We start from the raw sequence: 57350 nt of genomic DNA on the forward strand, positions 1-57350 counted from the left end.
CGGCCAAATAAAATACGTCGGAGCATAGCCGTTTTTTACAAGCTCTAAGTTCACGTTTGAACCTGATTCGGTTAAGACTTGTCCGAGCAATCTGCCATAACTGTCCTTGGCTTCACTCCCGACCTTGACAGTAATTTTATCACCCGGGGACAGAACCGTTTTTAGATAGTCAGATGCTTTTTTGCCAAATCTTAATTGATTTTCATCTGCGTCATTTTTTGGTGTGTGATATGTTTCGGGTGTATCTACATTTACAAACCGGATTTTTGTCGTTCCAAGCACCGGAGATTTAAGATGAATGGTATCGCCGTCAACTACTCGGTCAACAATCCCTTCATATTCTCCCTCCGCAGACGGAGGTGCGGGCTGCTCTTCAAGCAGCTTCAGGTCAGCCGATTTTCGCGGAAGCAGCTGAAAGGTTTGGTATCTGCTTAACACACCGGTAAAGTCATACCATTTGCCCTCATCAAGCTCGTCTATCACCCCTGTTTCATTCATAACCCGGAGCGTCATTGCATGATGGTCGTCATCAATCATTGTTACATTGTAACCGCCGCCGGCAGGAGAACTTGGAATTGAGGAAACAAAAGCGGTTAGTTTCACAAGGCGTCCTTCATACTGATCACCTAGGCTGCCGTTAATAAGTTCATTGATTGTTAAGTGTTTGGGGGCGGGGAGGGATTGGTTTGACTGGTTGATTTTGATGCCTGATGAGCTTGGAACGATTTCTTTCAGCCCCTGGTAAGACGTGATTTTCCCTGTCACCGTGACATCCATACCCTCTTTTAATTCGGGAAATTGTTCAGGGGATGGCGAATAAATGTTAATGCCTCCGGTTTCATCTTGCAAAAAGGTCGACAGCTTCCCGCCTCCGATTGCGTTTTGATCAGCTGTAATGATCCCTTTTATCGTTACTTCTTCATTCAGCCTTCCCCGTGCTTCATTTATGGTCACTTGCTGTTCAGCCGGCGGAGTTTTCGTGTCATCGGTTACGTTCATCGACTGAACGTTTTTAAGTCCTGTCGTGTTAAAGTAATTATCAAGTTTTCCTTGAACCGTTATCTTTTTCCCAAGAAGAAGCGGATTGGTTTGCAGCCCAAATTGGCTTCTGAAGGCGGAGGGGATTTGCACAGGAAGGATGTGATCAGGCGATGTCTCGTTTTTACGGTCTGCCAGCGCGACATTATAATCATTTGAAAAAGGGCTTGTCAGCTTATAATGCTGCGGGGAAACAGCCTGGCCGACTGCATATCCTTCGACAAGCGCCTGTCCTTCTTTTTGCTGTATTGCCTTCTCAATCGATATAGGCTGTTGCGGTTCAGCTGCCTTTACAGCTTCGAACGTGTACATTACATTTAAGAACATTAATGCTGTGATCAACACAATATGCAGAATACGCCTCATCATATTTCCTCCCTTATACACATAATGACAACGATTTTGTCTGCTTATCATTTCGACAGACAGCATATAATTCCTTTCAGGCTTCTGCAAAATACACGGCAGACTGACACAAAATACAGCTGATCTGAAAAAAAACGAGGAATTCGGTTTGGATCAGTTCAATCAGCAGCAGCAATCCCAAATGAACAAAGGTATTCCTGGCAAACCGCATAAAAACCACGGCGGACATGAAATGTTTGATATGCATGAGGTGCTTTCCGGAACACTTACTGTGCTTGATCAGTTTATGATGCTGAGACAATTCTGTAAGGATCAAGAATTACTAAACATCCTTGATCGTGCAGAATGCTTCAAAACAGGAAGCGAACCTTCACAAAAAACAGCAACTTATATGATGAAGGAAGACAACCAGACTGTTTACGGCATGCAGCCGTCACAGCCTAAAAAACCTGTTCAATCCATGAATGATATTGATGACAGCATCATCAGCCGACAAATGCTTTGCGCGATTAAAGCACAAGCTTCTATGCTGACGATGGCTTCTCTGGAAATGACAAATCCGGCCGTAAGACGCGTACTGTCTGCGCAAATTCAGGAGTATGTTGAAATGGCATTTGAAATTTTCCTATACCAAAACAAACACGGCTATTACCAGGTTCCTCAGCTTGATGCGCAGGATATGGAACAGCTGCGAAATTCATTCGCCCCTGCCCAAGGACAAATGCCTCCGACACAAGTCGGAATGGCGGAATGGGTCAGCAAGGACTTCACTAATAACAAAGGCATTGGATAGATACTATCCAATGCCGCACTGTTTTTTTCAAATTTTTTCTTAAAATCTTTTTCAAATTGATCAAGACATTCCTTTGTTGCTGATTTAAACCCTTTTTCAAAGTCCCCTTTTTTTGCCGTTTCCTTAATCATTTCTGAAATAATATCTTTCCCGTATTTGTCCGTCAGCTCATCGATCATATAAAAGCTTTGCAAATAGACATCAGTGTCATATTCGGCTCTAGCTTCCTGCCAGTCTCGATCAGTCTGCAAACGGTCAAAGGGCACGACAGAAAACGTGATCGGATCTATGAGCAATTCATAGTTCGCAATCCACTCGCTTAACCCTTCATGAAACCATAACGGAAACTCATCGGGATCCGTCTCAAGCTCCTTCAATTTCTGGTGAAACGCATGGTGCGAGTATTCATGAATCAACAATCTCTGGTACAAATAAACCGCTACCTCGTCCCCTTCTAACAGTTTCTTTTTCTCTTCAGGCAACAATCCGATCAGCTGCTCCCGTTCAGAATAAAAACCAACTACATCCAATAAACCGGAGTAAGCCTCCATCTGTTTTTCATTAGGAAAAAAAATAATGTCAATAGGCTTTTGATTCGAATATCCAATCATAATCTGATTAATACTGACTGCATATTCAAGCGTTTCTTTCGTCAATGGCAGTAAGGACTTTTCCTTAGAAGTGTAATAAATATCGGCCTGTTTGAATGACTCTTTCTTCATGTGCTTCGTCACTTGTTCTTTTGTTATTCCAGATGCCTGACCTGGAAAAGACAGGATATACATCGCGCTTGATACGATGGCTGAGCTTACAGCCAGCATCACAAGGACTCCGCACAGGAATAGAGCGGATGCCGCACGCTTTCCTATGCCATCCCGCAAACGTCTCCCTCCCTGAGCCGGTCCGTCTTGTACCTTTTTATTTTTACTCTATGCAGCCTGAGTTCGCAGTGTGTCATTAACGCAAAGAAAAAGCCGCACAAATTGTGCGGCTTTTTTCATTTATTCAGGGTTAGGGAATACGCGCTGTACAGTTTGTATAAATTCATCAAATAATCCGGCGATTGGGTCACCCTTTTGAATACGCTTTCCATATTCTTGCATACGCTCTACAAAATCAGGGTTAGCTGAAACGTAAACATTATCAATGTTTTTGTCAGTAGATCTTACCTTTTTGGCTATTTTTTTCTTCAAATTGTCTTCTACTGCACCTTTATTTCCATTAGTTAAAACGACTGCAACGTAAGCTTGATTTCCAGCAACAATGACATCGGCATGTTTTACTTCTTTTAGGTCTGTTACTTTATCAGCTGCTTCATCAGCAACCTCGAGTTTCCGGTCGTTGTTATTATCGTCATTTACACGATTGTTATTGTTATTGACATTATCAGTAACATTGTTGTCAACATTATCCCGGTTGTTTACATTGCGCATATCGTCATTGGCCGGATTTCGATAGTTTACATTTCTTACATCATTATTATCACGTCTGCCCTCACCTTGGTCGGCCACACCGCAGCCAGTCATAAGCAAAGGGATAAGAAGCACAGACGCAAGAACTTGTTTTTTTCCAAGCATGTGAATTCCTCCTTTATCACTTTACGTATAGGTTTTTCTAACTGGCTTTAATTATGCATGCAAATCTGGAGGAAATGCTTTCCCGGGAAATATAACGGTTAATTTGTCTAATGAGGGGGAAAATATGAATACATTGCAAAGGAGGGATCATGTTGTTCAACCAGCGAAGAGGAATCAGCCCCACAGCATTGATCATAGGATCAACTATGCTTATTGCTGCATTATCACCTCAGATCCGCCACAGAATCAGCGGGTTTATCACAGGACAAATGAACAGACGAAATTCAGAAAATAACACGTTTGATGCTTCTAATGTAGGAAACATAGTCAAACAAGCATTTAGCGGCGGCAGCGGTGATAACCAGGACCGTTCGCAGAATCAAAGCCAGCGGCAAAATGGCCGTCAGCACCAGCACGCAGGACAGCAGCAACCACAGCATCAGCATACACAGTCTCAAACTAGGCAAACTGAGACTGCCGCGAAAAAAAGACAGCCGCATTATGCTGAACCCATTCATTTTGAACAAAGCGCAATGAATGTCATGGACGACAACACGATGATGGAAATGCTGGAGGACTTAGAACCCGGCCGTTAAAAAAACGTGTAATCCTGTTGGATCTGCGTAATGATCCAAATAGTTAATTATGTTGGTTTTTCAGGCGTTTTTTGCTTTTAATTTTCTTGTTTTTTATATTTTTTCGTCTGTTTTGGAGTACAATTGGTGAGCATAAAAAAAGCCTTCTTTCGTTCAATGTTGAACGATTGAAGGGCTTTTTCATTTATGCTGCCACTCTATCCGAAGCAATCTTTATTAATTCATTATTAGTTCCCACATCAAAAGTTGAAAAGGACAGAACACTAGTTAACACCGCTACTGCCAATATGACCCGACTGAGTTTCATTAATAATCTCTCCTTTTTTAATTTTGTTTCTTGCTTCAACACTCATCATATAATATTCACTTGAGCGTTGAAAATCCTGTTTCCGATGAAAAAATTGGGCCACTTCAACAGCATAGTTCTCTAAATCTGCATACATTTTCATTGAATCAAAATATGCAAAAGCCTCACTAATCAATTCATATTCACCATTTGAAAAATAAAGTCCTTCTAATATTTTAAATTTAGCATTATATTCAGCATCATTTGTTTTATTTACAAACTCATGTCCTTTTTGAAAATAGTCACCAGCTGATTCTTTGTCACCTTGCTTGATCTTTACATGTGTTAAAATAAAAAGAGTTTTCGCAACAAAACTGTGATCGCTAACCTCTAACAAATCTAACGCCTTTTTTAGATGACTTGATGCACTTTTGTAGTCTTTTAACTCATCAAAGCAAATACCTATGTTGATGTGTGCCATCCCAATTAAATAATCAATTTTAATTTCTTCAGCTATTTTTAACGCTTCCATAAATGTATCCAATGCCTTTTCATATTCTAGGGAGTCAATAAAGTTTCCACCTAATACAAATTGACATCTTAATCTCTGTATAAAGTAATCATCATACCTTTGATATATTTCAAGAGCTCTATAGGCATAGTTAAGCGAAAAGTATGTTTGCTTCATATAGTAATAAACATATGATACTTTAAAAAAGAATTCTGCTTTTTCAATCTCATCATCTACTTCACTTAATTTAGCTTCTGCTTTTCTATATGAAGTTATTGCCGCAGTTAGTTTTTTTCTTCTGAATTCATACATCCCCATAAAGAAATGAAAATAATATTCCAACATTCCAGTAACATTGCCCTGGTCCTCCAACTTTTTCATAGCCAGATATGAACTTTTCAATTCTTCTGTCTTTTCTGAATTCATGTAATTGACCAATAACTCGTGGCGGAATTCAAGTAATTGATAATATAGTAAAGCATCTTTACTTTCTTCCATTTTTTTTAGATCTTCTTCAACTTCTTTTTTTATTTGTTTAGCTTTCTCAAGAGCATCATTTTTTATATGGGTGTACCATTCGTTTAATTTTTTTGTAACTACATCATATGGAATTTTATCTTTATCTAAAACACCTCGCAAGAAAATTCCCCCATCCTTACAATTGTGCGAATATTTACATTAATTGTATTATGTCAGAACACCCTTTATTTTACAAAGATGAATTGTAAAAAGGTACAATATATCTACACCTTTGCGGTTTTTTTGCGGTATGAGCAAATCTTTAGTGGCTTGACAAGCATGCTTTTAATATATAAAAAAAAGCAGACTTTTACGTCTACTTCTTAAACAGTTCATTTTATTCTTTAGTTGAGTAAGCGTGAATAAGCCTAAAAGATTTGAATAATACCTAAACCAGAAATAAAATTAGGGTTAACCTTTTAAATCTTCATCTTCTTTCAACTTCAATAACTCATGATGCTCTAATTCATAAGTGTTTTCTAGAATGCTCTCTACAATAATGATTATTTTTTTTGAAACTAATTTATCAGGTTCAACAACTTCATGAATCGCTTCATTTCCGATGCCCCTTATTTTTTGTAAAATAAGCGCTTGATTAAACAATATATAACCATTGTCATAAAGACCAAAAAACTTCCCCTCTAAACTCTCTCTTTTTTTGGGATTGGTCTCTCCATTTTTTTTAATAATTTGTTTATCCTTATCATAAACATACCCTTTTTTTATACCTAGATCGTTGCATATACCTTCTAATAAAATCCTTAAACCTGAAGCACACAATATATTAAGATTTTCATTATAAGCTTGAATAATTTGCTTATACAAATTATAAAGAGCTGACGGTACATAACTAAACGCTTTTACTTTTAGCCAATATCGGTTCTTGAATGCTTGTTCTATCCTATACTCTTCTGTATCCTCAAATCGTTTTTCTGGATAAACTTTAAAGACATCGTGCCACTCCCTTTCTCCTCTCACATATTCCCAAGTATCCTCATCCCCATATTGATTAACAAAAGAAATATTTTGACAACCTGCACACTCTACAATATGAAATGATTCCTGCCACTGAAATTCTGGTTCAATTTCTTGAAATGAACCTCTTCTATGACTCTTTATTATTAAATGTTTAGTATTATTTTTACATTTGGAACAGTAAACATTTTCCTCTAGTGTTGTTTGCTCAAATTCTTTTTTCATTTTATCCCCCCTTCCTATAAATTATAACTGTTTTGCATTCGCTAGCTAACAATAACCAACTTTCATAAACAGAAAAAAAGAGGAGCAAACACATGGTTTACTCCTCTAACTTAGTTTCTTCACCTTTTGCTTCTTCATAATCCGGTATCTTCTTTGACAACCCCAGCCTATCATTTTCTCCATTACCCGGCATATGGTCAAGTTCCTTATAAGAATCGCCGATCTTTTCATAATATGAGTAAGGGGCTATCTCTCTATTTGGATTATCTGTATAAAAGCCAAGCTGGATATATTTCCCACCATCAAAAACTCGAACTATTGCATTTTCTCTTTCCATTCCATCTGTATCAAAACCATATTCTTTATCTTTCTTTTTCTCCAAACCTATAACTTTATCAATCGCATCATCATATTTGTTTCCGCCACATGCAGTTAAAATTATCATCATTATTAAACTAAGGAAAATAAAAAGGTTTTTCAAAATAAACATTACCTCCTTTTTCAATATTTAGTATAAACAAACAATTCGATCTTTTCCACCTTTTATCCATTTCCCTTGACCTGCACATTATCAACTAACCAACCATCTTTCTCTTTTTTCATAGTTGTTTGTACAATTAACACTTGATTCGTAGTGACTGAATTTGCAGTTGTGGCGACTTCAACAATGTTTAAGAATAATTCATGAGATTCATCTAACGGCTTTGAATAACTCTCTAGTGAAAGTAACTCACTTTGCACACTGACTGTGTGCTTTTGATCAGAACGAGAAGGGAATGCATAATCAAACCCTTTTCCAGTTGTGTGCTTCTTAACTGTCTCATATCGCTTATCTATATCCGAGTAATTAAAAAACGCTTCAAAAAATGCCTTGTTTTCTGAAGCGCTGCTTGTTGATTCTATATGGTTCAATTCCTTAATTTTTTCTGTTAAAACTTCATTTTTATCCTTTAACTTTTCAATCTTATACGTTTGCTGTCCATTCGTAAAAAATCCGGTCAGCAATATCAATAATAAACAAGCTGAAGCCCATGCAATATGTGTTTTCATGTTTTCACTCCTAGTTATTTAATGCGTCCAAAAGATACAAGGTGCTCTCTCCAGTAACCTGATTTCAGATCAGAATATTCAATTCCACTGTCATTTGAATTAAACATTCTGCCATCGCCTACATAGATACCGACGTGAGTAATGGCTTTTCCTTCGTATGTGCCGCCAAAGAACACTAAGTCACCCGCAGTCGCTTCTTTTTCACTTATTTTCTTTGTTGCTCCATGTTGTTCTTGTGCTGTTCTTGGAAGAGTGATTCCAGCTTTCGCAAAAGACCATTGAACAAGGCCCGAACAATCGAATCCAGTTTTCGGATTTGAACCGCCCCAGGCATACGGTTGCCCTTCATACTTTAAAGCTTCTTTCATGACCGTTTCATAGAAATCCATAGAACCGTTCACAGGCTTTACATTTTTATCAGAGCCTTTCACATACCTCATGACATGGTCAACATAACTTGGGTCACCGTAGCTTTTCCAGCCCATTTTAAAGGCTTGCAGCCGGCTAAAATCGAGTGCTAATTTCTTAGTGTATTTCCCGCCATTCTTTTTCACATAGTCTATAAATCCAGAACCGAAGTTGTATGCCTGTAAGGTTAAACGAACATCACCGCCAGCCTGTTTAAAAACCTTCTTAAAATGTTTAATGCCAACTTCAATCGAACGTTCTGGGTCAGTTATGGAGTTTGGAGGTAAACCGATACTCTCGGAACTTTGCATAATATCTAAAGAACGCCCACCACTTTCCTGCATGGTGAGCGCCATTATAATATTCACTTGGTCAAAAACGCCTTCCTGACGGGCGTATTTCTCAAATACAGCCCTAAATCGTTCGACCTCCGGTGCAATGCCAACTGTTTCATATTCGCCATCCCCGCCGCCTATGAAATCGTCTCCCACGTGATTTTCTCTTGAAATGGTCATAATCACTGCGATACATAAAACAAAAAAGAAGATAAAAGGAGCCGAGAACACCACAGGAAGAACTACCTTTTTACTTATCATTTTGTCCTTTCATCCCTTCTCAGTCGATCTTCTACTTTTGATGAAGAGCGTCTTGCAATTTCATTTAACGAGACTTGCTCAAATGTATTAACGCTTTGTTCAGTCCGTTTAACACTAGGTGCTGAAGGCTGTTTTTCTCTTGATACAGTCTTACTTTCAGCAGGGGCAACAGTCTGTTTTTCCTCAACACGAATACCATCTGAATGAACTTTTGCGGGTTCAGATGGTCTGATTTTACGTGCGTTATTGGCAATAGGTTGATTTTCTACTTTTGTAGATTGAGAGCTTTCAAAACCGAGCTCCGGGTCAGGGTGATTCGTCATAACTTTTTGGTCTGATCTTTTGATCTCTGCTGATCTCTCTTGTGCTACAGGCTCACTCTTTGAAACAGAATCATCTTTCTGCACTTCAAAATCTTGTTGCTGATCTGTTTCAGGATTTTGCTTTTGTTCTTCATAAACATACTCTTTCTGATCAGTGCGTTCTGTATCTTTATCATTCTCTTGTAAGACAGGCGCTCGATTAGAAGCAATTTCTTCTTCATGTTGTAATGATGCAACGTCAGTTTGTTGCTGGTTATTGGGCTGTTTAAGAAGCTGTTCCACATATTCTTTTTGATCTGTTCGTGCTGATTCATCTTTTTTATCCTGCAAGATAGGTGCTCGTTTGGATAAATCCTCATTTCCTTCATTCAAAGCATCTTTCAGCATAGGAGAGTTTATCCCGTCTTTTCTCAATCTGTCTAAATGGGATTGCTGTTTATTTTCTTTTGCATTTGCAAAGACTTCTTTTTGTTTTTGCTTTTCTTGTTCTTTCGATAGAGTTTGAGGATTTCGTTTTAAGCTTCGACTGTTATGACTAGCTATTCCGTTTGCTGTTTCTTTTTGCGGGGTTCTTGAAATGGCATGAGTATTATCATAGCTCATAGCAGCCCCACTCGGAGAATTACCGCCGGCACTTGGAGCACCAGTTACGCCATCAGCATTCGAACCGTCTTTTCTTCCCCCAAAATGCTTTGTAAAGTCAGTAAATACGCCGCCTCCGTTACCCCATACTCCACCTATTTTCTTTGCTTGTTCCCAAGCAGGCTGAACAATGTTTTGTCTCATGTTTTCCATCATATTATTATCAACTGAAACTACTTTTCCAGCAGTCACAAACTTGATAATAGCATCCCTCTTGTGAAAACCAATCCACAAAATTGAGGCAAGGACAGCAACATTCAAAAGATACATTCCGAAACCGTTTGGAGGTATTAACTTGTCAACGATAAAACATGTCACGTACACAAACAGAACAATAATACCTAACATTGCTTTCAGTAGATAAACACTCCCCAAACGTCCAAGAGTGACAAATCCAGAGTAAGCTAATTGGGGAACATACGCTAATATGAAAGCGAATGGTACGAAAAAGACAATGACTAAAGCAACAACTTGAAGCAAGAAATTAAAAAACGCTAGTGCCAAAAATGGGATTCCAATAACAATAGAAGCGACCACAGCAATAAAAGATTCTCCAAGCTGATTAAACACATTTCCAGAAGTCATAGATTCATTTTTATATTCATCAATTTCAGTTTCTTTTATATAATCTTTTTTATCTTTTTCTCCATCCTCTGAAAGCTTATAAGAAAGCAGTTTATCTATACGATTAAGTCCGCCTTTATCTGTATCTTTCTCATTGATTTTCTTTTCGCTTGTTTCATCAAAATTCACAATTAAAAAAGGCTTCATCAAAGCAATGTCAAAGTAAAGATTACGCATAACCGCAACTGTGCCTTCCATTTCTTTTCCTTTTTCAATCCCAGAACTGTCTGCAAAATTGCCTTCATCACGCACAATACCAACCAATCCATTTCCCGCAGTTAAAAGCTTTCCTTGCGCTTCTACAGACAAGGCATTCAACGCTTTCATGTAATAACCAGCGTTTGACATCCAAAGCCCGCCGATCACCATGACACAAATAAATAGAATACTCCGTCGCATTGCTTCTTTTATGCTACCTCTTACACAGAACAGGTAGACAACATAGGCACATGTGAAAATAAATAAAGCTTCACCGAAATTCTTTTTCAGTGTTTTATAAACTGTTTTAGAGACATTTGTAATAGAATTTGCAAACTCGTCAATTGGTTGCAAGTTATACAAAATATCCATTCCCGCATCAACCACACGGACAATGTTTCCTGCAAAAGAAAAAGTGACGTTTGTCAGTCCAACAAACGCCCCCTTGATTAAATCGTCAGATGCTTCATTATTCGCTTGATAACGTGAGATAGGAAACCTTTTCACCTTCAATTCCACGCCGCCAGCTTTTTCGACTTTTGGCTGTGTCGTTGTATCTCCATCAGCCGAAATAACAGTGACAGCTGAAGCAACAGTTAGAAACAACAACACGATAGCCGACACAATTAGAATTCTTTTTTTCTTCATCACAACCACCTCCTAATCTAACCGAGTTAATAAATAAAATTGGTATTTGGCTTTCTCTAAGTCTCTTTGCGTTAGCAGCACGTTTTCGGGATATCGTTCATACAGAGAGAAACAGATTGCTTTTTGATATTTCATATGCCTAAAAGTCTTTCGGTTTTGTTCAATCTTGATGCCTAATAATTTTTGCAGAAACAGTGCCGTTGATTTATGCCCGATAAAACTTTTGTATCGCCCGTCATAATGATTCAGCCATTGTTTCACTTCGTCCAATGTGATTTTTTCAGCTTTATAAAAGCCTGGACTCGTGACAACAAGAGAGTTTAAGAAAGCTATTTCCATGTACGATTCAACCCCTTTTACAAATATTTTTCTTCCGCATATGCAACAGCTTTTTTCTCGACTGTTTTTAAAGCGCCTTGCCATTCTTCGAATAGGCATTCAATTGAAATTTTGGAGGTACGGCCATAGTAATCTTTAAATAAGCATTGACCTTGAAACATGGATTCCATCATTTTTTTGTTTTCTTTTGTGACCTCCATGTTCATCCATTTCAACACTTCTTCACGCTCATTCGGCTCATCAAAGGCAAAGGCAACACCGAAGTTTCCAGAATCCTCTTCTTTTAAAGCGTCTTTTGTGGATTGGGAAATGAAGTATTCCGCATTGTTGTATGAGCGACCAATCCGGCGCATTTGTCTTTCTACTTTTTTTCCTTGTTGTGACGTGGTAAATATCCAAGCTTCATCTATAAATTCAACAGTCTGTTCATCTTGATTCATGCCGAATAGTTCGCAAAACTTACCGAGTGCAAACATGACGGCACTAGATTTTAATTGTGATATCGTGTAGTTTTCGAGTCGCTCAGCATGATCCGGCAAATCCATATTTTCAACTTCTAAAATGGTAATTCGCTTTTCTAGTGACAATGCAGGATTTGAACCATCATGAATACAAAGTTTCAAAATGGAATCTGACACGACCTCATTTAAATAGTCACCAGCTTTTTGTACAGCTTCTTCGGGATGGCTCTGCATCTTCCGAATAATATCAAGTGAGCCGACCTGTTCACCTTTTTGTTTCGCATCAATCACTTCTGACGTAGCACGAAGGAAAGCTGTGTTTATGTCGTCCTTCCCTTTAAAGTCATATACTTGTTCAAAAATGACTTGAACTAGCTCTTTTGCTTTCATAGGAGGGAGGAAGGAGATAGGGTCAAGCGCTCCCCAGTTGTGCGTGTTTTCATGATCTAGCGTGATATAGTTGTATTTCTCTAAATGTGCAATATATAAGGGAAAGTTCTCTCTAATGTACTCATCATTCAAGACTCTTTGAATCCACTTTCTCATTTCCTTTTTAGGGTCTATATACAGAGATTTGATGTTTAACATGCTGATATAGTTAAAGATCAATTTCGCTAGATATGACTTGCCGTTTCCTGTGTCTCCTGTGATTAAGCAGTGAGGAGAACGTGTCTTTGAACCTTTTAACTGCTAATTCGCTAAGAAAGGGTGGAATAAGACAAAATCACGGCTGGACATAATGGCACTTTCTAAGTCGGTGTGCTCTTGGAAACGATCAACCCAACCGAGAAAGAACCCGATTTTCGAACCAATATCAGAGTTAACAGCAAACAGACTTTCTGCCACACCGTCTTGCGTTGTTTTTTGAATCCAGTTCTTATCAGTTATGTCTAACTTTTCACCAGGAAGCATTTTATAAAAAAGGTTCAGTTGATCAGCCACCGGAAGCCGACAAGTAATGCCAGCGCCTTTTAAATGCCTTTTGACAATCGTTGCTTTTCCCACACACTCTTTTTTTGTCTTTCCATGAACGACTATCACCGACAGCCAGTTCATCACATGCACATCTTCTTTCTTTATTTCATCTTGTAAATGCCTTATCATTGTGGCACTTGTGACAGTGGAAACATCACTTCGATCGCCTGTGCTTTGTTGTTCTTTTTGTTCTTCTTTCAATTGCTGTCTTTTGAGGTTGAGGGCAGGCTTGGTAATGGACTTTGATTCCGTTTGAATTTTCATCTGAACTTCAACAGGGAAGGGAAGAGACTGCGCTTCATAAAACAAATCACTTTCCGACATATTGTGAAGAAATTCGTCAATCACGACAAAAGCTGAATAGCCTTCATCTTGGTCACTATGCAGATGTAAAACTGATGGGTCAGTGGGGTCTATGATCGTGTTTGTAATAGAGCGAACATCCTTTATCTCACTTTCTTCATTCGTTTGGTGCTTTAACCCACGTACAAAGTGATAACGGTTAATGTATGTCATTTCTGTTTCTGAAAGCCGTTCTCCGCGAACAGAAGCCATGATATTCGCTAGTGTTTCTTCGACTTCCTCATATTTTTCAAAAAAAGAGGTGGAAACATTTTGTTCCCACCCGAGCATTTTCACGACTGTATCAGTCGCTGTATTGAAAAAAGATAGTATATTGTCTTTAAGTTCGACACTAATATTTACAAGACTGCTTTTCAGTTTTACACCTAATATGAAGTCATACTTTGTCAGCCTTCCTAATCGCTGTTCTAACAGCCTTACCGTTTCTTCATTGTAGTAACGTGCCACATCCGTTGCATCTGCCGCAATATCTGTTTCTAAATCCTTAAATCGTTTTTCTAATTCATACTCACTTGGATACATCATCAAGTGAAAATCCTCATAAGATGTAATTTCTTCAAAAAGATGCTGCCACTTCTTTTTATACGATTCAACTTTTTCTTTATTTTGCATAGGAATCGAATTGCTTTTTATTCGGTAGTACGCCCACACGTCGCCCGTTCTTGTTAACAGCAAATTCTTGTATATTGCCTTCATAGGCGTTTTTAGTCTCATCCGAATAATCCACCACCTTCACAAGTTTTCGAAACTCAATTTGTTTTTCATTACTTAAATCAACCCTTCGGTCATTGCAAAACTTCTTTTGTGGAAGCTTGATGAAGAAGTAATACTTTGCAAAATCAATGAAGTATAAATAGATGTTTTTGCCTTCCGGCTTTATTTTCGTAACAAGCATTGTGAAAAAAATCGGTATTCCAAAAATCACGATGACGAAACTGTTATCAAAAGCGTGAGGAAAAATCATCCTCACGCCGTACCAAAATCCAAAGCAGAGACCAACAAAAATGAAATAGTTAATAGCCGGTATTAACTCAACTGCAAAGGGTAACGAATAATTTTCGGTTAATTGCTGAATCTTTTTCGGCTCTCTCATTGCCTTCCGGTAGTTGAACACCAGACGCCCCATTCAAATGCCCCCTTACAGTTTTTCCATTAGCGCATTGATCCAGCCGGAGAATTCTGGCCAGTGCTTAATAATCCATGTAACCGCACTACCAATACAGCAAACAAAGATAATACCGCCCATTTTTAATCTCATCAGATTCTTTGCAGCTATGAACATGACCACAATCGTAATGAATTGGATAACAACATCTGATGCCCAACCTTTTACCCCTCCAAGTGTTGGAAGGTCTGCGCCAAGAATAAAGAAATTCATGAAATCCATATTTAAACCTCCTATTGATGTTTAAGTTTGTTTACATAAAACTGACCGCTGTTTTCCGTAATCTCTAGACTGAATTTTTCATTTACCGGAATGTCATTTTCTTTTTCCTTAAATCGGACAGCACAAAAAACCTCGAAACCTTTTTTCGTCTCGAAGATTTTCACTGACTGCACTTCCCCAAATAACAAGTTTCCTTCCAATGCTTCCGGCTTTTTCATCATATAAACCATTTCTTCTTTCTTTTCAGAAGCGTATTTCTCAAAGAAATTTTGAAGAAATGATTCGATAGATTCTTTTTTCTCGCCTGCATATTCGTCTCTAGTTTCTTCTTTTCCCTTAAAAGCAATATCGCCTTTCAGATCATAAATCTGTGTAAAGTAAGGGACAGCAGATACCGCAAAGGAATCATCTTTATTTGTGACTGGAATATTCAGCAACATTTGTTTCTCAGATTTTTCGTTTGTTTTAACCTTTTCTTTCACCTTCTTTTTCTTCTTTCCGTCTTTAACTTCTTTTTCAACTTCCTTTTCTACAGGATATAGATTTTCATATGTGACCTTATATTGAAAAAGGCTGTTTTTATCACCTTCTTTCACGTTATATAAGCTGTAATCTTTTAACTCTCGATCACCTTTTAAGCCATCCACATTAAAACGATCTTCATCCTCAAAATGGTTATCTTCCTGTTTCACCATGTAGCTTTCAAGGCTCTGCATGCGTTTTTCAATAGATTCTTGATCGTTCTTCACATTCACATATTCATTGATGAACCCTGACAGAAAGTTTTCAGCAGCAGTCACCGAAATTTTTTGTTTATCTTCATTTGTTGGCTTATTCGCTTCGTCTTTCATGTCATTAAGTTGGGATCGAGTATTAATTGACAGAAGCACGGCAAGCAGACATATAAACAGCAAGCCCCCTACACAAGACCATAATGTGACGGCTATCAGCTTTGACCTGTCACGAGGAACTTTCTGTTTATCTTTTTCCGGTCTTTCAATTCGTTTCAGTTTTTGAAAAGCAGACCGAAAAAAGGACTCTTCTTTTTTATCCGAGCCAATTTCTTTATGGAGCAATTCGATTCACTCTCCTTTCATATATTTCTAAGCACTTTCCTCCTGGTTAACTTTCATGTTTCTTGTCATTTTCAAAATGGCTCTCGCCATTTTTTCATAGTTCGGTTCGTTTAACTCCGTCACGATCACTTCCACTGGCTTACCTTTAATTTCAACGACCTCAACACTCTGTTTCATGAAAGATCTCGCTTTCTTCAAACCTGTTTTGTTTTTTCAAGGAATAATAAAAAGGATGCTACATAATGTAACACCCTTTATATGCTTTGATTCTCCATATAGACTTTTGAATAGGGATATTCCACATTAATACAAAGCTACTGAATCTTTTGTCTCACACAAAAGATCCTTCTTTTAATAACCTCTGGTTAAAATTAAAAGGAGGTGATAATATAATCACCTCCTCAAACACTTATAGCTATAAATGTTTTGATCTTACACACAAATACTAAGATTTCAACTCGCTAAATATCTGCATTTGTAAATTTCATAATCAATGATTTACCTCTCTATTATCAATACTTTAGTTTTAAATATCATCTATCCACTAATTTTAAATTTACTCTAAATAATCTTATCAAAATATCTAAGCTATACTAAGTATTTTATCTAGTCATTATTAAAAACTATAGATTCTATTCTTTTTTCTTGCATATTTTATTCTTTGGTTTTATTTCTATCTCTAAATCTAAACCATCTAATATTTTAAGTAAGGTATCAATATTATAATTTTTAGCACTAGTTACTCTAACTATTTGAGGATGTTTTAAACCAATATTCTGAGCTAATTTACGTATAGACAACTCCTTCTTATCTAAACCTTCTTTTATTTTATGAGTAATCTTTAATTTGGGTATCGAGAGTTTGTTGTAATCCTCAGGAATATCCATGATGTCTGAAATACTACGGACCTCAATATTCTCGATATCTTTAGACATATTTATTATTTTCCCTCCTTTTCTTATTTCTATTTCAAATAAAGCTATCTAATAATTTCATAATGTGGGTATCAGACTTGCTGGAGAGAAGGATGATTTACCATCCTTCTCGTTTAGCAATTCTTTCTGCAGCATCTAAATCTCTTTTATTGAGTTTTTGGGTGGTTTTTCTAATCATATTTAACAAACCATACTTCGCAGGTCTTTCATTTCGAGAAATTTTTTTGAAGAAAATTCTCCATTCTGTTTTTGATCTGTCTTTAAATTTCATTTCCCAAATGTCTTTTCTGTGTGTCTTCTTGACTCGCTTTCCGATAAAATCGTCATTAGTTCCATAAGAAGATAACAAATTAAATGATTCAAGGATTTCTTTTTTAACTTCTGCTGATAACGATTTGTTTCCCAACCCATTAACTGTTTCTTTTGTAAGTAAGAGATTTGGATACTGAGGAATATGTATTTTAGATACCATATCCTTCATACCCTTTCATATGAAATTTTTGTATGCTCTGTTCCTCCTTTATAGGAATGATAGAATGGTAACATAATTGTTACCTGTATTCAAGTTTTAAGACTTGCAACAAAAAATCTTTAGATTTATAGAAACCTTTCAAAAGATCTCATCCCATCCCTAATCTCGCAAGTATTAACAACCTGTTATGCTCCACTCTCCTTCTTTTCAATTTGTTTCATTCTTTCTAAGAAAGATAAAAAGGATGCTACACGATGTAACACCCTTCTTATGCTTTGATTCTCCATATAAACTTTTAAGCTAGTCATCCGACCGTCCGGCAAATACCTTGTCTTGTAGAATGTGTAACGATATTCAGCAAATCCTTTTACTCTTTCTCCTTCGACAATCAACATGCAATCTCTGCTTAAACTTCTCACAAAAACTAAAGAGGGGATACCCACATTAAAACCCAAGCTTCTGAATCGTTTGTCTACAGCAGACATCGCACATTTTCACCCCTTATTAATAATAAGCTTAATTCTTCAAACTTCATGTTTCTAACACTGAGAGAATTTTATTTTTTCACAATCTATATTTTTTGAATACTCGTACTTTTAATGATAAAATTTAACTAATTTCATTAAAAAGGAAGTGTAAGTATGGGTATTGAGTATGCATATAGTTTAGAATTAAAAAAGGACATCTCTGCACTTGAAGCTAACCAATACTGTAGACAAGGAAGGCTGAAAGATAAAAGAGCATTTAAATGTATTGGTAGTGAAGATTGTCAAATTAATTTAACTTGCGCTAATTTTTCAACACTACCAAGTCAGTGGGGAGTAGCCCCTTACTATAAACCTTCTAAAGAAGGGGAAGAACATTCTTCAAATTGTCCATATAATAAACATCATAAGGCTAATTCAAAAAATAGACTGGTTTCAAATAAATCATCTTTTAAAAAGACAGGGCATTTCAATTTGATTCTTGACAATGGAGGTTTCACTAAATCTAGTTCTTCTTCACAAAGCAATGCTGGCAGAAGTAGTAGTTCAATTAAACATCTTTACACCACAAATGTTGATCCAACACAAAAAAACGTTAAAAAAAGAAATGCTGATATAGGCTCATTAAAGAAACTAGTTGATGTATTTGAATCAGATGATTACGACAACTCAGCAACAACTGTCAAAATAAACTCAACCCCGATTTCATTAGAAAAATTATTTCATAGTCTTGATGACCACAGTGAGTTATTCAAAGAAATTCGTGTGTACTTTGGAGAAGCTAAAAGCTATGAGCGCAATTCTGAAGATAACTTCTACATCATTGAATACACAATGGAAAGTTTCCATAGAATTAATAAGAAAATGATCACAAGAAAACCATCAATATTGATTTACAAGAATCAAATTCAAAAACATAGACACTTAAGAGGTCTTCAAAAATACGTAAATACAAACAGTACGTTTAATTGTTACTTTTTTGGTATTCCAACACTTCATGATTACATTAACTTTGAACTGAAAAATAATTTTTATAACATATTATTTAGATAGAATTGATTTATAATTTGAAAAATACTTATTCTCCCCCCATCCCCCGTGCACCGGGGGCTCCCTCGCCGGTAGGCAGGAACAAACGGTTGTTTGTTCAATGCCAAGAGGGTTTGGATGGCGCTGCATATGTCAACTCCTTATCCTCACTTCGTTCCGGTACCGTTGACACATACGATTAATCGCATCACCTGATTTTATAAAGGTTTAGCAGCTTGTTTTTAAACGACCATGTCAGCAACTTCAGCTATAAACACATCTAGCATTTTTTTGTGTTTGTCTGCCAGTTCAGCTTCTGCAATCATCTCTGATAGATCAGTTTTCCCTAAATGTTCATCAGCTTCAAGCACCATTTTCATAGTGGGAGCACAAGAGTTACGAAGCCAGTTTCTTGATTTCTGATAGAAGTCTTTTTATGGTTTGACGTACAAAGATAGTCTCCCAACATCCCCTATAAATTCAGACCAAAAAAGGCTTGTTTTCCAATGCTCTCGAGTGATGTTTTCATCAGCATCAACGAACCTTACATAGTTATTAAAGATGGTATTGAAGAACATGTAAAATTCTGGACCCCAGAACAATTTCAAAAGTTTATCATGATATTTGATGATAACAAGTACAGAGATTTTTTCAAGAAAATATATTATACTTTCGCTTACTTCACAGGCGTTAGAATTGGGGAACAGCTTGCGTTAGAATGGAAGGATTTTAATCAATATACAAATGAAATAATAATAAATAAAACATTAACAAGTTTTAAGCAAGGAAATGATTTCCTCGTCACGTCTCCCAAGACCTCTAAATCAAACAGAGTCATTACAGTTAATAAAAAATTATCAGCTTTACTCGAAAAGTGGAAAGATCGACAAAAAGAAGCATTAGAGGAATACGGTATTGAGCAAACTGACACAACAAGAATTTTCAAATTTAATCATAGAACACCAAATAGAAATCACTTAAATGAATTCATAAAGCAAGCATGTGAAAAATACAACCTTGATATCCCACCAATTAACATCCATGCATTTAGACACTCGCATGTTTCTTTGCTCATTAATAGTGGAGAAGACATTCATATTATCTCACAACGTTTAGGACACTCGAGAACGAGCACAACATACGATATATACGGCCATCTTTTCCCCAATCGGCAAAAAGAACTTGCAGATCGATTAGATAACCTTTTTTAATTGAGACTTCTATCGAGAAAGGAGTTACTTATTCAAATATGCCAATTAGTGAGGTTAGAAAGCTGGTTGGTTTTTGATATAATGAAAACAACCAATTTATTCTAAAAGAGGAAATGGGGGATTTTTATGTCAACAAGGATGGTTCAACTTACCGAGCCTGAAACGGGGAACTTTTATATGATTCCAGTTGAAAGGATAGTCTTGATAACTGAAAGAGATGATCATGTAGAAGTTAGAATCGAATCAAGCAGCAGCAACTTCTCTATTAAAGTAAGAGAAACTTATGAAGAAGTTCAAAATCTAATCAGACCCAACGGTGTTCAAATTTTCAAATAACCGATTTAGTCAAAGATTAATAGGACCCACTGAGGTCCTTTTCTTTACATACATATAATTAATCTGGAGGAACATAGAATGAACTTCTTCTTAGATACAAATATTTTATTTGACGATCCGTTCCTGAAAGGGAATTATAATCGACAGTTAACCGAGATTGTAAGGATGAGTTTAAAGTTAGATAAAGAGTACTTAAAAAAAACAGGGTTTCAATCTGAATTTTTACATGAAGAATATAAAATATACATATCCTCTGTAGTTTACGAAGAATCCAAAAACAAATACATCGAAAAAATTGAAAAAATATTTAACCAATTAAAAGACTTTAATACTGGCATTGAAAAGTATATGGATTCGGAGAAAATCGCCGAACCTCCTTTTACTTTGGATCAATGTAAAAGGAGGTTTGATGAATACTATGGTTCACTAAAACAAGATGGAATAGTGGAAATCCTTGAACCGTATAACAACATTACAAAAGACTTGATCGACCGCGCTGTACAAAAAAGGGCGCCTTTCTTTAATAATAATAAAAATGAGTTCAGGGATGCGGTGATTTAGTTAACCTATTCATCTTTTGCTGAAAAAAATGAACTCAAAAATTGTTATCTTATTACTAATAATGTAAATGATTTTGCTGATTTAGAGAATAAAAATAAAGTACCTCTTGTATTGCATTCTGAACTAATAAAAGATAGCAATAAATTTATCGTGTATAAAAGCATCAAGGAACTTGTCACTTCTGATGGGGAGTTTAAAAAACGTCTTCAAATGACCAATGAGATAGCTCACCATTTGAATGAAAGTTTGGAAGATATAGTATTACTCACGAAGTTACGAGCTTTGAAGGACAACTTGGATGACCATAAAGCTTTAAGATTGTTAAGAGAAAGATCTGACTTACAGGAGACTATTTTTCATAAAATAGTTCACGAAATTATTAATGATCAATTAGATCGTGGACGAGAACCGATTGATCCATTAAAACGGTACATTATTCCTCCAGAGTATGGTGGGTTCGCTGAGCCTCATACACCACTTGATATGACGGTTAATATTATTGACTTAACAATAGATGATAAAGAAATAGTGGAAAACTCAATTCTTATTACGGCGGAAATAAAAGTACCATTTGATATAGCTTTATATAATGATAGATATGAACGCTCTACCATCTTCCAAGTTGAATTCATCGTACCATTATCTTTTCTTGTTAATTTAGATCAGAAAATTTCAAAATTAGAGTGTGATACTCCTTATCATAATCAACCTGCTGTTGAACGATCTACCAGTCATTTTTAAAAAATACCCACAAAAAAGAAATGGGAAAACCCATTTCTTTTTTCTTATCAAATACTATCAATAAGAACTTCTGATTTCGTTTTTAAGCCTTTTTCGAGGGCACTCTTTAAAAGACTTATAAAATCTTCTCCGTCACTCGTAACAAAATAATTTGATAAGTCAGTTATGTCCTCACTTATATTATCTCCCCAAGGCGGACGTTTATTAATGTCCGCAATATCCCAAATAACTTGTGAAGGACTGTATTCTTTCAGTCTTTCTTTAATATCTTTTAATTCTTCAAGGGCAGCTTCAATGTTTTTGGTTTCAAGCTTTCCTTGATAAAGTTCATTTAATAAATGCGGATATTTTGATCCCCAACCGTGTTCTTCTAAATGGTAGCTCACAGTTGAAAAAAATGAATGGAGGAAGTCTCCATGTCCAACCTGATACCAATAATATTTAACCTTAAACCCAACAGCCATCGTGTTCACCTCTAATTGGTTTTGAATTTAATATCTGCTTTCCCATTAGTCTTTTTCATAATTTTATCATATAAATCGTCCATTATTTCTTCAGAAACTGATTGTCCCCTAATATCTATGATTATTGTTTGTTTAGTATTACCCGGAAGGTCAGTCAGACGTTTTTCGACTTGTTTAGAAACATTGTTTACTAACCTGCTTCTTCCACTGGGCGTAGTGATCTTATAGTTTTTAACCTCTATACTATGCCCATCTTTATAAAAGTCTGGACGGGAACTTCCTTTCTTTCCATAAGGGACCTCTTTGCCATTTATAAATGACTTTTGTTCACTGTAATTAGGATAATCTTTTCCAACATCTTTTTCAGATTGTCGCCAGGACGGTCTTTTAGGAACACTAGGATTTGTTGCATTTAACTTTTTGTTCACTCCACGTAGCCCAAATCCACCAAGAACACCGAGAGCCTGATTAAAGCTATTCTGCCGTTGTTCATCAGATATTTTATTCCCAAACATGTCTCGGCCAGTTATAGCTTCACTAAAGCCATTCGCTGAAGCAAGTCCGTAAAGTCCTTTACTTGAGTTTTGAAGAGCATAGAATGTTTTAGGTGTTTTATATATTTCGAGGGCTTTTTCAGCTTTTGAGATAGCTTTGCCTGTTGAATAAACAGCTTTTACACCTTTCCCTAATTTACCGGCCCATCCCACAATAGGAACATAACCTGCAGCAGCCATTGCGCCAGCTGCCACCCGTTGCCCATCAGTTAATTTTTCACCAGTTATAGGGTCAACTCCATCGGCAGCCCTTTTATAATCATAATATCCAGAGACTTCTCCTGTAAAATTACAAACAACATCCCATGTCTTTTCGTACCATGGACGATTTGCAAGCTCTTCCTGTTCTTTTGCAATCCTTCTTTGCTCAGCCTGCTGATCTTTAAATGAGATATAATCAGTTGATTGTTTTTTTACATCCTCAGCCATCTTGTGGACTTCACTGCCTCTATAAGCTTTAGCATCATAATAGATGGGTGAAGCACTTTTACCTTTTGAAGTTGCACCAATCAAGGCTTGATAATCTGCCTGAATCATTTGTTCATTAGTTTCTGATAGAGCATATTCAGATGTTAGATTTTCATCGACTTCACTTATTTTCTCGACTGTGTTTTTTCGTTCTTTATCAGCAGAAGATAATTTATCTTTAAAGTCTTCTGTTGAAAAAACATCTAGAGGAAGGATGTCGTGTATATCATTTAAGATGTCTTTGATCGCTTTTTTCTGTTCAGACATGATGGCCTTTGATTTATTATTAGCATTAACCAACTCATGTTCTAAGAAGGATTCTTCTATGTATGCATCAGATAAGTTAGCATCTTCCAAGATACCCGGAATACTTGTTAAAAAAGCAATTTTCATTTCAATCAGATCAATCCATTGATCAGCTATGCCGGCCTGATCCTCATAAAATGATTTGATATTATCGGCACCTTTTCCGGAAAACTCACTATCATCTAAGTCAGCAACAGCTTTGAAGGCTTTCTTTAATTTGACCATTTTACTTTTTAATTCTTTGTATTCTTTTGCTCGATTTTCTGATTCTGAAAGAAGTGTTTTCGCTTCAAATACCTTCATGACCATATCCTTTCTAAAGAGTTTAATATCAAAATATTACCATAGGAAAATTTAAGAAGGGATGGACACGAAGAATTAATCCTTAAAATGATGTTTTAGACCTGCGACTTATTTCTCAAATTCCGGAAGCTTCTTCAAGAATTTCTTGATCACGGTCAGGAAGGTATCCTTTCTGACCCTTTATACTTTTAGTAAGTGGAGTAAACAGGAGTAAAAATAAATCACAAAAAAAGAAAAAGAACCCGCGAAACCCTAATATTACAGGATTCATGGGTCTTTTATTGAAATTTAACCGGTAATCCTGTCGGATTACACGTTTTCATATGTTACGCTTCTTCAGCTTCAATCACTCTGGATTGATCATGAAATGCCCCTTGATCAATTTCCTTTGTGACCTTACTTGTAATAAGACCGGATGTCATGCTTCCGCTGACATTCAAAGCAGTACGCCCCATGTCGATTAACGGTTCAATTGAGATTAACAAACCAGCAAGCGCGACAGGCATGTTTAATGATGATAAAACAAGAAGCGCCGCGAATGTGGCTCCGCCGCCGACTCCGGCAACACCGAAGGAGCTGATGGCAACGACTGCGATAACAGTGATAATAAACACCGGGTCAAATGGATTTTGGCCGACAGTCGGAGCAATCATCATCGCCAGCATCGCAGGATAAATGCCGGCACATCCATTTTGGCCGATCGAAAGACCGAACGAACCGGCAAAGTTTGCGATTCCCTCCGGTACACCCATGCTTCTCTGTGTTTTAATATTCAGCGGTAAAGCACCTGCGCTAGACCTTGACGTAAATGCAAATACAAGTACAGGCACCGCTTTTTTCAAATAAATCACCGGATTCAAGCCGCTGAACGTCAGCAGCAGCAAATGAATGATAAACATAGTGATTAACGCGGCATATGAAGCAATCACGAACATGCCCAGTTTTAGAATGCTGTCAAGATCACTCGTGGCAATTGTTTTTGTCATGATGGCCAGCACCCCATAAGGCGTCAGTCTCAAAATGAGTGTGACAACACGCATGACAATGGCATAAACGGCATCAACCAGTTTTTTAAATGTTTCTGCCTGTTCCGGCTGTTTGTGTTTTACTCCGAGGAATGCCACTCCAAGGAAAGCGGCAAAAATAACGACAGCGATTGTTGAAGTCGGTCTAGCTCCCGTGAAATCTAAAAACGGGTTTCCAGGCAGCAGTTCAACAATCTGCTGCGGCAGCGTTTTCGCTGTCATATCCTCTGATTTCTGCTGAAGCTCCTGTCCCCGTGAAAGCTCTGTACTTCCTTGGTCAACCTGAATCGCCTGCAGATCAAATGAAAGCGCGGACGCGATACCGACAGCTGCAGCAACTGCTGTTGTTGCTACTAAAATCCCGATAATCAAACCGCTGATTTTCCCAAGATTTTTTGTCAGCTTCAGCTTTGTAAAGGCGCCGAGAATCGAAATAAAGACGAGCGGCATGACAACCATCTGAAGCAATTTGACATATCCGCCCCCGGCAATATTAAACCAGTCGGCTGTTTGAATGACTATATTTGAAGTCGGGCCGTAAATCAGCTGAAGCGCAAATCCGAATACAATCCCCAGCCCCAGCGCAGTAAATACACGTTTAGAGAAGGAAACATGTTTTTTCTGCATAACAAAGAGCCCTAAGATAAGTAAAAATAAAATAAATACATGTAATACAACCAGTAAAGTCTCCAAAGCAGGTAAACTCTCCCTTCAAATTTTCTCATTTACTATATTACACTAATTCCGATGGGTCAAGTGCGAATTATTTTAACTTATCAATTCAAGTAAAAAAACCTTATATAATGCCTTTTTTGTTCTTTTCTTTCCCTTCCATCTTTAGTACCTTATATAAGGGTGATAATATTTGCTGAAAGAACTGTTTGTAAATTTCACCATTTTAATCACATTTAATTATCTCTTCACCCACCTGTTTAAAGAAAGGCTAGTACATAAAAAAGACAGCATATCTTTTCAAGCTGTTAAAGGACTGGCCTGCGGTTTGCTCGGGGTTATTCTGATGGTTTTTGGATTTACCTATCAGCATTCAATTATTGATCTTCGAAATATCCCTATTATGATTGCCGCTCTTTATGGAGGCTGGGTTTCAACGGCAACGGCCCTGGCCATGATCACTGCAGGCCGCTTGCTGATTACGATGAACACATCTGCACTATACTCGGTTATTATCATTTGTATCGCTGCCATTCCGTCACTCATTGTTTCTAGAAGAAAAAAAGTTCAACTAAAACATGCTTTCTATCTTTTAATCATCACAAATAGCTTGATCTCCTTTTCCTTTTATTTTCTTATAGATTTACATTCATACGAACTTCATTTGTATTTTTGGATCATATCAATAGCGGGCGGCATGCTCAGTTTATATATTATTGATCATGAAACAAATGCACATCTTCTTTTTAAACAATATAAGTTTCAGGCGCACTTTGACTTTTTAACAGGCGTGTATAACCGAAGAAAATTTGAAGAAACCACGAAAGCTCTGTATCAGCAGGCGGCCGATACCCCGCATTTTCAATTTGCACTGATTTATATGGATATCGATCATTTTAAGACCATCAATGACCAATATGGCCATCATGAAGGAGATCAGGTGCTCAAAGAGCTGGGGTTACGTCTGAAGCAGAGCATCCGAAATACAGATCCTGCCGCTCGGATCGGCGGTGAAGAATTTGCCGTTCTCCTGCCGAACTGTTCTCTTGATAAAGCAGCCCGAATCGCTGAACGGATCAGGAGAACTGTAAGTGATGCACCGATTGTATTAACAAACGGTGAAGAGCTTTCAGTTACGATATCACTAGGGGCCGCTCATTACCCCAATAATACGGAACAGCCAGGATCCTTGCCCATTCTTGCCGATCAAATGCTTTACAAAGCGAAAGAAACGGGACGGAACAGAGTGTGTTTTTCAGAAAAAAAAGAATGAATTCAATGTTCGAATTCATTCTTCCAATCTGAAAGACGTTTCAAAGGCAGAAAAGCCGGGACAAGATCTCCCTGGTATTCTTTTTCTATAAATGCCGCTGTATCATCAGCTTGATAAAGCTCAAGAATGGTTTGCAGCGCTTCCCGATCTTGATCCTCCGCTCTGACAACAATCAAATTCATCTCTTCCCCAGACATGGGTCCGCCGCTCTTTAGCGTATGCTTTTTCGGGTTCAGGCCCGCTTTTTTTGCTTCTGATGGTTTCATGACAAACACGTCGGCACCGCTTACTGCATCCTGTTGCCGGACAGCTTTTAATTTCAGGTGTCTCGGATTATCTTTAATCATATCAACTGAACCTGTTCCGTTAAATCCGTTTTTCAGCGTTAGCAAACCCGCTTCCTGGAGCACCGTAAGCGCCCTGCCAAAATCGAACGCTTTATCCGGAACAGAAACGACAGCTCCTCGCGGTATATCTCGGATTCGGTCATATCGTTTTGAATAAATGCCCATGGGCGTTATGTAAGTCGTTCCGAGCGGTGCCAAATTAAGTTTGTATTTTTGAGTGAACGACTGAAAATATGAAATGGTTTGAAAGGCGTTGGCATCAATTTCTTTGTTAGCAAGTGCGATATCAGACTCCGCATAATCAGAAAAAGGGATCAGCTGAATATCCAGCCCTGCCTCTTCAGCCTTTTGAGCAATATAGTTCCATATTGCCCCGTCAGACTCAGCAATCCCGATTTTTATCGATTCATGTTCTGCAGACGGTGAACATGCAGTAAATGAAACGAGAAGAACAAGGACAAAACTGCATATAAGCCACTTTTTCATTGTGACCATACTCCTATCTATGTATTAGAGCATGCAAGCAATATCAGACATAAAAATCATACGCTCTCTTAGTTGATAAACGTTGTCATTTGTAATATTGATTAACTTTTACCTTACTCATATCCAATAAGGTTGTCAATTCCTATTACTTATCTTCCCAAAATGAAGAAATACTAAGGCAAACGTATGATCACATATCGAGAAAGCAGATGAATTTCCGCAAATAAATATCAAATTGAAAAATAAATATGGTATTTTCCGAAAAAAGTTTCAATAAGCAGTTGTTTTTTCCGAAGATTACTGGTAGAGTAAAGGTAATTATTTTTGTTCGAACTATCTTTAAGAAGAAAGTTTTGTAAGAGTTTTCGTCTTGAAAGTTTGTTAAGAGCAAGAATAGTGAATTTAAGCGTTATGATCGCTTTAGGAGGAAATTTCATGTTAGAAGGTAAAGTAAAATGGTTCAACTCTGAAAAAGGTTTCGGATTCATCGAAGTAGAAGGTCAAGACGATGTATTCGTTCATTTCTCTGCTATTCAAGGCGAAGGCTTCAAAACTTTAGAAGAAGGCCAAGCTGTTTCTTTTGAAATCGTTGAAGGAAACCGCGGACCACAAGCTGCTAACGTTACTAAAGAAGCGTAAGCATAAATTGATATGAAAAACTGCAGGTGCAAACCTGCAGTTTTTATTTTGACTAAAAAGCTGTTTTGCATAAGCAAAACAGCTTTATTTATTAGTTTGCAATATCCCGCTTCATGAAGATTCCGAAAGCAAGCAACAGGAAGATGATAAAGTAGATCGCCAGCATGACGAGAGAAAACGTCATAGTCATCCCTTTTATTAACGGTGTGCCATCCACATACTGAGTCAAGTCGACATTAGCAAACAATATATACTTTGCCCAGTCAAATTTCGCTGCAATAAATGCAGTTGCAATCGTACCGGCAACCAACAAGAAGATGGAAAAACCAACCGCAAGAGAGCTGTTTCTGAATACCGCAGACAGCATAAACGCCATCGTCGCCACCATTAAAGCCGAGACGGATTCAGAAAGATACGTTGTGGCCAAATGCCCCATCATGTTTTGCTCAATGACATGGCCATCCTTATAGATTAAATGAATATTCGCGGCGGTTTCACCACCCGTTCCGAAGAAGATCAACCCTAATAAAGTAGAACCGATAAATAAAATCAACAGCAACAGGAGCCCAAACAGGAGAACTGTAATATATTTGGACATCAAAATTTGAAAACGACTGAGCGGCCGAATCATTAATAGCTTAATCGTTCCCCAATTAAATTCGTTCGCGACAATTCCGGCCGCGATGATAATAGTAAACAGACCGGTAAGGATGGTAAAGTTTGCTGAATCCGTTACATAAGACCATACCGTATAGCCCGTGTCACTAGGGATATTATGCTCGATGCGATAGTCGTTGAGTGTGATTGTTTCTTTATACCCATCTTTCAGTGAAGGATCTTCTTTGATTTCTTTCTTTAATTCGGCGTTTTGTGCTTGAAGTTCTTGTTTCCAATGGGAATTTGATTCACCAGCAGAAAAATGATTCGCCAAAAATGCAAATCCAACCATTGTCAGCCCCAGAATTCCGATCATCACCCATGTTCCGGCACGGCTGAAAATTTTGAGCCACTCATTATAAATCAAATTAAGCATGCTGAACCTCCTCTTTTGTTTCACCTGTCATTTCTAAGAAACGGTCCTCTAATGATTTTGTTATAACCTTGACCTCATAAATACGGATTTGCTGCATCACCAGCAATTCAATAACCGCAGGGACTTCGTCTTTAGCCAGTTTGATTTCTACACCATTTGTCTTACTCAGCAAATCGTACTGATTTAAAACAGCAGCGGCTTCATTCGGCTGCTCAACCTGGAAGAAATATGTATCGTTCTCATCAATGTTTTCATCTTTTACATTTTGAATATCGATCAGCTTTCCTTTTTGCAGAATCGCAATTCGATCACACATCAGTTCCATTTCTGACAGCAGGTGGCTTGAAACGATGACAGCCATTCCTCTTTCTCGGGTCAGCTTCTTTAAATGATCTCTGATTTCTCTGATCCCCGCCGGATCAAGGCCGTTTGTCGGTTCATCCAAAATCAGCACTTTCGGATCGTGCAGAAGGCATTGTGCCAAGCCAAGACGCTGTCTCATCCCCAGAGAATATGTTTTCACCTTGTCGTGGATTCTGTCTGTTAAACCGACCAGTTCAACAACTTCATCAATTTTTTCCTTCGTGACACCCTTGACCATCCTTGCGTATTGCTGGAGATTTTTATATCCGCTCAAAAATTTATACAGCTCGGGATTCTCAACGATCGCTCCAATATGCTTAATCGCCTTGGCATATTCTTTCGTAATTGATTGGCCGCAAATGAGGACATCACCTTTCGACAGCTTCATTAACCCCACCATCATCCGGATGGTTGTCGTTTTCCCCGCTCCGTTTGGTCCTAAAAAACCGAATACCTCGCCTTCACGAATCGTAAAACTGAGATCATTAATGATCGTTCGGCCTCTGATGTTTTTAGTCACGTTTTTCAATTCCAACACTGTTTTCATCATATTCCTCCTCTTTCTAGCAAACTTCCATTTTTGATTTAAACCATTGCAAAACAGACATGCCTTCCTGTTCACGAATATCTTCTACTTCACGCTGCGCAACTTTTTCTCCATTGGCGAGGATGATTACTTCGTCTAACAAAGTCTCAATTTCATCAATTTCATGTGTCGCGATCACGACAATCTGCTGCTCAAAATCAATGTACGACACAAGGCTGTTTACGATGGAATCCCTGACCATCGGATCAAGCCCGGAAAAAGGTTCATCAAGCACGATGACGTCTGCCCGTCTCGCTAAAGCAAGAACGATTTTCAGCCGGCCCCGATTTCCTTTTGATAGCTTTTTGATCTTTTTTTCCGGATTCAGCTGCATCTCATTCAATAGCTTATAAGCCTGTTCTGTTTGAAAATCAGGAAACTGCGACTGATAAAAATTCACCATATCTTTAACAGTGAAATGCGGATAAAACATATCAAGCTCAGTAAGATAAGCCGTTTGACGCACCATTTCTCTCGTAACCTGCTCTTCATCAACTTTCACAAATCCTGAAGTCGGAAACAGAAGGCCAGCCATCATTTTCAGGGTCGTTGACTTGCCGCTGCCGTTCGGTCCGATCAGGCCATAAATCCGTCCGGATGATAGGGTGATTGACACATCATTGACGGCCGTATGGCGGCCGTATTTTTTTGATACATGTTCTAGCTTGATTTCCATTTTAGCCTCCCTCTGTGAATGTTTTAATCCCTTCTACCATTTCCTCTTTCGTTAGCCCCAGCTCTTTCATTTGCTTGACAAAGCCTTCCAGCACCTCTCGTGTCAGCTTGTCTTTCAGCTCGTCTACGATTTCTGCTTTTTCCGTAATAAACGTCCCTTGACCTCTTCTTGTCTCCACAATACCCAGCCTTTCCATCTCACTGTACGTTCTTTGAATTGTATTGGGATTTACCTTAGTTTGAATCGCCATTTCTCTTACTGAAGGAAGCTTGTCTCCTGGGAGCAGCTCCTTCCTGACCAGCCTATAAAAGATCTGATCAGCGATCTGCAGATAAATCGGTTTCGAGGATTGGAATTGATTGTCCATATTTACACCTCTACTTTACGATCAAGCAGTTTTGAAGCCATGATGAGCAGCAAGAACGTGATGACTAAAGTAATAGGAAACCCTAGCACAGACAGATGGATAGGTTTTAGTTCCAATCTCCAAACATTGTGGAAGTGGAAATCAAAATTGCAATAGACTGTTACCGGCCAGAAATGCTTTTGAGATTCAACCAAAGGGCTTATGATGTATTCATCGAAGAATAACCACACTGCAACCAACAGAACCATCGCAGCCCACCGCATTCCGCGCCAATTTCTGAGAGAGTGAAAAACAGTCCAAAACACAATGACTGTTACTGACATATCTAACGAAGAAATAAGCCCATACATATTCAGCAAAGCCACTGTACTCGTTATATCAACTTGATGCTCCAGCAGATTTTTTACAGAGAGCATATGATACATCCATATGCCATAGGCTGTTAATGCCAACTGAATCACAAATTGATAGAGCAAAGATGCTGCCAATTTAGAAGAAAACAGCCATAAGCCGCCATTTGGATTGTACAGCCAAAGCTGTGATTTCCCTTCCTTGCGAAGGTGATAAAACACAAAAACAGGAGATAAGAAAAGCAGAAAAAAAGCAACTGCAACAAAAAAACCAAAAATGACTAGAGGTTCTTTCGTGCGAGAAGCTATAATATGGCCTGTTCCCAATAAGAAAATGATTCCGCATATCCATAATAGCAGCCACATTCTTGAAAGCTTGATATCTTTCTTTAATAAACCTAAAAAAGAATTCATGTCTTTACCTCCCGGAAAAAATCCTCGGTGTATGAGTAACATAGTACACTAGATCAAGATGGAATACAACATATTCCATGGATTTATTTGATAAAAACATAATTGATGGAAACAGCAAAAAAGGCAAACCCGCATGAGTAAACGGATTTGCCTTTTTCATTACTTTTTCTTATTTTTCATAGAGAGCAGCGCATCACGATAGCTGCGGTCCTGCATTTTGTCACTTTCCTCAGTGACCTCTTCTTCTGCATGAACTTCATCAGAATGCTTAAACTTTTGCAGCGCCTGCCTGTAAATATCATCACCCATTGTGTCACGCTTCTCTTTTGGAGAATCGTTTTTGACAACGGATGGCGTATGCTCGGCAGCCCTTGCTTCAGCAGGGTAATGCGCTTCGTTTTTTTCCTCTTCTGGAGGTGCGATTCTATCAGTTGCTTCTTGCTTCTCAGGTCCAGGTGAGGCGTTGCGGACGTTAAATGTAATAAGGGCCGCAATGACAATGACAGCAGCAATTATTGCTATAATAATGGCCATTTCAACCTCTCCTTACTGTCCTGCTGTTAGGTTTCCTGTGACTTGGCTGACACGTCTTCCCAACGCGCGTCCAAGCTGAATACCTTCCTCAGACATTAACTCATCACTGTCTACCGGACAAGTGACACCTGCTCCGTAATAAGAGCCATAAAGTGCGTTTTCAGGCACGTTCCCAGGCAGTCCGACAACAATCATGCCTTGGTGGAACATCGGCGTGATTAAATTGTGCATTGTCATTTCCAAGCCGCCGTGTGTTGTTGCCGTTGTGCAGAAGACAGCACCGACTTTGTTGATCAGCTCGCCTTCAGCCCACAAGTAGCCAAGTCTGTCGATCCAAGTTTTAAGACCGGAGCTGATTGTTCCGAAATGCCCTGGGCATCCCCAAATAATCGCATCCATATCTTTAAGCTTGCGGATATCAGCCTGATCTACATGGTCGATGAACACTTCAGCCGCGCCGTTTTCTCTCGCGCCTTCAGCAATCGCTTCTGCAAGCACTTTAGTATGTTCGCCTTCACTATCATACACTACATAAATTTTCATTCAGGAAACCTCCCTGTACAGATTAAGATTCCTTAGCTTCTTTTGGAGCAGGAAGTAATGAAAGCTCCTCTTTTTTCTTCTTACGCAATTTATCTTTTCTGACGTCACGCAGGAAGATACTTAAAATCAAACCTGCTACACAGAATAAGGTTGCCCACATAAAGGCATCATTTATCCCCATGACATTGGAATCGAGTGATGCGTGTTTATAAATATGTGAGTACACATATGTTTTCGCCGTATCATAAGACACATTCATATTCACCATTAAATTCGAAACTGCATTTTGGAACGCATGGAGGAAGTTCGGGTCCGCCGTGCTTGTTTTATCTGCAATTTGTGAATAATGGAATGTCGTCCGGTTTGTATAAATCGTCGTAATTAAACTTGTTCCGATTGATCCGCTGATTTGGCGAAGCGTGTTACTCATCGCCGTTCCGTGGCTGTTCAGACGGGCAGGAAGCTGGTTCATCCCGGCTGTCATGACTGGCATCATTAAGAGAGACATACCAAATGCACGAATTGAATAGATCAGCATGATGTGTGTATATGGTGTATCAATTGTCAATTGCGTGTATTGATACGTTGTTACCACTGTCACGAGAAGCCCGATAATCGCAAGCGGTCTCGGTCCGAATTTATCGAACAAAATACCTGAGATCGGTGACATAATCAGCATAACGATCGCACCCGGAAGCAGAAGCAGACCGGATTGAAGCGCCGTAAAGCCGACCAGGTTTTGCAGATAAATCGGTAAAAGGAACATACCAGTGTAAAGTGCCACTGTAATAATGATATTAATGACACTCGAGAGTGAGAAAATGTCATATTTAAACACTCTGAAATCAAGCATCGGATCATCATGACGCAATTGCTGAACAACAAAAGCAACAATTGCAATGGCTCCGATAATAACTGTAGACAATACAATCGGGTCGGTCCAGCCGTCAGATCCGGCTTCACTGACTCCGTATAATAAGGAGGCGAATCCGACAATCGAGAGGATTGCGCCAAGAGTATCGAGTTTGATTTTTTGCGGCTCCACCATATTTTTAAAGATGAAGAAAGCCACAATGATAACAATTGCGCCGATCGGCACAAGTCCGTAAAACATAATGCGCCATGTATAATGCTCAATAATCCACCCGGAAAGAGTCGGGCCGACCGCTGGAGCAAACATCATCGCTAGCCCGAAAATCCCCATTCCTTTCCCCCTGCTTTCAGGCGGGAAAATTAACAGAATGGTTGTCATAACGAGCGGCTGCAAGATACCTCCGCCCACGGCCTGAATCAAACGGCCGATCAGCATTGTAGAGAAGTTAGGTGCGATACCGCAGACTAACGTACCGAGCGTAAAACAAAACATCGCGACGAGAAAGAGACTCCGCTGGCCAAATCGTGTAATCAGGAAAGCAGATAACGGAATCAATACACCGTTAACAAGCATGTAACCTGTTGTCAGCCACTGAATCGTCGTTGCACTTACGCCAAATTCAGTCATTAAGTGCGGCATTGCAACATTAAGCAGTGTTTGGTTTAGAATTGCCAAAAATAAACCCGCCATTAGCACAATCAGCAATGTCATAGGGCTTTTTGTATTTTTTTCTTTGCCTGTAGCCATCTAAGACAACCTCCTTTCATGGTTTGATGACTGATCTGTTTTACTCAGAAATTTTAACAGATGCATTCATTCCAGGAAGCACCTTATCAGATGGGTTTTTGATTGAAATTTTCACAGGAATTTTTTGTGTTACTTTTGTGTAGTTTCCGCTTGAATTTGTAGAAGGAAGCATATCAAAAGTTGAGTTAGTCGCATAGCCAATTTCTTCCACAGTACCGTCAAATGTTGTATCAGGGTCTCCGTCAACTACAACGTCTACACTATTTCCTACTTCAATATCCGCAATATCTGTTTCTTTAATATTTGCTGTGATGTATAGGTTGTCCATGTCAATCGTTTGTGCAATTGTTGTACCAGCTTGTACGGTTTGTCCGTTTTTCACTTCGTTTTTCACAATTGTTCCATCCATAATGGATTTTACGTCAACAGTTTGTTCGCCTTTGATTTTTGCAACTGTGTCGCCTTTTTTCACTGTTTTTCCTTCATCCAGATCCCAGTCAGATACTTTACCTGCTGCTGGAGCAGTAATAGCAGCCATATCGCCCGCTACTTTTGCTTCATCTGTTTTTACGTAGTTTGTGCTTTGATAATAGTAGTAAGCACCTCCAGCTATAATTGCAAGAACAACAATCAAACCGATAATGTTGGTCAGAATTAAACGTCCTCTGTTCATTTTGTTTTCTCCTTTCGTTTCATCCTCTATCATTTTGCGGAAAGCTGGTGAAAATATGTGAGAAGTTTTTAATTACCGCTTTTTTCTGAACAGCCTTCAGCAAGCTTCGTTAAGCTTCCGGCTAGTTTGCGCAAATACTGCAGTTGGGAGGTATCAAGCTTTTGGTACAAGCCAGCACCCATTTTTGCATATTGCACAGCGGCTTTTTCTATCAGTTCTTCCCCCTCTTCGGTTAACTGAATCATGACGATACGGCGGTCATCCGGACTGTCATATCGATTCATCAATTGGCGCTTATACAGAATATCTGTCATCCGCGTCACAGAAGCAGGCTTAAGATCAAGCGACATTGCCAGCTTGCTTAGCGGGGTGCTTCCGCTTTGATGAATTTTAAACATCAGCAAATATTGAAGGACTGTAATATCAAAAGGCTCAAGCACAATCTCCAATATCTTCTTCTGTTTTTTATATATCGCCCGAGACGTATCGAAGAGCTGTTCAAAAGTGAGCAAAGCACGTTCTGATTCAGTCAACTCCTTTTCACCTCATTCCTCAATAATAGTTCACAAGATAAAATATTAATAAATGAAAGAAGATTTGTCAAAGGAAAAATTTCTTTTTCTCCCGTATTTTTTTCGCAAGCGTTTTCTTGCTTTTATTAAATAAAAAAAAGCCCTGAAATGGGCTTTTCATTACGAAAATTGATGGCTTACACCAGACTCTTCATTTCTGAAAAAGTTCTTTAGAGCCTGAAAAACATCAGATTTCTGTTTTAAAATATAGTACTTAAATTTCTCATCTTTTACATTTTTATATGCAGACATTAACGTTGAATGCCTGTTGTACTGATTGACCTCGCCGTAACAGAATAGATTGGCCTTCTTCATAATATCATTGACCAGCTTCACACAGCGCGCGTTATCAGATGTCAGGTTGTCACCGTCAGAAAAATGAAACGGATAAATGTTATAGCGGGCGGGATTGTACTTTTCATCAATAAGCTCAAGCGACTTCCGATATACGGAAGAACAAATGGTTCCGCCGCTTTCTCCCTTTGAGAAAAAATCCTCCTCCGAGACCACTCTTGCTTCTGTATGATGGGCAATAAATTCAATTTCCACAGTCTCGTATTTTGTCCGCAAAAAACGGGTCATCCAGAAAAAGAAGCTTCTGGCCATGTATTTTTCCCAAACCCCCATACTGCCGCTTGTATCCATCATGGCTAAAACGACGGCTTTTGATTCGGGCTTTGTGATGTCATTCCACGTCTTATATTTCAGGTCCTCCGGATAAATTGGGTAGAACGACGGTTTTCCTGACATTGCGTTTCGTTTAAAGGCTGACATCATCGTTCTTTTCTTATCAATATTACCGGTTAACCCTGTTTTACGGATATCATTAAACTCGATATCTGTATGAATGATATTGTCCCGCTCTTTTTGTTGGAGATTCGGAAGCTCTAATTCTTTAAAAAGCGCTTCTTCTAAATCCATTAATGAAACTTCCGCTTCATAATAATCCTCGCCTGCCTGATCACCGGCACCCTGCCCTTTTCCAGGCCCTTGTTTTTTGTCTGATCCATCCCGGGCCACAACATCTCCAACCTGGCTCTCGCCGTCTCCTTGCCCTACATGTTTATTTTTATCATAGTTATAACGGATTTTATACTCATCAAGTGAACGGATTGGGATCTTCACTACATCTTTTCCATTAGACATAATAATGCTTTCCTCAGTTACGAGGTCCGGAAGATTGTTTTTGATCGCTTCCTGCACTTTTTTCTGGTGGCGCTGCTGGTCATCGAAGCCTTTGCGATGGAGGGACCAGTTTTCCTCAGAAATCAAAAAATGGCCGCTGTCATTTTGGGACATGAATTCCCCTCCTTAACCATTTGTGGTCGTGATACATACGTATTCCGGCTTGTGCCAGATTATGAAACAAGTCTTTCGAAAAGATTTATATTCATCATATGCACATATGCATGTTTAATTGACAAACTATTTAGAAAATGGGACAAAATAACCCGCCCTATTCGGACGGGTCACGTTGCTTATCGGTTCAGCAGGCTGCCGACATATTTCAGCAGCTCATTGGCGCTCGTCGAGTTGTAGCCGTGCTCATCAATTAAACGGGCCACGACTTCATTTACCTTTTTCAGCTGCTGTTCATCCGGCGTTTTTGTAGAGGTCGTAATTTTAACGACATCCTTCAGATCAGCAAACAGCTTTTTCTGAATAGCTTCACGCAGTCTTTCATGGGAATTGTAATCAAACCGCTTGCCTTTTCTCGCATAGGCTGAGATGCGGATTAAAATTTCTTCGCGGAACGCTTTTTTGGCGTTTTCCGAAATGCCGATCTGCTCTTCGATGGATCTCATCAGCTTTTCGTCAGGGTTCATTTCCTCTCCTGTCAAAGGATCACGAAGCTTGTTTTTATTGCAATAAGCCTCTACGTTATCGAGGTAATTGTCCATAAGTGTTTTTGCTGATTCTTCATACGAATACACAAACGCTTTTTGAACTTCCTTTTTCGCAATGTCGTCATATTCCTTGCGGGCGGCAGAAATAAAATTCAAATACCGCTCCCTGTCCTCGCTTGAAATTGATGGGTGCTGATCAAGACCTTCTTTTAAGGAACGAAGGACATCGAGAGAATTAATCGATTCCATATTCTTTCTGATAATCGTTGAAGATATCCGGTTGATCACGTACCGCGGATCAATGCCGCTCATACCTTCATCATTATATTCTTTTTTCATATCCTCAACGTCGACAGAATTATATCCTTCCACACTTTCTCCATCATACAGTCTCATTTTCTTGACCAGATCAATATCCGACCGCTTCGGTTCCTTTAACCGGGTAAGGATTGAGAACATCGCGGCGACCTTCAACGTATGCGGGGCAATATGAACATCCGCCACATCGCTCTCAGCGATCATTTTTTCATAAATTCTCTCTTCCTCTGACACTTTTAAATTATAAGGAACCGGCATCACGATGATTCTCGAGTGCAGGGCTTCATTCTTCTTATTAGAAATAAATGAGCGATACTCCGTTTCATTCGTGTGAGCCACAATCAGCTCATCAGCAGAAATTAACGCAAACCGCCCAGCTTTAAAATTCCCTTCCTGTGTCAAGGAAAGCAAATGCCAGAGAAATTTCTCATCACATTTCAGCATCTCCTGAAACTCCATCATCCCGCGGTTCGCTTTATTCAGCTCTCCGTCAAACCGGTAAGCGCGCGGATCTGATTCTGAACCGTACTCGGCGATTGTTGAGAAATCAATACTCCCCGTCAAATCGGCGATATCCTGAGATTTCGGATCAGAGGGACTGAATGTTCCAATTCCCGTACGCTTATCTTCTGAAAAGAAGATGCGCTCCACCTTCACATCCTCAATTCTTCCTCCGTACTCTTCCTCCAGCCTCATGACATTTAAAGGAGAAAGACTTCCTTCTATTCTAATGCCGTATTCTCTGTAAAAGTCATCGCGTAAATGATGGGGGATTAAATGTAGAGGGTCCTCGTGCATCGGGCAGCCTTTAATCGCATATACAGCGCCATTATCTGTCAGCGTGTACGCTTCGAGACCTTTTTTGAGCATCGTGACCAGCGTGGATTTACCGCCGCTCACAGGCCCCATCAGCAATAGAATCCGCTTTCTGACATCTAGACGTTTGGCAGCCGGATGAAAATACTCTTCCACAAGACGCTCCAGAGATTCTTCAAGCCCGAACAGCTCGCGGTCAAAAAAACTGTACTTCTTGCGTCCGTCAATTTCCTCTATCCCGCTGTCTTTTATCATATTAAAAACTCGAGAATGAGCAGATTGCGCGACCATCGGATTTTCTTTAATAATCTCCAAATAATCGGCGAAAGTTCCTTCCCATTTCAGCCGCTGCTCTTCCTCTCTGTACTGTTCAATTTTCTTTAATATATCCATAAGGACCTCCTCTATCATGTTTGATACACTATGCAAATAAGGTACTTTGTTACAATCTATGCCGTCATCTCGTGATACATGCTTTGGTTTCTTAAAAATAAAGATACTTATACATCGTTGACAAGGCAGACCGCGACCGTTCATAATAAAGAAAAATACAGAATCATCCAGACTCGGACAGCACGGAAAAATTGAAGAGGGGGAGAGACGGTGAAAACAATCATCATGATGGGTGTCATTGTCACTTTTTTAGTATCAATTTTTACCGCAGGATACGAAAGCAAGCCTGGAAAAGAATAAAAAAGGGTGCTCCTGAAAGAGCACCCTTTTTGTATAACAGAACAATGTTTTACAGTTTTGTTTTTTCTTTAATCTGTGAATGCGGATCGCATTCATATTTGTTTTCGTACTCAATTGTTCCGATACTGCATCCCGGCCCGATGATCACTTCTTTTCCCCTGACAACTGCCGCTTCGGTATTCTCCAAATAAACCCGATCTCCTTCTATGACATCGGCGATCAGCTTCACTTTCTTCCGGTTAAAAAAACTCGCGCGTCTTTTCACTGTAATTGTTGTTCCGCCGATTTCCTGCACATGGCTTATATCATGGCTCAATCCCAGCTTGATCTCACCCGAATTTAATAACCCCGATACATCAACACAGCCTGTGACATGGAACATTTCTGTTTCACAATCACCTTTTACGCTAAGCTTCCCTTTCACATCGCAGGATTCTCCAGTCATATTCCCGCCAATTTCAGTCTGGCCTTTCAGATTGAATCGATCAAATTGAAGTGAGCCGCTGACTTTCATTATCCCATATATATTGATTTTGCCGGCTGTCAGATCGCCTTTACATTCACTTTCTCCGAGCACACGCAGCCGCTCAGTCTCTGCTTTTCCGAGAAAAAGGCCCGTTCCGTATATGCGGCATCCTACAGCAGACAGCCCTTCTCCAACTACACCTTCTCCTTTGATGCTGACATTGTGATACGCGCCTCCTGCGGCATGCCCAGCGCCATATAATTTTAAATTTCCCAGTTTTGTTGTCTCCATTACGATCCTCCTTACAACTTTGTGGATGTTTCAACCGACGCGCTTGGATCACAGGTATAGTCCCCACTGTATTCGACGGTTTCAATCTGGCAATCCGGGCCGATGACCACTTTATTTCCGCGCACGGTTTTCGCCTTTGTATTTGTCAATTCAATCACGTCACCTTCGATCAGCTCTGCTGTTAGAACAGGCTGCGGCATTAATCTGAGCAATGTCAGCATTCCTTTTCTGCAGGTCACTTGAAGATGGCGGCAGCCGATCTCCCGCACATAGCTTTCCCCTGCAGAAAGCTTAATGATCACCTGGTCTGCATTTAAAAGCCCGCTGATTTTGCATTTCCCTTCTGATTGAAAGGTTTCTGTTTCACAATCTGCTTCCATGACAGCTTTTCCGCTAATGTCAATGCCATCAGCCTTGACAGTGCCGCCAAATGTTGATGATCCAGCGATTTTCAATTGTTTTGCAGATACCTCTCCTTGAATAAAACCAGTGCCATTCATCCGGATAGATTCTGCTTCAACGTCTCCATGTATCTTTCCTGAACCGCTGATGGTTACCGCTTTCGCTTTGACGCTGCCGTCGACTTTTCCGTTTCCATTAAAAGAAAAAGTGTCACACTCCACGTCCCCGGCCACTGTCCCGCTGCCATTAATCTCAACAGATTGAAATGTTCCTCCCTTTGAACTTCCTGATCCGTTTATCACCAGCTTTTCCACTACATCCATTGATGGCCCTCCTGCATAAATGTTGTTTTTAATTCCTCTGAAGCTTTTAATAAATCTACCCGTTCCACAACCTTTACGGATGATTCAAACAAAATGCTGTCCGCCGCAGCCGCTATAAAACAAGTTGTGACACCGAGCTTGCGGAGCACAATCAGCTCCGTCTGTTTTTCAATCTCTTCATTATCATGCTTCTTTAATACCTCTGCAGCCATTTTTGCTTCTGCAAGGCTGACATTTCCAGACTGCAGCAGTCCCTCAAGCACATATAGCGAAAGCAAATCGCTGGATGAAAAAACCGGACTTCCTCCGTCTTCTGAATAGGCTTCAAGAGCAGGCCTTGAAACCAAACCTTTATGAAGCAATTCATCAGCGGTCATGCTGACATCCTTCATTTTCGGCGACAGCATTTCCCTCATTTCATCCAAAGACAAATTTTCTTTCATCTTTTGAATCATTGATATACGTTTTAAAATCTCCTCTCTCGGAAAAAACGTCTCTTGCCCTGTAAATGTGGATTTACGAATAAACCATTCCTCAGGTATTAAGTTTTTCCGCTTCCATCGATACAGCTGACCGTATGAAATCGATGTTCTTTCAAGTAATTCTTTTTTAGAGATTAATTGTTCTTCCATAAGTCCAGCTCCTTTGATGGGTACATTGTAACATAACACTGTTACGTTGTTAAGCCCAAAAACGAAACAAAGCATTTCAACATCCGCAAAAAAACCCGCCCATCATCGATGAGCGGGTTTTTTCACTATTTTAAATCACGGTAATTTTGCTGGCGCAGCGCTTCATAAACAAGAATCGCGGCAGTATTGGACAGGTTTAACGATCTGACATGCTCTGTCATCGGAAGACGCAGGCAGCGGTCCATATTATTTTGAATTAAATCCTTTGGCAAACCGCTTGTTTCTCTTCCGAACACGAAGAAATAATCCTCGTCAAGATCAGTGTAATCAAATGATGTATGAGGCTGCTGGCCAAATTTTGTAATAAAGAAAAACTGGCCTTTTTCATATGCCTCAAACAATTCTTCTAACGAATCATGATACACAACATTAACAAACTCCCAATAATCGAGTCCGGCACGCTTCAGCATTTTATCATCCGTTGAAAAGCCGAGCGGACGAATCAGGTGTAGCGTTGTATTGGTTGCTGCACAAGTACGTGCAATATTCCCTGTGTTAGCGGGAATTTCTGGTTGATATAAAACGACATGTAATGCCACAATGTTCACCTCTGTTTTTCTTATCCGCCCATCATTATAACATTAATTACTCTTTTGTCGTATCATCAACGATATGAAAAAAGGCATATCGTATTGACTGCGTGTATGCTGTAGAATCCTCATATGACCAATACCTCATCCGGCTGTCATAGGTCTGGGCGTTGACAAGCGGCATATTGCCTTTGTCCTTTGCCACGACAATCGTTGTATGATTAAAGCGGCCGTCTCCTTCGAAGTCATAGCAAATCACATCGCCCGGCATCAGTTCTTCCGCTGATTTCACCCGCACCGCACGCAGTCCGGCCTTTGAATTCGACAAATACATTTTCATAGAGTGCGCCACCGTCCAGCTGTAGCTCCATGAGCTTTGTTTCATCCACCAGCCTGATCCCCTGTTCGGATGACCGCGCATCGGCGCGCCTCCTGCATGAAGACACTGAGAAATAAAATTTGTACAGTTATCGCTGAAATTTTTATAAGCAGGATTGCGCTTGTTCCAAAATTTCTCGGCATATTGGACAGCGCCGAGACGATCGTATTGAAAAGCCCTGCCAAACGCTTCTCTTTCCTCTTCAGCTTCAGAATAGTCAATAATACTGGTCCCTTCATGAAATCCAGCCGGCTTTTTCGCAATTTCCTGATCACTAATCAAAATGTGATCATACAGGAAAGCCATTCGCTCCTCTATGTGCTCTTCTATATACAAGCTGTCATCTTGTTCCTTACACACGTATTCGTAATGAATGGTATACGAAAGGCAGGTCGTTCCGTCATCCTCAACCCGCACATGATTAATCACGGCCTTTGCTTTCGCTTTTATGATGTCAACTTTACGTTTTTCCAGAAGCTTTTTCTTACGCTCCATGACTTTAAGGTCTCCGACTTGAGACTCCTGTCTCATAGCATGCCCGTTAACCAGAAAGCCCAGCCGCTCCTCCGCTAATTGTTCTAAAATGTGCTTCAAGCTCACCCCACCCGCCATACTTTTTTATAGAGAAAAAACACTTGGATGATCTCAAGTGTTTTTTCCTTCTGCTCTATACGTATGTCAGGACAAGCCTCGTTTAGTCATGCCTGAAGCTTTTAGCAAATCAATTCCTTTTTCAATTTCCAGCTTTGCCTCTTCATCCTTCTCTTTTTCCAGCGCTTTTTCAAGCTCTTCCGCGTATGCGGGGTCTCCGATTTTTCCGATTGCCCATGCGGCTGTCCCCCTGATGACAGGACGCGGATCCTTGTGCATCAGTTCCGTCAATTCAGGCAGTGCGGAAGCATCCTTAAAATGCGCAAGCGCGAGAATGGCGTTTCGCTGAATCGGTTTTTTTCCGCGCCAAGAACCTGAGACATGCCCGAATTTCTCCTTAAATTCCCGATTGCTGATGGTCAAAAGCGGCTTCAATAACGGTTTGGCAATCTCAGGATCAGGCTCCATTTCCGGATGAAGATGAAAATCCTTCCCTTTATTGAGAGGGCATACCGTTTGGCACGTATCGCACCCGTACAGGCGGTTTCCGATTTTTGTCCGGAATTCATCAGGTAAAAATCCTTTTGTCTGGGTCAGAAAAGAGATGCAGCGCTGCGCATTAAGCTGCCCGGGATTAACCAGTGCTCCCGTCGGACAGGCGTCCAAGCATTTCGTGCAGGACCCGCACATATCTTCAATCGGCACATCAGGCTCAAAAGGGATATTTGTGATCATTTCCGCCAAATACACATAAGAGCCATACTCGGGTGTTGTGATCATACAGTTTTTCGCACTGAATCCAATTCCGGCACGTTCCGCAACGGCGCGATCAGACAATTCACCTGTATCAACCATTGACTTCGTTCTGATATCCTCATGCTTGCTTTTTAGAAAATCCTCCAGCAGATCAAGCTTTTCCCTCAGCACATCATGATAGTCTTTTCCCCAGGAGGCTCTGCAAAAAATGCCCCTGCGCTCAGTTCTCGTGCTTCTCGGCGCATCCTTCATTCTGGAAGGATATGCGAGAGCAATTGCCACTATTGATTTCGCTTTCGGCAAAAGAAGCTTCGGCGTCACCCTTTTTTCGATATCCGGCTCTTCAAAGCCGGAGAGATAGCCGAGTGATTCTTGAAGAATCAAACGGTCTTTTAAACTGTCAAAAGTATCAGCGGTCGTAAAACCAATCTTGTCCACGCCAATGCTTTTCGCGTATTCAATTAATTCTTCTTTGAGCTGATAAACGTTCATGTTTTGCACAGCCTCCTTTCTTTGTGATAAAACGATACAGCGTTTATAATAGGTTGATATCACGTAACTGGAGTGAATGCTAGTGAATATCAAACTTGATTCTGTTATTACTGAACGTGCGGCCGGCTTACATGCAGCTGCTGTCATTTATGAGAATATCGAAGTCGGCTCCTCACCGCAAATGCTGAAAGGCAGACTCCGCCTGTTTCAAGAATCCTTGTTTTTCGACTATGCGGACGGCGGTATATCCGATGAATCCTTCGTCAAGGAATGGCAGGAACTCTTTAAACAGCTTAACCCTTCATTTGAGGGAGAAACAACCCCAATGGAGGACATGCTGGTCCCGATATCCAAGGAACAATTCATGGAAAGTATAGACTCGGCCCATGACACAATCGATTTTTTCGCATTAAAATATTCTCTGCCTATTATGATTTATGATGCCGGAAAGCTTCATGAGCCGGTCCGGATCTCATTGGGAGAAAAAGAAAACATACTGCTTTTCTCTGATGAAAACGGCATTTTTGGCGATTTCAAAAACAACGTCAACCACTATCCCGTTTCAAACGAGACTAAGAATATGCTGCAAATCATTTTTTTCCCGCCATCGATTGAGAAAAGCAGCGCTGTTAACCTCTTATCATCATTAACGAAAATGTTTGAACAAATTCACGGCGGCACCTATACAGTACATTGGCTTACGTAAAAGAACACGAATACCGTGTTCTTTTTCACATAAAAAAACGCAATACTTCGTTCATCTGAGAAACGAAACACTGCGTTAATAACGTATGTATGGAGCGGGTGATGAGAATCGAACTCACGACATCAGCTTGGAAGGCTGAGGTTTTACCACTAAACTACACCCGCATTTGTGATTGTCAGCAACAGTACCGCTCTGACTTTTTTTATATTACATGTTTATTTATTTTTCGTCAAGGGAATATAAAAATTTTGTCGAAAAAAAGTTATCTTTTTGTAAAGTTGTTATGTTTCATTTACATAATGTTAAGTATACTATACAATATAATCAATCGAGATTGTGAAGGGGACAGACGTCATGATGAAAAATAAAGTAAAAGAGCTGAGGGCACGCTTCGGCTATTCTCAGGAAAAACTCGGAGAAACGGTCGGCGTCACAAGACAGACTGTGGCAGCGATTGAAAAAGGCGATTATGTTCCCTCACTGCTGTTAGCACTGAAAATCTGCAAAGCCTTCTCCATGAAAATGGAGGATGTCTTTTGGTTAGAGGAGGAAAACTAAGATGAGCATGAAAACAAAAGCAGCTTTTCACCTTGTTTTATTTGGCCTTGCATGCTGGGCGCTGATTTCATACTTTGAAGCCTCAGAAGACATAGCATCTTTTTTCGGCACAAAGAGCGGCGGGATGGTATTTGATTTAAACCTCACTCCCTTTATTCTGTTTGTTGCGGCGTCTGCGGTTTATTTGTCCTTACAGAAAAAAAGCCGCCCTGCCAGAAAGCAGCTACTTCTGCCTGATGAGTTTGAAGAGCAGGATGAAAGAGAGCAGATGATGACGGCAAAAGCATGCCGCGCGTCATATATCGCTGTCTACTTCTCGCTGCCTGCCGCAGCGGTTCTTCTCATTTTTTATCCGCTATTTCAATCGCGCATTCCGTTTTTCCCTATTATTATTGTGTTTATCATCATGATCATCCAGCACCTTTCCTACGTCATCTCTTTCAAGAAAAACGAAAAAAACTCCGGCGCGCTGTAAGCGGCCGGAGTTTTTTCTTACCAGCTTGCTTTTTTCACACCGGGAACCTGGCCTTTATGGGCCAGCTCCCTGAAAGCGATTCTGGACATTTTAAACTTCCTCATATATCCTCTCGGGCGTCCCGTTACCATACAGCGGTTGTGGAGCCTTCCCGGTGCTGAATCTCTTGGCAGCTTGCTGAGTGCCTCGTAATCTCCTTTTTCCTTCAACTCGCGTCTAATACCAGCGTATTGCTCAACAAGCTGTTGGCGTTTTAACTCTTTTGCCACTTTTGATTTTTTAGCCAAGTCACATAGCCTCCCTTTAAATCGAAATTGTTACGATTTAAAATGTATCATGCACCATTCAAAAAAGCAAGCATACCGCTTTGTAAAACAGACGGCCTGAAGCCGCCCGTTTCTAATGATGCAATTTCACATAATACAGTAACGCATCTTGATGCTTAATGAGCTCTTTTTTATGTTCAGAGGTATGCATTGTCTCGTCAGTCCCTCTAATACTGCTGCCGATCAAAACAGGCTTCTCGAAAGAAATCGGTTCCGGCGATGAAATATTCTGAGTCATTTCCTGTGTTGCGCTATCGTCGCGTTTCACCGATGAATCAGCCGCTATATTTCCCTGTTTATCCACAATGCCAAAATGAATGGTGGTGTGTTTATCCTTTCCTTCCCCCTCTTCATTCACAAAATAAACAAATTGTATGGTATCGGGTTTTTCCTCTGAATAATCTGCACGAACTGGGCCAACCGTCTCAACAAGCTTTCCCTTTTGATAGTGTTCGATGTACATGTCAGCTGAAGAAATACCTTCACCGATATTGACGGCTTCGGCAGTGAATGCCTGTGAAGCTGCGACATCCATTCTGTTTTTTTCAAGATCTGATATGTCCGCCGCTTTGATTTCCATCTGTTTTGAATGTCCGCATGCTGACAGCATAGCTATGAGGCAAATGACTGCCGCGCTTCTCAATGTTTTCAGAAAAAAACCCTTTTTTTGAATATCATACCATGTTCGGGGGCTGTATTTTCATTAAACTCATGCATTTTTCTCTTTGACAAAATAAGTGTTTCCTACCGCTTCTCCCCTTTTGTTCTGAAGCTTTCTCGTCCGATCATTTTCAAACGGCAAAAGCGGAAATACAAGCTCTGCAAAATAATACGCTTCTTCTAAATGCGGATAGCCTGAGAATATAAACGATTCTATGCCGAGTGCCTGGTACTCCGCTATCCGGTTAGCAATCGTCTGCGGATCACCGACAAGGGCTGTTCCTGCCCCTCCTCTGACCAGACCGATCCCCGCCCACAGATTCGGGCTGATTTCAAGCTTCGTCCGATCTCCTTGATGAAGGACGGCCATCCGCTGCTGGCCTGAAGAGTCGTAACGGCTCAAAGCAGCCTGCGCTTTGGCAATGGTGTCATCATCCAAGTGGCTGATCAAGCGCTCTGCCGCTTCCCATGCCTCTTGTTCAGTTTCACGGGCAATGACATGCAGCCTAATGCCAAATCGAACGGATCTCCCTTCTTTTGCCGCTTGCTTTTTGACTCTTTCTATTTTTTCTTTTACTTGTTCAGGCGGCTCACCCCATGTCAAGTACACGTCTGTATGCTTTGCGGCAGCTTCAATCCCAGCCTGTGACGAACCACCGAAATAGATGGGCGGATGCGGCTCTTGCTGCGGCGGGAAAAGTAGATTGCTGTTTTCCACTTTTATATGCTTTCCTTCATAGGAAACCGTTTCTCCCTGCAAAAGTCTCCGCCAAACGGTTAAAAATTCGTCTGTTGCCTCGTAGCGCTCATCATGGCTGATAAACAGGCCATCGCCTGCCAGCTCATACGGATCGCCCCCAGCCACAACGTTGATCAGCAGCCGGCCGTCTGAAATGCGGTCTAGAGTGGACGTCATTCTGGCTGCCAGAGAAGGCTGCATTAAACCAGGTCTTACCGCGACTAAAAACTTTAAGTCCTTTGTTTCTCCTGCCAGTGCCGACGCTGTAAGCCACGGGTCCTCGCACGATCTTCCCGTCGGCAGAAGAACTCCTGTATATCCCAGCCTGTCTGCCGCCTGCGCGACTTGTTTAAAGTAAAGATGATCCGCAGTCCGTCCATCACTTTCAGATCCTAAATATCTCGCGTCTCCATGAGTCGGTATAAACCAAAGAATTTCCATATTCATCTCCCCTTATATCTTTTATCCTTCGTAGCTGTTTCTCCACTTTAACAGCTTTCGTTCAAGCAGCCTGACGAAGGAATCCGTCAGCTTTCCAACCACTGCAAAAATGATAATCCCTGCAAAGACTTTATTCGTTTGTGAAAACTGTCTCGCATCCATGATCATATAGCCGACTCCCGCGCTTGAGCCCATCAGCTCTGCCACAACGAGCCCGAGCCATGCAATGCCGAGCGATAAGCGAATGCCTAGCAATATATTGGGCAGGGCTGCCGGCAATATCACTTTGGATATTTGCTGATGCCATTTAAATTCAAGCACCCGGGCGACTTCAAACAGCTTCGCGTCAACCCCGCGGATGCCGTTAAACGTATTGATATAGACAGGAAAGAAGGCACCGAGCGCAATCAGCAAAATTTTAGATACTTCGTCAAATCCGAACCATAAAATAAACAGCGGCGTGACGGCCAGATGAGGTACGGTTCTAAGCATTTGCAACGACGGATCAAGATACAGCTCCGTCCGTTTGGAGAATCCGGCCAAAATCCCGATCATCAATCCAAGCCCTGCGCCAAGCAAAAAACCAAGCGCCGCCCGATAAATGCTGATTTGCAGATGGCCGAACAGTTCGCCGGACAAAATAAGCTCCTTAAAGGTCAGAACAATCGTAACAGGTGTAGGCAGCACTGTAGCGGACACAATCCCCAGCCCGCCGATGACCTGCCAGATGGCAATGATGACAGCGGGCAGTAAAAGCCCCTTCATAAAGCCGTATCTCTTCCTTCCGGGCTTTTTTCGCACCGCTTCCGCATTCGTTTTGGGCAGCGAGCCCGCAGCCTCTGCTTTCATCATTGATCACCTCCTGAGGAATGTTCCTTTAATGCTTTTTTGATAAAACTGTTATCGACAACATCCTTCACATCAATCTTCTTATCTATCGCCTTTGTTCGAAATTGAAAATCTGCTGTTTCCTGCTGCGCTTTTACAATGTCGTCACTGATGACCTCATTCAGAGGTTCAGTATTTTTCAGCACATTTTCGACGACCTTTTTATCGAGATCTTTAATGTCAGAATATAAGTCCGCTGCTTCACCCAGATGTTCCTTTTGCCATACAACGGCTTTATTAAACACCTTCAGAAAACGGACCACTTCGTCTGGATGCTCTTCTGAAAACTTTGTTCTTACTAAAGTAAAACCCGGTGAATATAAATCTGTGCTTTCTCCGTTCACAAGGATTTTTGCTCCGTGTTTCATTGTTTCTAAGGACAAGTACGGCTCCCAAATGGACCAGGCATCAACAGATCCGTTTTCAAATGCGGAAGCTGCTTCATCAGGCTGAAGCTGAATAATTGTCACATCGTTAGCTGACAACCCCACTTGATCAAGCGCTTTATACAAAAAATCAAACCCGCTGCTGCCTTTGGCGACTGCAATTTTCTTCCCCTTTAAGCCCTTAACGTCTTGAATGCCGCTGTTTCGATTGACAAGGATGCCGTTTGCTTTCAAGCCGTCCTGAGACAAACCGATTTCTTTAAAGTCAATGCCTGCCGCCTGTCCAGCGATCACAGGCGAATTACCGACTTGAGAAAAATCAAGTTTGTCTGCCGCAAGGCCTTCAAATTGGGGCGGACCGCTTTGAAACTCCACCCATTTCACTTTGATGCCTTCTTTTTCAAATGCATCTTCGAACCAGCCTTTTTCTTTTGCGATCAAAAGCGGGCTTAAGCTTTGCTGAATACCAATACGAATTTCCTTCAATTGTTTGTGGTCACCGCTGGCTCCATTTGCTCCACAGCCTGCGAGCAGAAAAATAACGGCAACCAATACAATGAGTCCTTTTTTCATTTCCGCTTCCGCCCTTTCTATATCCCTGATCCTTCTGCGTACTCCAAATCTTCTGTTTTCTCGAATTCCGACAGCACTCTCTGTCTGATCGCTTGGAAATCCGGAGTCGTCCGGTTCCGCGGATACGCCAGGTGAATGGGCATCAGCTTATGGATTTTCCCCGGTTTGGCCTTAAGGATCGCAAGCTCATTTCCTAAATAAACAGATTCATCTATATCATGAGTCACGAGAATCATCGTTGTTTTTTTCCTCCTCCATATATCCAGCAGCACGTCCTGCAGGTGTTTTCTTGTAAAAGCGTCGAGTGCACCAAACGGTTCATCTAAAAGCAGCACCTCAGGCTCCCGCAGAAGGGCCCGGGCGATGGCTACTCTTTGTGACATGCCGCCTGACAGCTCGCGCGGATATGCTTTTTCCGATCCTTTCAATCTGACAATCTCGATCAGTTCATCCACCTTTTGTTTGACTTTTGGGTCATTCAAATTCAAGTCGGCTGCAATATTCTGCTCAACAGTCAGCCAAGGAAAGAGGCGGTGTTCCTGAAAAATAAATCCTTGCTGAATACCCGGAGCTGTTACGCTGCGGCCGTTAATTTCCACACTCCCGTCATATTCAGAATCAAGCCCTGCAATAATCTTTAACAGGGTGCTTTTTCCACACCCGCTCGGTCCGATAAGCGTTAGAAATTCGCCTGGTGCGATTGATAATTCTATGTTCTCTAAGACCGTGTTTTTGCGGCCCTCTTGAACAAATGCCTTTTCTTTGATGCTGATGGTCACAGCCACTTTTATCCCTCTCTTTCTGCCAACCCCGCCTTCAAAAAAACAAAAAGGCCCCCATCTCTGTTCTTGTAGAGATGAGAGCCTTCGGCGGTCCGATCAGCTGCCCAATTGTTTTTTTGTTTGAATAACATGTTAATTCAAATTATTCCGATATGTCAACTCTTTTTTAAATACGATTTTTGATATCCTTGTTTATCACTTACTCTGCTTGTTTCGCAAATAGAGAAGGAAAAATTATTTCTCCAAAAATTATTAAGTGTCATAAAAAGCTGTTACAACAAGGTTTTTCAACACTTTCGATACTAGATATCGATTAATAGAGATAACTATTTTATAATAATTATAAAATAATATTGACTTTTTACTTAGAGATGATATTATGTTCTTATAAATTCCAAGAGGTGATAACATGAGTTCAAATAAACTGACAACTAGCTGGGGCGCTCCGGTTGGAGATAATCAAAACTCAATGACTGCCGGTTCTCGCGGACCAACTTTAATTCAAGATGTACATTTACTCGAAAAATTGGCCCATTTCAACCGAGAACGTGTTCCTGAACGTGTTGTTCACGCCAAAGGAGCAGGCGCACACGGATATTTTGAAGTGACAAACGACGTAACAAAATACACGAAAGCCGCTTTCCTTTCTGAAGTCGGCAAACGCACACCGTTGTTCATCCGTTTCTCAACAGTTGCCGGTGAACTTGGCTCTGCTGACACAGTTCGCGATCCGCGCGGATTTGCTGTTAAATTTTATACTGAAGAAGGAAACTACGACATCGTCGGCAACAATACGCCTGTATTCTTTATCCGCGATGCGATTAAGTTCCCTGATTTCATCCATACACAAAAAAGAGATCCAAAAACACACCTGAAAAACCCTACGGCTGTATGGGATTTCTGGTCACTTTCACCAGAGTCACTGCACCAAGTGACAATCCTGATGTCTGACCGCGGAATTCCTGCGACACTTCGCCACATGCACGGCTTCGGAAGCCATACATTCAAATGGACAAATGCCGAAGGCGAAGGCGTATGGATTAAATATCACTTTAAAACAGAACAAGGCGTGAAAAACCTTGATGTCAATACGGCAGCAAAAATTGCCGGTGAAAACCCTGATTACCATACAGAAGACCTTTTCAACGCAATCGAAAACGGTGATTATCCTGCATGGAAACTATATGTGCAAATCATGCCTTTAGAAGATGCAAATACGTACCGTTTCGATCCGTTTGATGTCACAAAAGTTTGGTCTCAAAAAGACTACCCGTTAATCGAGGTCGGACGCATGGTTCTAGACAGAAATCCGGAAAACTACTTTGCAGAGGTAGAACAAGCGACATTTTCACCTGGAACCCTCGTGCCTGGTATTGATGTTTCACCGGATAAAATGCTTCAAGGCCGACTGTTTGCTTATCATGATGCACACCGCTACCGTGTCGGTGCAAACCATCAAGCGCTGCCAATCAACCGCGCACGCAACAAAGTAAACAATTATCAGCGTGATGGGCAAATGCGTTTTGATGATAACGGCGGCGGATCTGTGTATTACGAGCCTAACAGCTTCGGCGGTCCAAAAGAGTCACCTGAGGATAAGCAAGCAGCATATCCGGTACAAGGTATCGCTGACAGCGTAAGCTACGATCACAACGATCACTACACTCAAGCCGGTGATCTGTATCGTTTAATGAGTGAAGATGAACGTACCCGCCTTGTTGAAAATATCGTTAATGCTATGAAGCCGGTAGAAAAAGAAGAAATCAAGCTGCGCCAAATCGAGCACTTCTACAAAGCGGATCCTGAATACGGAAAACGCGTGGCAGAAGGCCTTGGATTGCCGATTAAAAAAGATGCTTAATGTAGAAATGCAAAAACCCGCTGAAATCAGCGGGTTTTTTTCTATTTAGTTACACATTGCGTATGCTTCTCATCAATCTTCATATAAATTTCTTCCATGAGCTCCGCGCTGTTTATAATCTCTCGTTTGTTTTTTTCAATCAGCAGCTCAAGCGGCAAAATCTGATTCCCGAAGGTTTTTCGCTTCCTAAATCGTTTTCTCCCCTTTTCTTTTTTGACTCCCATCAATAATCCCTCCTTTTTCATACAAAAAAGGCCCTTATCTAAACGATAAGAGCCTTCGGTGTTCCGATCAGCGCGATAAATTTGAAAAATTTGTACTGACCATGTTAATTCATACAATACCGACCTGTCAACTATTTTTTAAGGGAGTTGACACTGTATCAGATTACATCCCCGCTTTTTCCTTATACACTCTTATCCCCTGACGCATAAGCTAGAGAAACTAAAATACGAGAGAAAGAGATGTGGGTGTGTGGAAAAGACAAAATTGACCGGACGTATCGTGACACGGGATGATCCGGACTTTCGAGTTAAACGATGGGAGACTACGTAAATTGGCCAGATATCGGAAATCAGAAACTGGCCAAGAACATATTACGGCGAAAACGTTGAACGACTCCGCCGTGTCAAAACGACATATGATCCAGAAAATGTTTTCCGCTTTGAACAGAGTATTCCTCCGCTTCGACGCTCTCTGTTTTTCTAAAAAAATGAAGATGGAGCATTCTCCATCTTCATCTTTTTTATTGATATAAATTGCTTCCCGTATCGACAAACTCTTTTGCTTTTTCTTTTAATCCTTTATTTATGGCTTCTGCTTCACTGAGATCGTTTTTCTTCGCATAATCCCGAATATCCTGTGAAATTCTCATGCTGCAAAATTTCGGACCGCACATGGAACAAAAGTGAGCGGTTTTTGCTCCTTCAGCAGGCAGGGTTTCATCATGGTATTCAAGGGCTCTCTCCGGATCAAGAGATAAATTAAACTGATCCCGCCAGCGGAATTCAAAACGGGCTTTCGATAACGCATCATCCCGGATTTGCGCTCCGGGATGCCCTTTTGCAAGGTCCGCAGCGTGCGCAGCGATCTTATATGTAATGACTCCTTCACGAACATCATCACGGTTTGGCAGCCCCAAATGCTCCTTCGGCGTTACATAACAAAGCATTGCTGTCCCGTACCAACCGATCATCGCCGCTCCGATCGCTGAAGTAATATGGTCATATCCCGGAGCAATATCCGTTGTCAACGGCCCCAATGTGTAAAAAGGCGCTTCTTTACAAATGTCCATTTGTTTATCGACGTTCTCTTTGATTTTATGCATCGGAACATGTCCAGGACCCTCAATCATCACCTGAACATCATGCTTCCAGGCAATTTGCGTCAGCTCTCCAAGCGTCTCTAATTCAGCAAACTGCGCTTCGTCATTGGCATCAGCAATTGATCCGGGACGCAAACCATCCCCAAGAGAGAAAGCAATATCATACGTTTTCATAATCTCACAGATTTCTTCAAAATGTGTGTATAAAAAGCTTTCTTGATGATGAGCCAGACACCACTGCGCCATAATCGCTCCCCCGCGTGACACAATACCAGTTGTCCGTTTGGCAGTCAGCGGTACATACCTAAGCAAAACACCCGCGTGAATCGTAAAATAATCCACTCCCTGCTCTGCCTGCTCGATTAGCGTATCACGATAAATCTCCCACGTTAAATCCTCCGCTACGCCGTTTACTTTTTCAAGCGCCTGATAAATCGGAACAGTTCCCACAGGCACGGGGCAATTGCGGATAATCCATTCACGCGTCGTATGAATATCTTTTCCGGTAGAGAGATCCATCATCGTATCCGCTCCCCAGCGGATGGCCCACGTCATTTTTTCCACTTCTTCTTCAATGGATGACGTAACCGCTGAATTCCCGATATTTGCATTAATCTTCACATGAAAATTCCGGCCGATAATCATTGGCTCACTTTCAGGGTGATTAATGTTTGAAGGAATAATCGCCCGGCCGCTGGCTACCTCGTCTCTGACGAATTCAGGAGACACATGCTCACGAATGGCGATAAATTCCATCTCAGGTGTAATGATCCCCTTTTTTGCATAGTACATTTGTGTGACATTTTGACCTGCCTTCGCCCTCAGCGGTTTCCGCTTTAATCCTGGGTAGCTTACGTTTGGATTTGCTTTTTTATAACCGTTATCTTCTGGTTTTATAGCCCGACCTTCATACTCTTCCACGTCACCGCGCTCTGTGATCCATTTTTGGCGGAGCGGCTTTAATCCTTCTTGAATATTAATGGTTACTTCAGGGTCCGTATACGGTCCGCTTGTATCATAGACACGCACAGGCGCGTTTTCCTCTTCGCCGAACGATCCCGTCGTCGGACTCAATAGGATCTCCCTCATCGGCACTTGGATGTCCGAAGAAGAACCCTCCACGTATACCTTCTTGCTGCCTGAAAAACTTGACATAATGGAAATGTTGGCTTGCTGCACTGAATTGTTTTGCATTACTTTTCCTTCCCCTCTCTACGTTTGAAAGGACAAAATCAAGCCCATAACCAGCACAAAAAACCGGATTCATATAAATGAACCCGGTTACAGTCAGAAAGAAACATATTATTGCCCAGCAAGACAATAACAAAAACAATTCCTCTACTTCCCCACGCTGGTACGAACCAGATCAGGTCCAAAGGGTTAAGAAGCTTACCTTCTCTCTCAGCCCGAAAGCGGGCACCCCCAGTAACTATTGATTTCGCACTCATCTTATCATAAAATCAATCTGAAAAAAAGAGGAATATAGATAATATTCAGCCAATTTCACCCTAAATATTTGACCGGCAACGGAATTTCAGCTATTTCATGTTCAGCCATCATCACCCGATATGCCTTTCCTTCCGACCTTGAACTCACAGTCTGAAACAGCTGATCATTTATGAAATGGAGAGCAGCCCCATCATCCGCTGCATAGCCACTGCATAAGAACTTGTTAGATATCAGCTGGTGGTATGCCGGTCTCCGATCCTTTTCCCCGTCATAATGGGGACAAAAGCTCCCTTGCAAAAAACCTAAACTTTTCAAACTTGTCAGCGGTCCGGCTGAATCCGTCACCCCTTCTTCAAACCAGCAGATCGCACCGGCACTTAATCCAGCTAAAACCACACCGTTCTTCCATGCTTCCCTAAGAATCTGGTCAAGCCCCCACTCTTTCCATAACACAAGTAAATTCCGCGTATTTCCCCCGCCAACATAAATCACGTCCATTTCCATAACAAAAGAAGTTAAATCTGTTGATGGCGGCTTAAACAAAGATAAGTGAGACGGCACACAATCCAGTGTTTGAAATGCATGATAAAACCGCTGAATATAGTTTTGGGAATCTCCGCTCGCCGTCGGCAAAAAACAAATACGAGGCTGCTCTCGTTTTGATTGATTGAGGATATATTGATCGAGGGACAAATTATCCGGCTCCATCGAAAAACCCCCGCCCCCCATCGCAATAATCTGCTTCATCATCACACCCCCCAACAAAATTTGTTGCTTATTATAGCATTTTGTATAGAAGCAAGAAACAAAGCCAAATACTTTCTTATCAGGAGCTGCTAAAAAAACAAAGGGGGTGGTTTCCCATTGAACAAAGTCTTTGTCCCAAAGATATTCTTGATTTGTTAACAACAATAAAAACCAGCATTAACAAATACACTGTCGCAATAACAGAAGCCGAAAATCCCCACATCAGAATAGCATTGCATGATCAATTAGATACAACTGTTTATCTCCATGATGAACTGTCAGATCTTCTGTTAGAAAAGGGATGGCTCGGGTGAGCAATTCCAAATCAAATCGATTAGATTTATCTTACAGCAAAGACCACAAAAAGAGACGGGATCTCAAAGATGAGATGCCGTCTCTTTTTTATTGCTCCACTCTTCTTAAAGCCTCATTTACGGTTTCTTTTATAAACGCGTCTTCACCGCTTAATCGGTCTAAACTGAGATCGCCGTTTCTCAGCCTTTCGGAAATATTGTTTATATCCTCCTCTACTGTGATTTGCAGCTCACCAGCCAAAAACATTCTGTGTAATTCATCTGCAACCAAACTTTCTTTATTCACTTCCATCCACTCCTTTATTTTCAATATTATTCTTAGTCTGTCCCTAGGCCGAGACGAATAATAGGAAAAAAGTATGAATCAAACGAATCTTTTTTCCTCCTTCTTGCGTATATCTGTTGAGAAAAAAGAAAAAGGGGAAGATCTAACATGTCATTTTTTAAGAAACTTGCGGCAAGTGCCGGAATTGGAGCTGCAAAAGTAGATACAATTTTAGAAAAAGACGC

General features: G+C 40.4%; 63 protein-coding genes, 1 tRNA gene, 5 pseudogenes and 1 riboswitch (2 of these 70 only partly in view). Of the genes and pseudogenes, 16 read left to right on the forward strand and 53 right to left on the reverse strand.

The annotated features are described in order from the left end of the window. Nucleotides 1-1470: the 5' portion of a sortase-dependent nonspecific endonuclease YhcR gene (yhcR, locus tag PUN35_RS09685; protein ID WP_072592517.1), read on the reverse strand. It extends 2184 nt beyond the left edge of the window; 1470 of the gene's 3654 nt are visible here — the first part of the coding sequence; its start codon is at nt 1468-1470; its stop codon lies beyond the left edge, outside the window. An 82-nt stretch (nt 1471-1552) separates the two neighbouring features. On the opposite strand from yhcR, the pseudogene PUN35_RS09690 reads away from it, so the two are divergent. Further along, nucleotides 1553-2178 (forward strand): annotated as a pseudogene (locus PUN35_RS09690) (spore coat protein). Between the two features lie 1020 nt (nt 2179-3198). Here PUN35_RS09690 and PUN35_RS09695 read toward each other — a convergent pair. After that, nucleotides 3199-3774, reverse strand: coding sequence for a YhcN/YlaJ family sporulation lipoprotein (locus PUN35_RS09695; protein ID WP_014479276.1), 576 nt, complete (start codon nt 3772-3774; stop codon nt 3199-3201). Nucleotides 3775-3923: 149 nt separating this feature from the next. Between PUN35_RS09695 and PUN35_RS09700 the strand changes: the two genes are divergently transcribed. Beyond that, the gene (locus PUN35_RS09700; protein ID WP_014479275.1) at nt 3924-4370 is read left to right on the forward strand and encodes a hypothetical protein; all 447 of its coding nucleotides are present in this window, start codon (nt 3924-3926) and stop codon (nt 4368-4370) included. 263 nt (nt 4371-4633) lie between these two features. Here PUN35_RS09700 and PUN35_RS09705 read toward each other — a convergent pair whose 3' ends face one another. From PUN35_RS09705 to PUN35_RS09780, 16 genes and pseudogenes are all read right to left on the reverse strand, one after another. Further along, nucleotides 4634-5806: a Rap family tetratricopeptide repeat protein gene (locus PUN35_RS09705; protein WP_014479273.1), complete on the reverse strand. Its 1173-nt coding sequence runs from the start codon at nt 5804-5806 to the stop codon at nt 4634-4636. A gap of 291 nt (nt 5807-6097) precedes the next feature. Then, nucleotides 6098-6886 (reverse strand): DUF4145 domain-containing protein, encoded by a 789-nt coding sequence (locus tag PUN35_RS09710; protein ID WP_014479271.1) that lies wholly within the window; start codon nt 6884-6886, stop codon nt 6098-6100. A gap of 97 nt (nt 6887-6983) precedes the next feature. Beyond that, the gene (locus tag PUN35_RS09715; protein WP_033881966.1) at nt 6984-7367 is read right to left on the reverse strand and encodes a cystatin-like fold lipoprotein; all 384 of its coding nucleotides are present in this window, start codon (nt 7365-7367) and stop codon (nt 6984-6986) included. A gap of 62 nt (nt 7368-7429) precedes the next feature. Further along, the gene (locus PUN35_RS09720) at nt 7430-7936 is read right to left on the reverse strand and encodes a hypothetical protein (RefSeq protein WP_031600318.1); all 507 of its coding nucleotides are present in this window, start codon (nt 7934-7936) and stop codon (nt 7430-7432) included. Nucleotides 7937-7950: 14 nt separating this feature from the next. After that, complete coding sequence (locus tag PUN35_RS09725; protein ID WP_033881969.1) at nt 7951-8940, reverse strand: bifunctional lytic transglycosylase/C40 family peptidase; 990 nt, start codon at nt 8938-8940, stop codon at nt 7951-7953. Next, nucleotides 8937-11384, reverse strand: a complete 2448-nt coding sequence (gene conG / locus PUN35_RS09730; RefSeq protein ID WP_031600316.1) for a transposon conjugation system subunit ConG — start codon at nt 11382-11384, stop codon at nt 8937-8939. The genes PUN35_RS09725 and conG overlap by 4 nt, the downstream gene beginning before the upstream one ends. A gap of 3 nt (nt 11385-11387) precedes the next feature. After that, nucleotides 11388-11714, reverse strand: a complete 327-nt coding sequence (locus tag PUN35_RS09735) for a YddF family protein (RefSeq protein WP_031600315.1) — start codon at nt 11712-11714, stop codon at nt 11388-11390. Between the two features lie 17 nt (nt 11715-11731). Continuing rightward, nucleotides 11732-14227, reverse strand: a pseudogene (conE, locus tag PUN35_RS09740) (VirB4-like ATPase ConE). Then, a complete protein-coding gene (locus PUN35_RS09745) occupies nt 14115-14639 on the reverse strand; it encodes a conjugal transfer protein (RefSeq protein ID WP_041516364.1) in 525 nt (174 codons plus the stop codon). The pseudogene conE and the gene PUN35_RS09745 overlap by 113 nt, the downstream one beginning before the upstream one ends. A 12-nt stretch (nt 14640-14651) precedes the next feature. After that, nucleotides 14652-14900, reverse strand: coding sequence for a transposon conjugation system subunit ConC (conC, locus tag PUN35_RS09750; protein ID WP_031600311.1), 249 nt, complete (start codon nt 14898-14900; stop codon nt 14652-14654). 11 nt (nt 14901-14911) lie between these two features. Continuing rightward, nucleotides 14912-15976: a conjugal transfer protein gene (locus PUN35_RS09755; RefSeq protein ID WP_031600310.1), complete on the reverse strand. Its 1065-nt coding sequence runs from the start codon at nt 15974-15976 to the stop codon at nt 14912-14914. A 27-nt stretch (nt 15977-16003) separates the two neighbouring features. Next, nucleotides 16004-16153 carry a hypothetical protein gene (locus tag PUN35_RS09760; RefSeq protein ID WP_003328171.1) on the reverse strand — a complete coding sequence of 50 codons (150 nt, stop codon included), beginning with the start codon at nt 16151-16153 and terminating at the stop codon, nt 16004-16006. Nucleotides 16154-16170: 17 nt separating this feature from the next. After that, a pseudogene (locus PUN35_RS09765) lies at nt 16171-16260 on the reverse strand (hypothetical protein); the annotation flags it as partial. Between the two features lie 348 nt (nt 16261-16608). Further along, the gene (locus PUN35_RS09770) at nt 16609-16911 is read right to left on the reverse strand and encodes a helix-turn-helix domain-containing protein (protein WP_049832636.1); all 303 of its coding nucleotides are present in this window, start codon (nt 16909-16911) and stop codon (nt 16609-16611) included. A 97-nt stretch (nt 16912-17008) separates the two neighbouring features. Continuing rightward, on the reverse strand, nt 17009-17383 hold the full coding sequence (locus PUN35_RS09775; protein WP_157669810.1) for a type II toxin-antitoxin system RelE/ParE family toxin: 375 nt from the start codon (nt 17381-17383) through the stop codon (nt 17009-17011). Between the two features lie 185 nt (nt 17384-17568). Further along, the gene (locus PUN35_RS09780) at nt 17569-17868 is read right to left on the reverse strand and encodes a hypothetical protein (protein WP_033882182.1); all 300 of its coding nucleotides are present in this window, start codon (nt 17866-17868) and stop codon (nt 17569-17571) included. Nucleotides 17869-18024: 156 nt separating this feature from the next. Between PUN35_RS09780 and PUN35_RS09785 the strand changes: the two genes are divergently transcribed. After that, entirely contained in the window at nt 18025-18921 is an 897-nt protein-coding gene (locus tag PUN35_RS09785; protein ID WP_014479266.1) for a hypothetical protein, read from the forward strand. Between the two features lie 218 nt (nt 18922-19139). On the opposite strand, the pseudogene PUN35_RS09790 reads toward PUN35_RS09785, so the two are convergent. Then, nucleotides 19140-19460, reverse strand: a pseudogene (locus PUN35_RS09790) (replication initiation factor domain-containing protein); the annotation flags it as partial. Between the two features lie 54 nt (nt 19461-19514). Here PUN35_RS09790 and PUN35_RS09795 point away from each other — a divergent pair. The 4 genes from PUN35_RS09795 to PUN35_RS09810 all read left to right on the forward strand — a co-directional run bounded on the left by PUN35_RS09795 (nt 19515) and on the right by PUN35_RS09810 (nt 21746). Beyond that, the gene (locus tag PUN35_RS09795) at nt 19515-20108 is read left to right on the forward strand and encodes a site-specific integrase (protein WP_235091737.1); all 594 of its coding nucleotides are present in this window, start codon (nt 19515-19517) and stop codon (nt 20106-20108) included. 126 nt (nt 20109-20234) lie between these two features. Further along, nucleotides 20235-20444 carry a hypothetical protein gene (locus tag PUN35_RS09800; protein ID WP_033882184.1) on the forward strand — a complete coding sequence of 70 codons (210 nt, stop codon included), beginning with the start codon at nt 20235-20237 and terminating at the stop codon, nt 20442-20444. Nucleotides 20445-20522: 78 nt separating this feature from the next. Next, on the forward strand, nt 20523-21005 hold the full coding sequence (locus tag PUN35_RS09805) for a PIN domain-containing protein (protein WP_014479262.1): 483 nt from the start codon (nt 20523-20525) through the stop codon (nt 21003-21005). A gap of 150 nt (nt 21006-21155) precedes the next feature. Continuing rightward, on the forward strand, nt 21156-21746 hold the full coding sequence (locus tag PUN35_RS09810; RefSeq protein WP_123772460.1) for a hypothetical protein: 591 nt from the start codon (nt 21156-21158) through the stop codon (nt 21744-21746). 47 nt (nt 21747-21793) lie between these two features. On the opposite strand, the gene PUN35_RS09815 is transcribed toward PUN35_RS09810, so the two are convergent. From PUN35_RS09815 to tcyP, 3 genes are all read right to left on the reverse strand, one after another. Beyond that, nucleotides 21794-22210, reverse strand: a complete 417-nt coding sequence (locus PUN35_RS09815) for an immunity 70 family protein (RefSeq protein ID WP_014479260.1) — start codon at nt 22208-22210, stop codon at nt 21794-21796. 11 nt (nt 22211-22221) lie between these two features. After that, nucleotides 22222-23841 carry a ribonuclease YeeF family protein gene (locus tag PUN35_RS09820; protein WP_014479259.1) on the reverse strand — a complete coding sequence of 540 codons (1620 nt, stop codon included), beginning with the start codon at nt 23839-23841 and terminating at the stop codon, nt 22222-22224. 326 nt (nt 23842-24167) lie between these two features. After that, nucleotides 24168-25559: an L-cystine transporter TcyP gene (gene tcyP, locus PUN35_RS09825; RefSeq protein WP_003244685.1), complete on the reverse strand. Its 1392-nt coding sequence runs from the start codon at nt 25557-25559 to the stop codon at nt 24168-24170. 172 nt (nt 25560-25731) lie between these two features. On the opposite strand from tcyP, the gene dgcK reads away from it, so the two are divergent. Further along, nucleotides 25732-26811 carry a diguanylate cyclase DgcK gene (gene dgcK, locus PUN35_RS09830; protein WP_014479257.1) on the forward strand — a complete coding sequence of 360 codons (1080 nt, stop codon included), beginning with the start codon at nt 25732-25734 and terminating at the stop codon, nt 26809-26811. Nucleotides 26812-26813: 2 nt separating this feature from the next. Here the strand turns inward: dgcK and PUN35_RS09835 are convergent, their stop codons facing one another. After that, nucleotides 26814-27644 carry a MetQ/NlpA family ABC transporter substrate-binding protein gene (locus PUN35_RS09835; protein ID WP_014479256.1) on the reverse strand — a complete coding sequence of 277 codons (831 nt, stop codon included), beginning with the start codon at nt 27642-27644 and terminating at the stop codon, nt 26814-26816. A gap of 435 nt (nt 27645-28079) precedes the next feature. Between PUN35_RS09835 and cspB the strand changes: the two genes are divergently transcribed. Next, entirely contained in the window at nt 28080-28283 is a 204-nt protein-coding gene (cspB, locus tag PUN35_RS09840) for a cold shock-like protein CspB (RefSeq protein ID WP_003224086.1), read from the forward strand. A 91-nt stretch (nt 28284-28374) separates the two neighbouring features. Here cspB and PUN35_RS09845 read toward each other — a convergent pair whose 3' ends face one another. The 19 genes from PUN35_RS09845 to queG all read right to left on the reverse strand — a co-directional run bounded on the left by PUN35_RS09845 (nt 28375) and on the right by queG (nt 44611). Next, on the reverse strand, nt 28375-29316 hold the full coding sequence (locus PUN35_RS09845) for an ABC transporter permease (RefSeq protein ID WP_014479255.1): 942 nt from the start codon (nt 29314-29316) through the stop codon (nt 28375-28377). Then, nucleotides 29309-30226 carry an ABC transporter ATP-binding protein gene (locus PUN35_RS09850; protein ID WP_014479254.1) on the reverse strand — a complete coding sequence of 306 codons (918 nt, stop codon included), beginning with the start codon at nt 30224-30226 and terminating at the stop codon, nt 29309-29311. Before PUN35_RS09850 ends, PUN35_RS09845 begins: the two co-directional genes overlap by 8 nt. A gap of 16 nt (nt 30227-30242) precedes the next feature. Beyond that, nucleotides 30243-30941 carry an ABC transporter ATP-binding protein gene (locus tag PUN35_RS09855; protein WP_014479253.1) on the reverse strand — a complete coding sequence of 233 codons (699 nt, stop codon included), beginning with the start codon at nt 30939-30941 and terminating at the stop codon, nt 30243-30245. A 1-nt stretch (nt 30942) separates the two neighbouring features. Then, nucleotides 30943-31308, reverse strand: coding sequence for a GntR family transcriptional regulator (locus PUN35_RS09860; protein ID WP_014479252.1), 366 nt, complete (start codon nt 31306-31308; stop codon nt 30943-30945). A gap of 2 nt (nt 31309-31310) precedes the next feature. Continuing rightward, nucleotides 31311-32072, reverse strand: a complete 762-nt coding sequence (locus PUN35_RS09865; protein ID WP_014479251.1) for a hypothetical protein — start codon at nt 32070-32072, stop codon at nt 31311-31313. A gap of 4 nt (nt 32073-32076) precedes the next feature. Further along, a complete protein-coding gene (locus tag PUN35_RS09870; protein WP_003233426.1) occupies nt 32077-32232 on the reverse strand; it encodes a hypothetical protein in 156 nt (51 codons plus the stop codon). Further along, nucleotides 32232-32606: a hypothetical protein gene (locus tag PUN35_RS09875; RefSeq protein WP_003233427.1), complete on the reverse strand. Its 375-nt coding sequence runs from the start codon at nt 32604-32606 to the stop codon at nt 32232-32234. The genes PUN35_RS09870 and PUN35_RS09875 overlap by 1 nt, the downstream gene beginning before the upstream one ends. A 12-nt stretch (nt 32607-32618) precedes the next feature. Beyond that, entirely contained in the window at nt 32619-33149 is a 531-nt protein-coding gene (locus PUN35_RS09880; protein ID WP_014479250.1) for an NAD(P)H-dependent oxidoreductase, read from the reverse strand. A gap of 22 nt (nt 33150-33171) precedes the next feature. Continuing rightward, the gene (locus PUN35_RS09885; protein WP_014479249.1) at nt 33172-34770 is read right to left on the reverse strand and encodes an MFS transporter; all 1599 of its coding nucleotides are present in this window, start codon (nt 34768-34770) and stop codon (nt 33172-33174) included. Between the two features lie 40 nt (nt 34771-34810). Beyond that, a complete protein-coding gene (locus PUN35_RS09890) occupies nt 34811-35476 on the reverse strand; it encodes a biotin/lipoyl-containing protein (RefSeq protein WP_014476241.1) in 666 nt (221 codons plus the stop codon). Nucleotides 35477-35511: 35 nt separating this feature from the next. Then, on the reverse strand, nt 35512-35976 hold the full coding sequence (locus PUN35_RS09895) for a MarR family transcriptional regulator (RefSeq protein ID WP_003233431.1): 465 nt from the start codon (nt 35974-35976) through the stop codon (nt 35512-35514). Nucleotides 35977-36135: 159 nt separating this feature from the next. After that, nucleotides 36136-37314 (reverse strand): sporulation protein YhbH, encoded by a 1179-nt coding sequence (gene yhbH / locus PUN35_RS09900; protein ID WP_003233432.1) that lies wholly within the window; start codon nt 37312-37314, stop codon nt 36136-36138. 179 nt (nt 37315-37493) lie between these two features. Beyond that, nucleotides 37494-39389 carry a serine/threonine protein kinase PrkA gene (prkA, locus tag PUN35_RS09905; protein ID WP_003239626.1) on the reverse strand — a complete coding sequence of 632 codons (1896 nt, stop codon included), beginning with the start codon at nt 39387-39389 and terminating at the stop codon, nt 37494-37496. 349 nt (nt 39390-39738) lie between these two features. Next, on the reverse strand, nt 39739-40446 hold the full coding sequence (locus PUN35_RS09910) for a hypothetical protein (RefSeq protein WP_003233436.1): 708 nt from the start codon (nt 40444-40446) through the stop codon (nt 39739-39741). A gap of 11 nt (nt 40447-40457) precedes the next feature. Further along, nucleotides 40458-41171 (reverse strand): bactofilin family protein, encoded by a 714-nt coding sequence (locus tag PUN35_RS09915; protein ID WP_014479248.1) that lies wholly within the window; start codon nt 41169-41171, stop codon nt 40458-40460. Then, nucleotides 41162-41803, reverse strand: coding sequence for a YhbD family protein (locus PUN35_RS09920; RefSeq protein ID WP_014479247.1), 642 nt, complete (start codon nt 41801-41803; stop codon nt 41162-41164). The genes PUN35_RS09915 and PUN35_RS09920 overlap by 10 nt, the downstream gene beginning before the upstream one ends. 125 nt (nt 41804-41928) lie before the next feature. After that, nucleotides 41929-42411: a tRNA (uridine(34)/cytosine(34)/5-carboxymethylaminomethyluridine(34)-2'-O)-methyltransferase TrmL gene (trmL, locus tag PUN35_RS09925; RefSeq protein WP_003233442.1), complete on the reverse strand. Its 483-nt coding sequence runs from the start codon at nt 42409-42411 to the stop codon at nt 41929-41931. 37 nt (nt 42412-42448) lie between these two features. Further along, entirely contained in the window at nt 42449-43384 is a 936-nt protein-coding gene (locus tag PUN35_RS09930) for an amidase domain-containing protein (protein ID WP_072592515.1), read from the reverse strand. A gap of 66 nt (nt 43385-43450) precedes the next feature. Continuing rightward, nucleotides 43451-44611: a tRNA epoxyqueuosine(34) reductase QueG gene (queG, locus tag PUN35_RS09935; RefSeq protein ID WP_014479245.1), complete on the reverse strand. Its 1161-nt coding sequence runs from the start codon at nt 44609-44611 to the stop codon at nt 43451-43453. An 82-nt stretch (nt 44612-44693) separates the two neighbouring features. On the opposite strand from queG, the gene PUN35_RS09940 reads away from it, so the two are divergent. Continuing rightward, on the forward strand, nt 44694-45317 hold the full coding sequence (locus PUN35_RS09940; RefSeq protein WP_014479244.1) for a B3/B4 domain-containing protein: 624 nt from the start codon (nt 44694-44696) through the stop codon (nt 45315-45317). 90 nt (nt 45318-45407) lie between these two features. Here PUN35_RS09940 and PUN35_RS09945 read toward each other — a convergent pair. After that, nucleotides 45408-45481 (reverse strand) — tRNA-Gly (locus PUN35_RS09945). Between the two features lie 193 nt (nt 45482-45674). Between PUN35_RS09945 and PUN35_RS09950 the strand changes: the two genes are divergently transcribed. Both PUN35_RS09950 and PUN35_RS09955 read left to right on the forward strand, forming a co-directional pair. Continuing rightward, on the forward strand, nt 45675-45875 hold the full coding sequence (locus PUN35_RS09950) for a helix-turn-helix transcriptional regulator (protein ID WP_009966860.1): 201 nt from the start codon (nt 45675-45677) through the stop codon (nt 45873-45875). A gap of 1 nt (nt 45876) precedes the next feature. Further along, complete coding sequence (locus PUN35_RS09955; protein WP_014479243.1) at nt 45877-46350, forward strand: hypothetical protein; 474 nt, start codon at nt 45877-45879, stop codon at nt 46348-46350. Between the two features lie 17 nt (nt 46351-46367). Here the strand turns inward: PUN35_RS09955 and rpsN are convergent, their stop codons facing one another. The 6 genes from rpsN to PUN35_RS09985 all read right to left on the reverse strand — a co-directional run bounded on the left by rpsN (nt 46368) and on the right by PUN35_RS09985 (nt 51148). Then, nucleotides 46368-46637 carry a 30S ribosomal protein S14 gene (rpsN, locus tag PUN35_RS09960; RefSeq protein WP_014479242.1) on the reverse strand — a complete coding sequence of 90 codons (270 nt, stop codon included), beginning with the start codon at nt 46635-46637 and terminating at the stop codon, nt 46368-46370. A gap of 112 nt (nt 46638-46749) precedes the next feature. Further along, nucleotides 46750-47286, reverse strand: a complete 537-nt coding sequence (locus PUN35_RS09965) for a hypothetical protein (RefSeq protein WP_014479240.1) — start codon at nt 47284-47286, stop codon at nt 46750-46752. Between the two features lie 99 nt (nt 47287-47385). Beyond that, the gene (gene ssuD / locus PUN35_RS09970) at nt 47386-48516 is read right to left on the reverse strand and encodes an FMNH2-dependent alkanesulfonate monooxygenase (protein ID WP_014479239.1); all 1131 of its coding nucleotides are present in this window, start codon (nt 48514-48516) and stop codon (nt 47386-47388) included. Nucleotides 48517-48537: 21 nt separating this feature from the next. Continuing rightward, nucleotides 48538-49368: an ABC transporter permease gene (locus tag PUN35_RS09975; protein ID WP_014479238.1), complete on the reverse strand. Its 831-nt coding sequence runs from the start codon at nt 49366-49368 to the stop codon at nt 48538-48540. Then, nucleotides 49365-50363, reverse strand: a complete 999-nt coding sequence (locus tag PUN35_RS09980) for an aliphatic sulfonate ABC transporter substrate-binding protein (RefSeq protein WP_014479237.1) — start codon at nt 50361-50363, stop codon at nt 49365-49367. Before PUN35_RS09980 ends, PUN35_RS09975 begins: the two co-directional genes overlap by 4 nt. A gap of 17 nt (nt 50364-50380) precedes the next feature. Beyond that, complete coding sequence (locus PUN35_RS09985) at nt 50381-51148, reverse strand: ABC transporter ATP-binding protein (protein WP_014479236.1); 768 nt, start codon at nt 51146-51148, stop codon at nt 50381-50383. 406 nt (nt 51149-51554) lie between these two features. On the opposite strand from PUN35_RS09985, the gene katA reads away from it, so the two are divergent. Then, nucleotides 51555-53006, forward strand: coding sequence for a catalase KatA (gene katA, locus PUN35_RS09990; protein ID WP_014476225.1), 1452 nt, complete (start codon nt 51555-51557; stop codon nt 53004-53006). Between the two features lie 41 nt (nt 53007-53047). Here katA and senS read toward each other — a convergent pair whose 3' ends face one another. Then, complete coding sequence (gene senS / locus PUN35_RS09995) at nt 53048-53230, reverse strand: transcriptional regulator SenS (RefSeq protein ID WP_014479234.1); 183 nt, start codon at nt 53228-53230, stop codon at nt 53048-53050. Nucleotides 53231-53542: 312 nt separating this feature from the next. Here senS and PUN35_RS10000 point away from each other — a divergent pair. After that, nucleotides 53543-53714: pseudogene (locus tag PUN35_RS10000) on the forward strand (BBE domain-containing protein); the annotation flags it as partial. 37 nt (nt 53715-53751) lie between these two features. Here the strand turns inward: PUN35_RS10000 and thiC are convergent. Next, nucleotides 53752-55524, reverse strand: a complete 1773-nt coding sequence (gene thiC / locus PUN35_RS10005; RefSeq protein WP_014479232.1) for a phosphomethylpyrimidine synthase ThiC — start codon at nt 55522-55524, stop codon at nt 53752-53754. A 132-nt stretch (nt 55525-55656) separates the two neighbouring features. Further along, nucleotides 55657-55764, reverse strand: a riboswitch (TPP riboswitch). A gap of 69 nt (nt 55765-55833) precedes the next feature. After that, a complete protein-coding gene (locus PUN35_RS10010; protein ID WP_032725255.1) occupies nt 55834-56526 on the reverse strand; it encodes a Type 1 glutamine amidotransferase-like domain-containing protein in 693 nt (230 codons plus the stop codon). A gap of 41 nt (nt 56527-56567) precedes the next feature. On the opposite strand from PUN35_RS10010, the gene PUN35_RS10015 reads away from it, so the two are divergent. After that, nucleotides 56568-56840: a spore coat protein gene (locus PUN35_RS10015; RefSeq protein ID WP_014479230.1), complete on the forward strand. Its 273-nt coding sequence runs from the start codon at nt 56568-56570 to the stop codon at nt 56838-56840. A gap of 88 nt (nt 56841-56928) precedes the next feature. Here the strand turns inward: PUN35_RS10015 and PUN35_RS10020 are convergent, their stop codons facing one another. After that, nucleotides 56929-57132, reverse strand: a complete 204-nt coding sequence (locus tag PUN35_RS10020) for a hypothetical protein (RefSeq protein ID WP_014479229.1) — start codon at nt 57130-57132, stop codon at nt 56929-56931. A gap of 141 nt (nt 57133-57273) precedes the next feature. Between PUN35_RS10020 and spo0M the strand changes: the two genes are divergently transcribed. Continuing rightward, a protein-coding gene (gene spo0M, locus PUN35_RS10025; RefSeq protein ID WP_014479227.1) for a sporulation control protein Spo0M crosses the window boundary here: on the forward strand, nt 57274-57350 show its beginning. 700 nt of this gene lie beyond the right edge of the window; only the first 77 of its 777 coding nucleotides appear in the window; its start codon is at nt 57274-57276; its stop codon lies off the right edge, out of view.

Origin of the sequence: Bacillus sp. N3378-2at, from assembly GCF_033412715.1 — a bacterium.
GTDB classification, from domain to species: Bacteria; Bacillota; Bacilli; order Bacillales; family Bacillaceae; genus Bacillus; species Bacillus subtilis.

Coding starts and splice junctions, on each gene's coding strand:
- PUN35_RS09695 (WP_014479276.1), bottom strand. CDS start 3,774: ATGCTTGGAAAAAAACAAGTTCTTGCGTCTGTGCTTCTTATCCCTTTG.
- PUN35_RS09700 (WP_014479275.1), top strand. CDS start 3,924: ATGTTGTTCAACCAGCGAAGAGGAATCAGCCCCACAGCATTGATCATA.
- PUN35_RS09710 (WP_014479271.1), bottom strand. CDS start 6,886: ATGAAAAAAGAATTTGAGCAAACAACACTAGAGGAAAATGTTTACTGT.
- PUN35_RS09720 (WP_031600318.1), bottom strand. CDS start 7,936: ATGAAAACACATATTGCATGGGCTTCAGCTTGTTTATTATTGATATTG.
- PUN35_RS09725 (WP_033881969.1), bottom strand. CDS start 8,940: ATGATAAGTAAAAAGGTAGTTCTTCCTGTGGTGTTCTCGGCTCCTTTT.
- PUN35_RS09735 (WP_031600315.1), bottom strand. CDS start 11,714: ATGGAAATAGCTTTCTTAAACTCTCTTGTTGTCACGAGTCCAGGCTTT.
- PUN35_RS09745 (WP_041516364.1), bottom strand. CDS start 14,639: ATGGGGCGTCTGGTGTTCAACTACCGGAAGGCAATGAGAGAGCCGAAA.
- conC (WP_031600311.1), bottom strand. CDS start 14,900: ATGGATTTCATGAATTTCTTTATTCTTGGCGCAGACCTTCCAACACTT.
- PUN35_RS09760 (WP_003328171.1), bottom strand. CDS start 16,153: ATGAAACAGAGTGTTGAGGTCGTTGAAATTAAAGGTAAGCCAGTGGAA.
- PUN35_RS09770 (WP_049832636.1), bottom strand. CDS start 16,911: ATGTCTAAAGATATCGAGAATATTGAGGTCCGTAGTATTTCAGACATC.
- PUN35_RS09775 (WP_157669810.1), bottom strand. CDS start 17,383: ATGGTATCTAAAATACATATTCCTCAGTATCCAAATCTCTTACTTACA.
- PUN35_RS09780 (WP_033882182.1), bottom strand. CDS start 17,868: ATGTCTGCTGTAGACAAACGATTCAGAAGCTTGGGTTTTAATGTGGGT.
- PUN35_RS09785 (WP_014479266.1), top strand. CDS start 18,025: ATGGGTATTGAGTATGCATATAGTTTAGAATTAAAAAAGGACATCTCT.
- PUN35_RS09795 (WP_235091737.1), top strand. CDS start 19,515: ATGATATTTGATGATAACAAGTACAGAGATTTTTTCAAGAAAATATAT.
- PUN35_RS09800 (WP_033882184.1), top strand. CDS start 20,235: ATGTCAACAAGGATGGTTCAACTTACCGAGCCTGAAACGGGGAACTTT.
- PUN35_RS09805 (WP_014479262.1), top strand. CDS start 20,523: ATGAACTTCTTCTTAGATACAAATATTTTATTTGACGATCCGTTCCTG.
- PUN35_RS09815 (WP_014479260.1), bottom strand. CDS start 22,210: ATGGCTGTTGGGTTTAAGGTTAAATATTATTGGTATCAGGTTGGACAT.
- PUN35_RS09820 (WP_014479259.1), bottom strand. CDS start 23,841: ATGAAGGTATTTGAAGCGAAAACACTTCTTTCAGAATCAGAAAATCGA.
- PUN35_RS09835 (WP_014479256.1), bottom strand. CDS start 27,644: ATGAAAAAGTGGCTTATATGCAGTTTTGTCCTTGTTCTTCTCGTTTCA.
- cspB (WP_003224086.1), top strand. CDS start 28,080: ATGTTAGAAGGTAAAGTAAAATGGTTCAACTCTGAAAAAGGTTTCGGA.
- PUN35_RS09845 (WP_014479255.1), bottom strand. CDS start 29,316: ATGCTTAATTTGATTTATAATGAGTGGCTCAAAATTTTCAGCCGTGCC.
- PUN35_RS09850 (WP_014479254.1), bottom strand. CDS start 30,226: ATGAAAACAGTGTTGGAATTGAAAAACGTGACTAAAAACATCAGAGGC.
- PUN35_RS09855 (WP_014479253.1), bottom strand. CDS start 30,941: ATGGAAATCAAGCTAGAACATGTATCAAAAAAATACGGCCGCCATACG.
- PUN35_RS09860 (WP_014479252.1), bottom strand. CDS start 31,308: ATGGACAATCAATTCCAATCCTCGAAACCGATTTATCTGCAGATCGCT.
- PUN35_RS09865 (WP_014479251.1), bottom strand. CDS start 32,072: ATGAATTCTTTTTTAGGTTTATTAAAGAAAGATATCAAGCTTTCAAGA.
- PUN35_RS09870 (WP_003233426.1), bottom strand. CDS start 32,232: ATGAAAAAGGCAAATCCGTTTACTCATGCGGGTTTGCCTTTTTTGCTG.
- PUN35_RS09875 (WP_003233427.1), bottom strand. CDS start 32,606: ATGGCCATTATTATAGCAATAATTGCTGCTGTCATTGTCATTGCGGCC.
- PUN35_RS09880 (WP_014479250.1), bottom strand. CDS start 33,149: ATGAAAATTTATGTAGTGTATGATAGTGAAGGCGAACATACTAAAGTG.
- PUN35_RS09885 (WP_014479249.1), bottom strand. CDS start 34,770: ATGGCTACAGGCAAAGAAAAAAATACAAAAAGCCCTATGACATTGCTG.
- PUN35_RS09890 (WP_014476241.1), bottom strand. CDS start 35,476: ATGATAGAGGATGAAACGAAAGGAGAAAACAAAATGAACAGAGGACGT.
- yhbH (WP_003233432.1), bottom strand. CDS start 37,314: ATGTCCCAAAATGACAGCGGCCATTTTTTGATTTCTGAGGAAAACTGG.
- prkA (WP_003239626.1), bottom strand. CDS start 39,389: ATGGATATATTAAAGAAAATTGAACAGTACAGAGAGGAAGAGCAGCGG.
- PUN35_RS09910 (WP_003233436.1), bottom strand. CDS start 40,446: ATGGAGACAACAAAACTGGGAAATTTAAAATTATATGGCGCTGGGCAT.
- PUN35_RS09915 (WP_014479248.1), bottom strand. CDS start 41,171: ATGGATGTAGTGGAAAAGCTGGTGATAAACGGATCAGGAAGTTCAAAG.
- PUN35_RS09920 (WP_014479247.1), bottom strand. CDS start 41,803: ATGGAAGAACAATTAATCTCTAAAAAAGAATTACTTGAAAGAACATCG.
- PUN35_RS09930 (WP_072592515.1), bottom strand. CDS start 43,384: ATGGCGGGTGGGGTGAGCTTGAAGCACATTTTAGAACAATTAGCGGAG.
- queG (WP_014479245.1), bottom strand. CDS start 44,611: ATGAACGTTTATCAGCTCAAAGAAGAATTAATTGAATACGCGAAAAGC.
- PUN35_RS09950 (WP_009966860.1), top strand. CDS start 45,675: ATGAAAAATAAAGTAAAAGAGCTGAGGGCACGCTTCGGCTATTCTCAG.
- PUN35_RS09955 (WP_014479243.1), top strand. CDS start 45,877: ATGAGCATGAAAACAAAAGCAGCTTTTCACCTTGTTTTATTTGGCCTT.
- PUN35_RS09965 (WP_014479240.1), bottom strand. CDS start 47,286: ATGCTGTCAGCATGCGGACATTCAAAACAGATGGAAATCAAAGCGGCG.
- ssuD (WP_014479239.1), bottom strand. CDS start 48,516: ATGGAAATTCTTTGGTTTATACCGACTCATGGAGACGCGAGATATTTA.
- PUN35_RS09975 (WP_014479238.1), bottom strand. CDS start 49,368: ATGATGAAAGCAGAGGCTGCGGGCTCGCTGCCCAAAACGAATGCGGAA.
- PUN35_RS09980 (WP_014479237.1), bottom strand. CDS start 50,363: ATGAAAAAAGGACTCATTGTATTGGTTGCCGTTATTTTTCTGCTCGCA.
- katA (WP_014476225.1), top strand. CDS start 51,555: ATGAGTTCAAATAAACTGACAACTAGCTGGGGCGCTCCGGTTGGAGAT.
- senS (WP_014479234.1), bottom strand. CDS start 53,230: ATGGGAGTCAAAAAAGAAAAGGGGAGAAAACGATTTAGGAAGCGAAAA.
- thiC (WP_014479232.1), bottom strand. CDS start 55,524: ATGCAAAACAATTCAGTGCAGCAAGCCAACATTTCCATTATGTCAAGT.
- PUN35_RS10010 (WP_032725255.1), bottom strand. CDS start 56,526: ATGAAGCAGATTATTGCGATGGGGGGCGGGGGTTTTTCGATGGAGCCG.
- PUN35_RS10020 (WP_014479229.1), bottom strand. CDS start 57,132: ATGGAAGTGAATAAAGAAAGTTTGGTTGCAGATGAATTACACAGAATG.